Here is a 54,803-nt window from a genome sequence, read left to right on the forward strand (position 1 = left end):
AGCAGCTGCCGCGTGTAGGCGGCCTGAGGCTGCAGCAGGACCTTCTCGGTCGGGCCCTGTTCGACGACGCGGCCGTCCTTCATCACCACGACCTCGTCGCACACGTTCTGCACGACCCCGATGTCGTGCGAGACCAGCACGAGCGTCAGCTGCTCCTCGGTGCGCAGACGGGCGAGGAGGCGCAGGATCTGCGCGCGCATCGTCACGTCCAGCGCCGACAGGGGCTCGTCGCCGACGAGGATCCGGGGACGGTGGACGAGGGCGCGGGCCAGGGCGATGCGCTGCCGCTGCCCGCCCGAGAACTCGTGCGGGAATCTCTCCGCCGCCCCGGAGTCGAGGCCGACCTGCTCCAGCACCTCGCGGACGCGGGCCCGGCGATCTCCGTCGATCCCGAGCGCCCACAGGGGTTCCCCGACGATCCGGCCGACGCTCATGCGCGGGTCCAGCGACGCGTAAGGGTCTTGAAGCACGATCCCCGTGGCCCGACGGAGCCAGTGCAGTGACCGGGCCGAACCGCGCGCGTCGACGGTGCGCCCCTCCACCTCGACGCTCCCGGCGGAGGGGACGTCCAGCCCCAGCAGCAGGCGCACGAGCGTGGACTTGCCCGACCCCGACTCGCCGATGATGCCCACCGACCGGCCCGCGCGCACCGAGACGTCCACGTCCACCAGGCCCGCGGTGCGTTCGGTGCGGCGCCATCCCTTCGTGCGGGGCGCGACGTACGTGCGGGAGAGGCCGCGGGCGTGCAGGATCGTCTCACTCATGGCGCTGCCCGCCCTCCCGCTCGGTTCGGTGGCGATCGATCTCGGGATGCCACAGGGTCGCCGTCGCGTCCCGCAGCAGGGCCTGCGTCACCGGGGAGGCGGGCGCCCGCAGCAGGTCGGGCACCGCCGCCTGTTCGACGATCCGGCCGCGCTCGAGGACCACCGCGTGCGTGGCGACCTGCGCGAGCACGGCGAGGTCGTGCGTGATGAAGACCAGCGACATGTCGGCATCCTGAACCAGCGATCGCAGGAGCGACAGGATGCCGGCCTGAATCGTCACGTCCAGCGCGGTCGTCGGTTCATCGGCGATGAGCAGACGCGGTCGGCAGGCGAGCGCCATCGCGATGGCCGCGCGCTGACGTTGACCGCCGGAGAGCTGATGCGGATAGCGCGAGACGATGCGCTCCGGGTCGGGGAGCGCCACGCGCTCGGCCTCGGTGACCGCTCGGCGCAGCGCCTCGCGCCGCGAGACCCGCTCGTGGATGCGGACCGATTCGCCGATCTGGCGCCCGATCGTCCGGATCGGGTTCAGGGCCGTGCGCGGCTCCTGGAAGACCATCCCGATGTCGTCGCCCCGCAGCCGCGCGAGCTCGCGATCGGGGAGCCCGAGGATCTCGCGTCCGTTCCAGCGCACGCTGCCCGACGCGGTCGCGCCGTCGGGGAGCAGGCCGAGCACGGCCAGGGCGGTGAGGGACTTGCCGGAGCCCGACTCCCCGATGAGCCCCATCCGCGCCCCCTCGGCCACCGTGAAGCTCACTCCGTCCACCACGGTTCGGCCGCCGATGTCGATGCGCAGGTCCTCGACCTGGAGAGTCATGCGACCACCCCCGGGACGTGCGTCCGCGCTTGCGGGGTGCGCTCTGCGAGCGTGGGGTCCGCGGCATCCCGCAGCGCATCCCCGAGGAGGTTCAGTCCCAGGACCGTGACGGTGATCGCCAGTCCCGGCCAGACGACGGCGAGGGGATGCACCGCGATGTAGGCCTGGAGGTCGCTGAGGAGCACCCCCCACGACGGCTGGGTCAGCGGGGCGCCGAAGCCCAGGTACGACAGCCCCGCCTCCGCCAGCACCGCCACGGCCATTCCCCACGACAGCTGAACGATGAACACCGGTGCGACGTTCGGCAGGAGATGACGGAGGAGATTCTGGGCCGGGGTGAGTCCACTCGCGCGCCCCGCCAGCACGAAGTCGCTGTGCAGCACGCGCCTCAACTCGGGCCGTGTCACACGGGCGATGGTGACACCGAACCCGATGCCCACCGACCAGATGACGACGGCCAGCGACCCGCCCCACACCGCCGTGATCATCATCGCGATGATGAGGACCGGGAAGGCGACGAGGATGTCGACCAGCACGGCGATGCTCTCCCGCACCCACCGGGCCGTCAAGGCGCCCAGGGTGGCGAGGGCGATCCCGAGGAGCGAGGCGACCACGCCGGCTCCGACGGCCACCACGACGGTCGTCTGTGCCCCCGCCATCAGCAGGCTGAGGATGTCCCGGCCGTTGCCGTCCGTGCCGAGGAGGTGGGGCCACGACGGACCGAACCACCGGGAGCGGGCGTCCACACTCGCGGGGTCGAATGGCGTCCACACCAGCGAGACCAGCGCGGCGAGGGCGATGAGGCCGACCACGAGGATGCCGAACCGCCCCGTGCCGCTCCTCCACAGCCGGCGTAGCGTGCTCACGACGCCTCCCTCTGCCGCGGGTCGATCAGTCGGTGCACGAGATCGACGAGGAAGCCGACGATCAGGACGAAGCCGGTGAGCACGAGGAGTTCTCCCTGCACCTTGGGGAGGTCGCGGGCGGCGACGTCGGCGACGAGCATCCGGCCCACGCCCGGCAGGGTGAACAGCTGCTCGATGACGACAGAGCCGACGATGATGCCGGCGATCTGCAGTCCGAGGACGGTGATCACGGACAGGCCGACGTTGGGAAGACCGTGACTGAGCAACGCCCGCGTGCGCGTGAGGCCCTTCGCCGCGGCCGTGCGCACGTAGTCCTGCCCCTCCGCCTGGAGCGTCGCGCTGCGGACGAACCGCAACAACATCGCGCCTTCGACGACGCCGATCGTGATCGCGGGGAGGAGGAGGGCTCGGAAGGCCGCTGCCGGCTCGTTCCATCCCGCGCGCGGGAATCCCTGGGGAGGCAGCCACCCGAGCCACACGGCGAAGACGACAACGAGCATCATCCCCGCCCACACCACCGGCACCGCCGCGAGCGCCTGCGCGCCGACGCCGAGAGCCGTACCGTCCGGGCGTCCGCGGCGCAGGGCCGACAGCACCCCGAACGGCAGGCCCACGGCGAGCGCGACCGTGAGCGACATCGCCGCCAGCGGCACGGTCACCTGGGCCTTGTCGATCAGCTCGGCGGTGACCGGGGTGCCCGTGATCAGCGACGTGCCCAGGTCGCCGCGCGGGATCCCGCCGATCCAGTCGAGGTACTGCTGCCACAGCGGCTGCGTCAGTCCGAGACTCTCCCGCAGGGCTCCGACCTGCTCGGGCGTGGCTTGCGTTCCGGCGATGAGGAGGGCGACGTCGCCGGGCAGCACGCGCAGGGAGAGGAAGATCAGCGCGCTCGACACGGCCAGGCCCAGGACGAGCAGGCCCAACCGTGTCAGCGCATACCGGATCACTCCGACGAGACCGTCACACCCGCCAGCGGCAGGCGCACGTTGAGGGAGTTCTGCGGGAAGTCCGCGACGTTCGTGGCGACCGCGGTGAGCGGCGTCGACAGGAAGAGCCAATCGGCGGCGTCCTCCTCGGCGACGATACGGGCGGCCTCGGCCAGCAGGTCCGAGGACTGCTGTTCATCGGTCGTCGCGAGGGCTCGCGTGTACAGGCTCTGCACCTCGGGGTTGTCGTACCCGAAGTAGTACGACGGGTTCGCCCAGTTGCCGAAGTCGCGCGCCTCGACGTGACGGACGAAGCTCAGGTCGTAGTCCCGGTTGGTGTACACGTTCTGCAACCACGTCGGGAAGTCCACCGACTCCACCTTCAGCGTCACGCCGACGTCGGCGAACGAGGACACGAGGAACGTCGGGATCGAGGTCGGGTAGACGCTCGGAATCGTCAGGGTGAGGGTGAGGTCCTCGGCGCCGGCCTCGGCCAGCAGCTCGCGCGCGCGGTCGGGGTCGTACGCGATGTCGCCGGACAGGTCCTCGTAGCCGGGGTCGAGCGGGGGGATGGGGCCGGAGAGGGTTTGACCGGCCCCGAGCGTGTCGATGAGCGCCTGGTGGTCGATCGACAGGCGCAACGCCTCGCGCACACGCTGGTCGTCCAAGGGTGCGCGCGTGTTGTTGAAGGCGAGAGTGCCCTTGTCGGTCGTCAGCCCCGACTCGATCCGGAAGTCCCCGGTGCCGTCGAGCTGCCCCTGCAGTTCGGGGTCGATCTCGAGGGCGACATCCACGTCGCCGCTGAGGGCGGCGTTGATCGCGGCGCTCTGATCGGGGATGTAATCGAGCACGACCTCAGCGACGCCCGCCGGGTCGCCCCAGTAGGCGTCGTTGCGCGAGAGGACCAGGCTCTGGCCCGTGTTCCACGACGAGACCGTGAACGGCCCGGTGCCGTTGGTCGAGGTCTGGAAGTTCGTCGCGTCGTTGTTCTTGAAGATGAGGCCCGCTCGACCGGTCAGAGCGAACAGGAAATCGATGTTCGGCTGCGCGAGCGTGATGACGACGGTGGTCGGGTCGGGCGACGTGACCGAGGACACACCGGCGAGGTCGGCGCTGTTCTGGATCGTGGCGTCGTCCTTGGCGGTCTGCAGCGAGGACACGACGTCATCCGCGGTGAGGGCGCTGCCGTCGTGGAAGGTCACCCCCTGGCGGAGGGTGAAGGTGTACGTGAGCCCGTCCGACGAAACCGTCCAGTCGGTGGCGAGGGCGGGGACGATGGTGTTGTCGTCGTCGCCGTCGCGCGTGACCAGGCCCTGATAGACGTTGTCGACGAGCGCCTGCTCGAGCGCGGCTCCGCTCGTGCGACGGATGTCGAGGTTCGACGGCTCGAGCGAGAGGCGCACCGTGAGGGTGGCGTTCGGGTCCGGCTCGCCCGTCGCGGTCGGCGTCGTCGACGTGGCGGTGCACGAGGTGAACAGGAGAGCTCCGATCAGGAGCGCGCTCGTGGCGAGGGCGGTACGGCGCAGCATTGCGGGGAGTGTCCTTTCGCAGGCCGACGGCATCCGAGTGCTGTGGTGCCGAGGAGTGGGGTGAAGACAGCCTACTTTCACCCGCCGCGCCGCTGTCCCCGTGTGACACCGCGCGACACGGCCCGGCCGCTGCCGTCACCCCGCGTCGATGCGGTGCCGGATCAGCGTGGCGAGTCCGGCGGGATCCTCCTCCTGCACGTTGTGTCCGGTCGGGACGACGACGACCTCGGCTTCCGGAGCGCGACGCCGCAGCTCATCGGCGTCGGCGGCGGTCACGAACCCGCGACCTGCGCGCACCAGGGTCAGCGCCGCGGTCACCGCGCCGACATCGTCCCATCCCGTCGAGGCCAGCACCGCGCGCACGGCATCCGGCGTTGCGGTGTCGGAGCCGGCGGCAGCGGCCGCGGCGGCGAGATGGGCGAAGTGATGCTTCCATTCCACACGGCCGTCGGGGCGGACGCGCGTGTTGAGGAACACCCCGCGCGTGGCTGCCTCTCGGGATCCGCCTAGGCCGAACGACAGGGCCTTCTCGACCAGCTCGTCTCGCGTCGCCCAGTCGGTGGGCCCGGCGAAGAACTCCCGCAGCTGCGCCGGTCCGCCGCTCGGGTCGATCCCCGGAGTGATGTCGACGAGCACGACCCGCGCGACGAGGTCCGGACGGGATGCCGCGACCGCGGCCGCGGTGAGCCCACCCAGGGAGTGTCCGACGAGCACCTGTGGCCGGTCGGTCCAGGTCTCGAGCGCGCGCACGACGTCCGGGGCCAGGACCCGGGCGACGTAGGCCGCGTCGTCGCGCCAGGACGAGTCACCGTGACCGGCGAGGTCGATGGCCAGGGCCGGTGCGTCCAGATGCAGCAGCGTGGTGTCCCACGTGTGCGCGTTCAAACCCGCTCCGTGCAGGAACGTCACACGCGGAGCCTCCTCGCCCCACCGCAGACCGCTGATCACCCGCCCGTCGGGGAGCGTGAGGCGCACGCGCGCGACCGGTGGCACATCGACACCCGCGCCAGCCGCCTGCGCGGGCAGGAAGGAGAACTCGTCGGTCTCGGGCATGGAGCCAGCCTGGCAGCGCGCGCAGACGGCCGCCAGTCGGTGATGACACCGCCGTAGGCTGTCGGCATGGTCGAGGAACGACGCGTGCATCTGTCGAAGAAGGCTCCCGAGGCATACGCGGCGCTGAGGTCGTTCTCCAAGACCGTCGGGGGTCTCGCCGCGTCAGCGGGGATCGACGCCCGGCTGCGCGAGATCGTCCAGATCCACGCCTCGCAACTGAACGGGTGCGCCTACTGCGTCCGTGTCCACGTCGATGCCGCCGTCGCGGCGGGTCTCGACGCCGACACCATCGCCCAGATCGCGACCTGGCGGGAGTCCGGCGTCTTCGATGAGCGGGAACGGGCGGCCCTCGAACTGACGGAGTCGTTCACGTTCATCCACGACGACGGCATCCCCGACGAGGTCTACGACCGGGCGGGCGGCATCCTGAGCGAGCAGGAGTACGTGGCGCTCAGCTGGGTTCTCGTCGCCATCAACGCCTTCAACCGCGTGGCCATCGCGGGCCGGTACCCGGTGCCTCCGCGCCCCACCGCCGCGGCGACTCTCACCGACGGGGCGCTCCCGCCGGCCACCACCGCACCCCGCGCGCCGCACGACCACGGGGGTGCCGCGTGAGCTCCCTCGTCTCGGGGGCGACGAACTTCCGCGACGTCGGCGGTCTGCCCGCCGGCTCCACGCGCACACGCGACGGCGTGCTCTTCCGGTCGGGCAATCTCGTGCACGTCGATGACGCGGGCCTGCAGACCCTGGCCGCGCTGGGGCTGCGTCGCATCGTCGACCTCCGCGACGACGACGAGGTGCGCTACGCCCCGAGCCGGCTCGAGGGTCTGCCGGTCGAGGTCGAGCGGATCCCGTTGTTCCTCGGATCGGTCGAGTCCTTCTTCGAGCGCGACGTCAGCCTCGGTGAGCTGTACGACGAGCTCGTCGAAGGCTCCGCCGACCGCATCGTCGCGGCCGTCCGCGCGATCGGCGGTGCGGCGCCCGTGCTGGTCCACTGCACCGTGGGGAAGGATCGCACGGGAGTGACCGTCGCAATCGCGCTCGCCGCCGCCGGCGTCGATCGTAATGCGGTCGTCGACGATTACGCCCTCACCGAGCACCTCTTGCCCGCCGAGCGCAATCGCCGGGTCATCGCCGGGATCCGTGCCCTGCATCCCGGGAACCGCCACGCGGAAGAGCTCGCCACGCGCTCTCCGGCCGGCGTGATGCGCGCGTTCCTCGAGCGTCTGGACGCTCGCTACGGGTCGCCCGCCGACTTCCTGCGGGCCCACGGCATGGGCGACGAGGAGCTCGCCGGCCTGCGCTCGACCCTCCTTCACGAGGCGGTTCTTCGGTAAGGATGGGGCAGCAACACAGGTTAGGCAACCCTTCATTGCGGGTATAGTGGATGCCATCATGTCCATCTCCGCCGAGCACAACGACGCCGCCTGCCGATCGTCGCGCCACACCCGCGTGCAGCACCTCATCACGGCCGATGAGACCTCGCTCGCCGAGATGGACGCGCTTCTGTCGACGCTGCCGATCTGCTCGACCGGCCGGATCTTCGTCGAGGTGCCCGACGCGTCGTGGATCACCGCGATCGCGGCACCCGCGCGTATGACGGTGACGTGGCTCGACCGCTCTCGTCGGGGCGGTGCTCCCGGCACGGGTCGCGCGTGCGCCCCCGGCCAGGCGCTCGTCCGCGCGGTGACGGGCTGGGCCGGCGAGATGCTCTGCTGCGATGACGACGCCACCCGCATCTTCCTGCTCGGCGGCTACTTGGGCACCGCAGAGATCGTCGAAGAGCTGACGAACCGCCACGGGGTCGAGGCCGCAGCCATCCACACGCCCGCGCGTTTCGGTCTCGAAACCGCACGCTGAGGTCGGCCGGCGCGGGGCTCAGGCGCCGCGGGGAACGTAGTTCCCCTCGACCAAGCCCGCCTCGATCTCGAAACGGTTGCGCAGCGGATCGCGTCCCGCGAAGAAGTACAGCACCGGCATGAGGAACCCGTAGCGGCGCCACTGGGCGGCATGGACGGCTTCGTGTCCCAGCACCGTGTCGCTCGGGTCGACGTCTCCGGTGAGGAAGCAGTCGCCGACGCAGACCCCTCCGCGCGGAAACGCCCAGGCGGGGAGCCCCCGGAAGACCCACAGGCCGTTTCGCCGTTCGATGCGCCCCGTGCTCCAGAGCGAGCCCCACACCCACCCGACGGTGCGGCCGTAGAGGAAGCCCCAATGGCTGACGCGGGAGTCGAGCAGCACGCGCGGAAGGACGCGGTCGATCCGGCGCCCCCGCGCGACCGCGCGGTCGGCACGCTCGCGCCATCCGGCCGGAGGGCGGGGGATCGGGCTCACGCGAGGGCTCCCACCAGGCGCAGGATGGTGCCCAGGTCGTCGACCGCGGCCGCGGGGGATGCCGGCGAGAATTCCGTGATCGTCGCCCCCGCGAGGGGGACCCGCTCCCGCACGCGTCGAATGGCCGCGGCGACGTCCGCCGCGCGGGCTCCGAATGGCTCCGCGAACGCGACGCCGCTGATCTCGGCGGGGTCCAGCACATCGAGGTCGAGGTGGATGTACACGCGTGTCGCACCCGTGGCGGCGACGGCCTCGGCGAGGATCTCCGGGTCGGACAGCTCATCCGCGGAGATCGAGCGGATGCCGTGTTCGTCGATGAAGCGTTGCTCCTCGGCATCCCGAGCGCGTGTTCCCGCCAGGACCACGCGGGCCGGAGCAATGCCGGGGGACAGACGCAACGGCTCGATGCCCTCACCCAGGATGGCGCGGAGCACCATGCCGTGGAAGGCGCCGCTCGGCGACGACGCGGGCGTGTTCAGGTCGGCATGCGCGTCGATCCAGACGATCGCGAGATCCTCGTCGGCGACGGCCGAGACGGCACCGAGGGCGACACCGCAGTCCCCGCCGATGGTGACGCTGTGATCGTCTGCGCCCGCGGAGACGGCGTCGCGGATGCGCTCGCGCATACGCACGAGGGCGCTGGCCCGCAGGACCGGTGTGCCCTGCGCGTCACCGGCCTCCGGCAGCGGCTCGAGCGCGGTCGTCGCGGCGCGCGGCAGATCTCCGGCGATCGCCTCGGCGCCGTCGATGAGCTGCATCGCGCGGGAGGACGAAGATCCCTGCCACTGCGGGGCGATGACGAAACGCGTCATGACACACCTGTCGGAAGAGGGGAGCGCACCGCCGCGAGAACGGTGCGCTCCCGGGCGATCACAGGTCGGGGCTCGGTGCGTCGATCGCCGCCCGCTGAGGGCCGCCCGTCTTCAGGGCGGCCAGGCGCGCCTCGACCTCGGTGAGCTCGCCGACGTCTTCGAGGGCGTTGAACTGCGCGTCGATGCTCGACGCTGCCAGCTCCTGCTTGCCCGCGGCGAGAGCCTCTTCGCGGCGGATCTTGTCTTCGAAGCGGCCGAGCTCGCTCGTGGGGTCGAGGACGTCGATCGACTTGACGGCGTCGTGCACCTTGTTCTGCGCTTCGGCGACCTTCGCCCGCGCGAGCAGTTCGCTGCGCTTGGACTTCAGCTGCTCGAGCTTCGTCTTCATGCCGTTGAGGCCGTCCTTGAGCTTGTCGACGACCTCGGTCTGCGAGGCGATCGTGGGCTCGGCCGCCTTGGCTTCGCTCTCTGCCGTGATCTGGCGCTGCAGGGCGATCTTGGCGAGGTTGTCGAACTTGTCGGCCTCGCCGACGTTGCCCGCGGCACGCAGCTCGTCGCCCTTGCGGCTGGCGGCGAGGGCCTTGTTGCCCCACTCCGCCGCGGCCTGGACGTCTTCCTGGTGGTCGCGCTCGAGCAGGCGCAGGTTGCCGATGGTCTCGGCGATGGCCGACTCGGCGTCGGCGATCGAGTTGGAGTAGTCGCGAACGAGCTGATCGAGCATCTTCTGCGGGTCCTCGGCCTGGTCGAGGAGCGCATTGATGTTCGCGCGGACGAGGGTCGAGATCCGACCGAAGATGGACTGCTTGGCCATGCGGGATTTCCTTCCTGAGGCGACGATGTCGAGTCTGGTGCCGATTGCTACGAATTTTCTGTGACGGCCCGAGCGGACCGGACGAGGAGCGTCAGAAGCGGCCCCCTCCCCGGCGTCCGCGCGACCCGCCGAACGAGGAGCCGCCGGAGCGGGCGCGAGAACCCCCGGAGCGGAAACCTCCCGATCGTGGCGAGCCGCCGGCGCTCAGGCCGCCGAGCATGCCCCCGAGCCCGCCGCCGCCGAAGCCGCCGCGCGAGCGGGAGCCGCCGCCGAGGAGAGCATTGACGGCGATGCCGCCGAGGATGGCGCCCATCATGTCGCCCCCGCCGCCGCCGCGGCTCGCGCCGAAGGCTCCCACGTCGTTCTGGGCGAGCGACGCCGCGTGCCCGGCGAGGTCGGCGGCGCGCTGCGCGGACGTGAGGGCGGACGCGGGGTCGACCGCGCGCAGCTGCTCCGCCTGCACGAGCGCAGCTCCCGCCTCGGCCAGTCGCGTCCGCGCGGTGGGGCCGATGGCGCCTCGGCGCGCGGAGATGAATTCCTCCGTCGCCGACACCTGCGCGCGCGCCTGAACGAGCACGGTGTCGAGCTGCGCCTCGGCTCGCCGGCGTCGCTCCGCTTCGTCCTGTGCTTCGCGCAGAACCGTGTCGATCGCGGTGTTGCCCTGTTCGAGCGCGGCCAGAGCGCGCAGGGGTGAGGTCCGCGGCGGTGTCAGTGCCGCACGCCCGGAGTCGAGGTGCGCTCGCGCGGACGCCACCGCACCCGCGACGCGGCCGTCCGGATCGGGCAGCGCGGCCGCCGCAGCGAGGTCGCCCTCGATCTCGGCGACGAGCGCGGCGGCACGCTGCTCCGAGGTGGCCAGGTCGGCGGTCAGCGACGCGATCGCCCTCTCCAGGCCCTCCGCCTGCGCGACCGCGCTCTCGCCGGCGCGGATCGCCACGGCGGCCTCGCCGGTCTCGCCCGCCGTGATCGCCGACTCGGCGGCGGCGAACTGCTCCGTCGCCAGGTCCAGCCGCGCGCGGGCCTGCGCGGGATTGTCGGCGATCGTCGCGAGCGCATCGTCGGCGTAGCGCTGCCGCAGTGCGTCCGCGTCGCGCGACGCCCCCTCCAGTGCGGCCTCGACCGCAGCGTGTCGTTGTCGTGCGCGGGCGAGGGCCCCCGGCGCGTCGGACTCGACCGCCCGGAGCTCGTCGAACGCGGCCGCCTTGGCATCCAGGGCTTCATCCGCAGACGCGCACAGCCGCAGGATCTCGATGTATCCCGCCCGGCGCTGATCGTCGGTCTCGGGCACGTCGTCGTCGAGCTGCTGCGAGATCGTGAACGCCCGGTCGAGGTCGTTCTTCGCCTGGGCGAGCACTTCGGCGAACGGGGCGGCGGCAGCCTCCCCGAACTGGGCGCGTGCGAACCCGAGCTCCTGCTCGCTCGTCTTGATCGCGTCGTCGGTGGCCACCAGCGCAGAGCCCGCCTGACGTGCGAGATCGTCGAGGTTCTCGGCGGCGGTCGCGGCGGTGGCGCGCGTCCGAGCGCGACGTCGCAGCCACAACCACACCAGGCCCCCGCCCAGGGCGAGCACGAGGAACACCACGAGAGCGATGAGCGCGACATCCGGTCCGCTGCCCGCCGGCTGGGGCGGCGTCGGCTCGGCATCCTGGGCGGCGCTCTCGATGCCGGCGGCCGCGGCGTCGGCGGCGGCGGCGTAGTCGCCCGCGGCGAGCTGGGGTTGGACGCGGTCCTGTTCGATGGCGGTCAGTTGCGCTGCGGACAGCGCCCCGTCATCGACGTCTCCGGAGAGGTAGAACGCACGCGCGTCCACGGCAACCGCGAGCACGTACTGATGGGGTCCCAGGTTGTTGAGGTTGGCCGTCTCGTTGGCCCAGTCCTCGGCGGCCGCGGGCTGCGTGAACTCGTCGACGTAGACGACCCACAGATCGAGCCCCGTTCGCTCGGCCAGCCGCGTCATCCGCGCCTGCACCTCGGCCTCTTCCGCGGAGCTCAGGACGTCGGCGCTGTCGAGGACGTAGCCCGACCCCAGCGGCGGGGGCGGAACAGCGGATGCCGCGAGAGGCATACCGAGGACGGACACCGCCGCGACCACGAGACCCGCCATGATCGCGCGCGTCTTCGGCTTTCGCATGCATCCCCCTTCGGCGCTGAGGCCCCCACTCTATAAAGCCCCCCGGACACCCGGGAAGGATCGGCGCGTCCGCCCTGAGCGCACGCGTCGGCCGCATAGGCTCGGGCGTTCGGAGGTGCTCCCATGGACGATCGCTACGGCACGGACGTGCTGGCGCGCGGGTGGCGCGAGGCCGGACGGAAGAAGGCCGCGCAGGTGCCGGCATCCGCCGACCTCGTCGTGGAGGTCGCCGGCGACGGCTTCTGCGGAGCCGTCACGCGCGTCGACGGTATGCACGTCGAACTGGAGGACCGGGTCGGCAAGCGGCGCGTCTTCCCGCTGGGCGGCGGGTTCCTCGTCGACGGGGAGCCGATCGTCCTCGTCGCGCCCGCGGCTGCGCCGAAAGGACGGACACGCACCGCTTCGGGTTCGTTCGCGGCACCCGACCAGCGCGCGCGCACGGCGCGCGCCAGTCGCATCTTCGTGGAGGGCAAGCACGACGCGGAGCTCGTCGAGAAGGTCTGGGGAGCCGACCTTCGCGCCGAGGGAGTCGTCGTGGAGTTCCTCGAAGGCGTCGACCTGCTCGAACAGACCCTGGATGCCGAGCCCCCCACCGCCGAACGTCGCTACGGCGTGCTCGTGGACCACCTCGTGCCGAACTCCAAGGAATCGCGCATCGCCGAGAAGATCGCACGAGGACGCCACGGCGCGCACGTGCGCATCGTCGGGCACCCCTTCGTCGACGTGTGGCAGTGCGTGACACCGCGCGCCGTGGGCATCGCCGCATGGCCCGAGGTGCCGCGGGGCATCGAGTGGAAGGCCGGTGTGTGTCGCGCGCTCGGCTGGCCCGCGGAAGAGCAGGCCGATCTCGCCCGCGCGTGGCAGCACATCCTGTCGCGCGTGACCACCTTCCGCGATCTCGAGCCGGCCCTGCTCGGCCGTGTCGAGGAACTCATCGACTTCGTGACCGTCCCGTGAGCGGGCGGAAGCCGCGCGAGCAGTCGCGCGACGCTCTAGGCGAGGCCGAAGGGACCTCGCCTACCCTGGATGCCATGGAAGCCCCCGTGTACCGCGACCGTCCGGTGTCGTTCGTCCGGCGCAGCGGCCGCATGTCGGAGGCGCAGGACCGCGCGTGGGCCGAGCTCTCGCCGACGTATCTCCTTCCGGTCGAGCGGGGCGCCGCCGCCACCAGCGTCCGCCCGGGGTCGCGCATCGATCCGGTACAGGTCTACGGGCGTCGCGCGCCGTTGATCGTCGAGATCGGATCGGGCCAGGGGCACCAGATCGTCGCCGCCGCGTCCGCCCGCCCCGACACGGACTTCCTCGCCGTCGAGGTGTTCTCCGCGGGGTTGGCCCGGACGATGCTGGATGCCGACCGCGTCGGCGCCCGCAACCTGCGTCTGGTGGAGGCCAACGCCCCCGAGGTGCTCGAGCACCTGCTGCCCGCGGCATCCGTCGACGAGCTGTGGGTGTTCTTCCCCGACCCGTGGCACAAGAAGAAGCACACCAAGCGCCGCCTCGTCGCCCCCGAGTTCGCGCGCATCGCGGCGCAGGCGCTCCGGCCCGGAGGAACCCTGCGGCTCGCCACCGACTGGCAGGACTACGCCGATCAGATGCGCGCCGTGCTCGATGAGGCGTCGGACTTCGAGCGAGCGTTCCCGGGGGAGTGGGCCGAGCGATTCGAAGGCCGTGTCCTGACCGCATTCGAGCGCAAAGGCATCCGCGTCGGGCGCGACATCCGCGACCTCACCTACACCCGCCTCGCGCCATGAGCGTTCACGCCACCGTCCCCGAGAGCGTCCGACGCACCTGGACGCCCCGACTCGTTCCGGCGGTGCTGGTGTGTCTTGCCGCCCCGGTGCTGTTCGTCGCGCAGATCGTGTGGCTCGGCTGGATCGTGCTGGCGCTCGCCGTGGCATCCGCGGTCATGGTCGATCGGATCGCGGGAACCCCGATCGTTCCCGCGCGGGGCGTGGCGGTCCCGGCGCCGAGCATCGCCCGGGACGTGTTCCTCATCGCCCTGGGGCAGTTCGTCGTGAGCCTCATCCCGCTCAAGGCCGAGCTGGACAACGCGGCGTTCGTGCGCTTCACCCTCGCGCTCGGCGGGGCCGTCGTGCTGCCGTACGTCCTGTCGCGCTTCGTGTTCCGCGACCGGGCGATCCGTTTCCCGTGGCGCGGGGGCGGCCGGTGGACGTGGTGGCAGTGGGCGTGGCTGGTCGGCGTCATCGTGCTCGGGTGGCTGATCCTGCCGTACTACTTCATCACGTCGGGCGTGTACACGAACTGGCCCGTCGTCGACACCCCCGAGCTGATCGCCCGCCTGTTCGTCGGCGTGGGCGCGGTCGGCATCTGGGACGAGCTGTTCTTCGTGTGCACCGTGTTCGCGCTGTTGCGTCGCCATTTCCCCGACCTGAGCGCGAACGTGCTGCAGGCCGTGGTCTTCGTGTCATTCCTGTGGGAGCTGGGGTATCAGGCGTGGGGGCCGGTGCTGACGATCCCGTTCGCGCTCGTCCAGGGCTTCCTGTTCCTGCGCACCCGGTCGCTCTGGTACGTCGTGACCGTGCACCTGCTCTTCGACGCGGTCGTCTTCGGCGTCCTGGTCCACGCGCACAACCCCGGTCTGGTGTCGATCTTCCTCGTGTGACCCCGCGGCCGGCGGTCTCCGCCGACGATGGTCGATGCCGTGCACGGGCGATGCTCAGGGGCGCTCGCTAGCATTGGAGGCGCGTGCGACCCGCACCACCGGACGACGGATCAGTACCCGGACAGCGACAAGACTGGCCAAGGAGACCCGTCATGTCGTGGATCATTCTGGCTCTGTCCGGCGTGCTGGAAGCGGTGTGGGCCACCGCCCTCGGGAGGTCCGAGGGCTTCACGAAGCTCTGGCCCAGCGTCGTCTTCGCCGTCGCGCTCGTGTTGAGTATGGGCGGGTTGGCCTGGGCCATGCGCGAGATCCCCACCGGCACGGCCTACGCGGTGTGGGTCGGCATCGGTGCCGCCCTCACGGTCGTCATCGCGATGATCGGGGGAGCGGAGTCGGTTTCCGTGGTGAAGATCCTTCTGATCCTCGGCCTGGTGGGCTGTGTGGTGGGGCTCAAGATCGTGGGCGACGCCCACTGATCAGGGCATTTCCTGAATGTCAACCGGGAAGACGGGTTGCATCGATCCGGTACGATCTGGCCGAATGCACTTGTCCGGGCCGGACACCGTCGTCAGCAGCCCACTTCTCCCTGTTGAAAGGTTCCGAGTGAGCGCACCGCCGAGCGAGCTGGTCACCACGGTACGGCCGGCTCCCACCGACGATCGTCTCGCGCCGCTGCGCGACCGGGGCCGCCGCCTGCTCGATTCGCGCCTTGGACGGGCACTGCGCCAGTACGGACACGACGTCCTGCGCGCCCCCCAGGGCGTCGAGCCCATCGAGCGCGGCGCGTTCGCACGAGTGCTGGTCCTGTGGGCCATGGCGCGCGTGCTGAATTTCGGTCTCCTGTGGGGGTTCTACTCGATCGCCAAGGCGGCACGCTGGGGCTTCGGGCCCGACGGCGAGCGCCTGGGCACGTTCTTCGACTACCTCACCGGCTGGGATGCCGACCGGTACGGACAGATCGCGGCGCAGGGCTACCCGCTGTCGCTGCCGATGAACGTCTCCGGCGACATCCTCCCCAACAACTGGGCGTTCCTCCCGGTCTTCCCGTTCCTCGTGCGCACGCTGTCGGGCGCGACGGGTCTGGGCTGGCAGCCGGTCGCCGTGCTCATCAGTCTGGCCGCCAGTCTCGGCGCGACCTGGGTGCTGTTCCGTCTGCTGCGGACGGTGACGACCCCCCGGTCGGCGTGGTGGGCCGTGGTGTTCTTCTCGTTCGCGCCGATGTCGTTCCTCTTCGTCATCGGTTACAGCGAAGGCCTGTTCATGCTGCTGCTGTTCAGCGGCATGCTCTTGGCCATCAAGCGCAGGTACCTCTGGATCCTGCCCATCGGACTCGTCGCCGCCTACACGCGTCCCGGCGTGCTCGCCCTGGGCCTGGCGCTGGGCATCGTGTTCCTCGTGCGGTTCTTCCGACGTCGGGTCGATCCTTTCCCCGTGCGGGAGTGGGCTTCGCTCATGGCGACGGGCCTCACGATCGCCGTCGCGGGTCTGTCGTGGAACCACATCGCGCAGTTCGCGACCGGCACACACAACGCCTACATCCGGACCGAGCTGGGGTGGTGGCTGGACTACGTCGGCAACGATGAGTTCACGCCGTTCACGCCCTGGTTCCGGCAGGCGGGCACGCACTTGGGCATCGTCGGGATCATCCTCGTCATCGCCCTCGTCGTCGCGTTCGCCGCGCTGCTGTGGTCGCGCCCGGTGCGCCGCCTGGGCCTCATGGTGGTCGCCTACGTCTTCAGCTACGGGCTGTACATCTTCGCCGTCTTCCTGCCGCAGCAGAGCACGTTCCGCCTGCTCATGCCGATGGCACCCCTCATGGCCGACGACCGGTGGTCGTCGACGCCTCGCCGGCGCGCGGCGATCCTGATCGGGTGCGTCGTTCTGCAGGCCGTTGCGATCCTGCTCCTGTGGACCCGCGGTAATCCCTGAGCGCCGAGGCGGACGCGGCACGACACGCGAGGGGCGAGCACGATACGTGCTCGCCCCTCGGTCGTACCCGCGATGGTCAGTCGGGGCTGCCGCCCGGATCGATCGCGTCGACCATATCTTCTTCCACGGCGTTGTCGGCGTCGGGCTGCGCGGTGCCCACGGCGTCGTCCGCGGCTTGCGCGCCCGCGGGCTCGGTCGCCGGCTCGGGCGGAGTGGGAACGGTCGGCTCGTCGGGGGTCGGGGCGAGCGGCTCCGCGGGCGTCGCCGGCGAGGGCTCGCCGGGCGAGGAGGGGATGCCGGGCACACTGGGCGCGTCGGGCGTGGTGGGAGGGTCGAGGGGTCCTGGGTTCGGTGAGCTCATGGCATCCACCCTCGTCCTCTGCGCGATGAGCGGGGGAGGGTCTACCGATCGACGGCCACACGGTGTATCCGGGCCGCTAGGCTCGACCGGGATTGATCGCGAGGGGGTGCCGTGTCCACAGCGCACGAGGTCACACGCCGTGAGGCCGTCGACCAGTACCGGATCGTCGGGGGTCTGCCCGAGCCCGACCTGCAGGGTCTGGTGGAGTTGGCCTCGACCGTGTGCGGCGTCTCGACCGCGGTGATCAACATCATCGACGACCGCGCGCAGCACCAGGTCGCCGCCGTGGGGGTGCAGGCCGCGTCCTGTTCGATCGAGGATTCGATGTGTGCGGCGGTCCTCGTCGATCCGCGCCGTGTGGTCGTCCCCGACGCGCGTGAGGACGTCCGCTTCCAGGACAACCCGTTCGTGACCGGCGTCATCGCCTCGGTCCGCTTCTACGCCTCCAGCCCTCTGATCACCCCGGCGGGCGTGGCGATCGGAACCCTCTGCGTCTTCGACGATCAGGTGGGAGAGCTCACGGATGCCAGCGCTCGCGCGCTCGATCTCCTCGCCCACCAGGTCATCGACGTGCTCGAGCTGCGGCGACTGACGCGTGACCTGGCCGAGTCGAACGCTCAGCTCGAGCAGTTCGCGACGCAGGTGAGTCACGACCTGCGCAATCCCCTCACCGCTCTCTCGGGGTTCCTCGAGCTCGCCGCCGACAGTCCGGAGATGGTCGACGCGCCGCGCGCGGCCCGCTCCCTCGAACGCGCGGAGTCGGCGGCGGCGCGCATGAGCGCGATGGTCACGGATCTTCTCGACTTCGCGCGAATGGGCGGAGCGCGTCCGCACTTCACGCGAGTGGACGTCGGTGAGATCGTCGATGCGGTGCTCGAGGATCTGGACGGCGCCGTGGTCGAGACCGGGGCCGAGATCGTCGTGGATGCGTCGATGTTCGTTCGGGCGGATGACACCCTGCTGCGCGTGCTCCTGCAGAACCTCATCGCCAACGCGGTGAAGTTCACGGTGGCTGCAGGGCGGGTGCCGCGCGTTCTGGTGAGTGTCGAGCAACTCCCCGACGGCTGGCGCCTCACGGTCGACGACAACGGCGACGCCGTCGAGCCGGCCCTGCGCGACCGCATGTTCGAGCCGATGCAGCGCGGGCACGACGCCGAGGTGCAGGGGCTCGGGATCGGCCTGGCGACCTGTCGCCGGATCGCGCTCGCCCACGGCGGCCATATCGGCCTGGACGAATCGCCCGCCGGGGGGACGCGCGCGTGGGTCGTGCTCCCCAGGGCCGCGTGAGGGCCTAACGGTCGCGATCGCGCCGCGCAACCACCGTGACCGGCTCGGCCGCCGCCCCGTAGCGTGGAGCCATCCGGTCGGGAGTCTGGGTCGTCGACATGCCTCCCGACGACGGACGAGGAGGTGGCCCCGATGGCTCGCAACGTGCGGCAGCTGCACTGCAGACCCGATGACGTCTTCCGTGTCCTGGCGAACGGGTGGCTGTACCCCCTGTGGGTGGTGGGCGCGTCGCGTATGCGCGATGTCTCGGATGCCTGGCCGCGCGAGGGCGCCGAGCTGCACCACTCGTTCGGATCGTGGCCGCTGCTCGTCAACGACACCACCGTGATGCGCGTGTGGGAGCCGCCGTATCGCGCGGTCCTGGAACCGCACGGGGGACCGATCGGGATCGCCCGGGTGTCGATCGACGTCAAGGCTCGCGGCGACGAGTGCGTCGTGCGGCTGCAGGAGGAACCGGTGACGGGACCCACCAAGCTGCTGCCCGATGTCGTGTTCGACGCGATCACGCGGTGGCGCAACGCTGAGACACTGCACCGCCTGGCCTACCTCGCCGAAGGCGGGGCGCCGGGCACGAAGGGCGGGGCTTCCGCGATCGGGCGGGCCTCGAGCGCCGAGAAGGAGCCGATTCAGCGATGAGCGAGAGCTACGACGCGATCATCGTGGGGTCGGGCCCGAACGGCCTGGCGGCGGCGGTCACCCTCGCTCGGGCGGGACTGTCGGTCGCGCTGTACGAACGGCAGAACACGCTCGGCGGTGCGGCCTCGACGGGCGAGGTGACTCTTCCCGGGTTCCGGCACGATCTCGGCTCGGCGGTGCATCCTCTCGCGCTGCAGTCGTGGTTCTTCCGCGAGTTCGGGCTCGAACGCCGCGTGCGGTTCGTCGTTCCCGAGGTCTCGTTCGCCCACCCGCTCGACGGGGCGCGGGCGGGCCTGGCCTACCGCGACCTGCATCGCACGGCGGACGCCCTCGGGCGCGACGGCGCCGCCTACGCGCGTCTGCTCGCGCCGCTCGTGGCGCATCTGCGGGGGGTCGCCGACTTCACGGGCAACGCCCTGTTGCGCATCCCGGGCGACCCGCTCGCGGCCGTCTTCTTCGGCATCCGTTCTCTCGAGCAGGGCGGTCCCTGGTGGAATGCGCGCTTCCGCGAGGACGTCGCCCCCGCGATGATCACCGGCGTGTCCGCGCATTCGATCCTGCCGCAGCCGAGCCTGGCGGCCGGGGGAGCGGGGCTCGTGCTCGCGACGTACGCGCACGGGCGCGGATGGCCGATCCCCGTCGGGGGGAGCCAGTCCATCGCCGACGCGATGATCTCGGACTTCCGCGCGCACGGCGGCGCGGTGCACACCGGCGTCGACGTCGCCGACCTCCGTCAGCTGCCGCCGGCGCGCGCGGTGCTCCTGGACGTCACCCCGCGCGCGCTCGTCCGCTTGGCGGGGGATCGGATGCCGTGGGCCTACCGCCGCGCGATGGAGCGGTTCCGCTACGGAGGTGGAGTGGCCAAGGTCGACTTCGCTCTCTCCGACCCCGTGCCGTGGGCCGACCCGGATGTCGCGCTGGCGGGGACCGTCCATCTCGGGGGCACGCGCGCCGAGATCGCCGCCGCAGAGAACGCCGTTCTGCGCGGGGGCCACCCGGATGCACCGTACGTGCTGGCGGCACAGCCGTCGCTGTTCGACACCACCCGAGCGCCCGAGGGGCGTCATGTGCTCTGGGCGTACACCCACGTGCCGGCGGGAAGCGCAGCCGATCGCGAAGAGGCCGTGGTGGCGCAGATCGAGCGGTTCGCGCCGGGATTCCGTGACACGGTGCTCGCCTCGTCGTCTCGGACAGCGGTCGACGTCGCGACGTGGAACCCGAACTTCCCGGGCGGGGACATCTCGGCCGGTGCGCCATCACTGCCGCAGCTGGTCGGCCGACCGGTGTACAGCCCCGATCCGTGGCGAACGCCGATGCCGGGGATCTATCTCTGCTCCTCGTCGACCAGCCCGGGCCCGGGGGTTCACGGACTCGCGGGCTGGCAGGCGGCCCTCAGCGCACTGCGCCACGAGTTCGGGACGCGTCTGCGTCCGGACCTCGCCCCCCGAGACGATCAGATCGCGTCGGTCTGATCGCCGGGGGCTGCGCGGACGGGTTCAGCTGATCTCGCCCGCGGGCGAGGCATCCGTGTCGGCGGCCTCGTCGGCATCGCGCTGCGCGGCCGCGCCCTCTTCGGGGGATTCGGAACCCGCGCCGTTGCCGTCGGCGTCGGGGGCGGCGTCGTCCGGGCGGCCGGATGCGGTGTTGTCGGTCATGAGACTCCCCTGTTCGCGCGCCGGAAACCCGGCGACGGGGCGACGGTGCCACATCCCGCGACCGGTGTCCAGGGTCTGGCGGTCGATGCGGTCAGAGAGGGGAGACGCCGTAGCGTGCGGTGAAATCCGCTCGCGCGGCGTCTTCCATGTCGTCGGCCTCGTCGCGGAGGTCGAAAGCAGCCGGGTTCACAGGTAGGGCGCGAGCGCGCCGGCGGTCAAGGCGAACACGAGAGCGGTGCTCCCGGCCGCGGTCGCCAGGACGACGGAGGCACGTTCGGTGCGTCGACGGCGGGCGGTGTTCGCGGGGTGGGTGGTCGAGCGCAGCGACGACTTCGCCGCGTCGAGCTCGTCGTACCGCCCGATCGGGACACCGTGCGCGTCGCGAGCAACGAAGCCCCCGGCGACACGGTCGACGCAGCCGAAGTACTCACCGCCACGGTGGGCGACCCAGAAGCCGGAGTCGACCTTCGCCCACATCACGCGCGCGGACGTCAGGGGGGTGACGGATGCCACGGTCGTATTGGTCATGTCAGGCCGCCGTCCGCATCGGGACGCGGCGAGCAGGCACGGACGCCCGCGTCGCGGGAGCCGTGGCGGGCGCAGCGGCCGGGATGTCGACGTCGAACGCCACGACCAGGCCCGCGGAGGAGTTCGCCATGTCCGCCATGTTCTTCAGGGTCTGCGAGTCCAGCTGCTCGGGCTCGGCGCTGTCGAAGACGAAGCGCAGGGGGATCGAGGGCTGAAGCCACACCGTCGATCGTCCGGGCGCGCCGTCGACATGTGTCCAGCTGAGCGTGAAGCTCTCGCTGCGGCGGAGCTTGGTCGCGATGACGACCTTCAAGTGCGAGAGGAGACGGTCCGGGATGCGGATGGGCTCCGGCGAAGTGCCGTAGTAGAGGTTGCCCATGGGGAACTCCTTTCGTTGGTTTAACTGCATGATGAACATACTCGCTTAGTAACTAGTTTGTCGAACTATTCTTTCTGAGGTACGCTCTGGGGATCGACAGCAAGGGGCGAACACCATGACGAACATGCGTGCGGTGTCGCAGAGCCTCTCTCCTGGCGGAGATCGTGACTCGGGCACCTATTGGTACGGCGACGAACCCGCCGACCGCCGGGTGAGGAGCAAGGCGGTCCTTGAAGCGCTGCGCGTGTACCGGGCGGCCGAGCTCGCCATGCGTCGCCGGACGCGGGAATCGATGTCGATGGGTGAGAACGAGCTGCTCGTCCTGCGTTACCTGCTCCGCGAACCGGACCGGCGGGTGCGGCCCGGCGAGCTCACGCGTTACCTCGGCCTCTCGACGGCATCCACGACGGCGATCCTCGACCGGCTGGAACGATCGGGCCACATCACACGTGCGGCCAATCCCGACGACCGGCGCAGCATCTTCGTCCAGGCCACTGATCGTGCTCACGCCGAGGTGCGCGAGACGCTCGGGAACATGCACGACCGCATGCTGGCCGCGGTCATCGACATGTCGCCGGACGAGTCCGCCGTGGTGGTGAGCTTCCTCCACCGCATGAGCGAAGCGGTCGACGGCGTCGCCGTCGACGCTGCCTCGTCGACGTCGCCGTGATCTACGTGCTGGTCGGCGGCCCGCGCGACGGACAGCATGTGGACGACCTTCCCCGGGGCTACCGCCTGGATCTGGACGAGCCCGCGCCCCAGCGGTTCGGCGAATTCGACACCGTTCGTGCGGTGTGGTTCGAGCTCGACGCGACGATGTTCCGTTCGCGCCAGCACCGCGACTGACGCACCCCTATCCCACGACCGACGGCGGTGCAACCCGCCCCCTCCGACAGCGGGCGGGGCATCACGCTGGGGTGCATGAGATGTGTGACGTACGCCGGAGAAACCGTGATCACGACCGACGACGTTGCGGCGTCCTTGGTGGAACTGACCGCCGCGGTGGCCAAGGAGGGTCAGGCCGAGGCCGTCAGCATCCCGATCGTCACGGAGGACAAGAAGGTGGCGCAGGCCGAGCTCGTCATCGGCGTGGGCAACGATGTTCTTTCCGCGCCCGTCGAGTGGACGGGGGAGGAGCCGAACTTCTCCCGCGCGTCCGAGGACCTGCGCAATCACCGGCTGTACCCGCGGTCGGCCCTGCGCATCGTCGAGCCGGCGTTCGAAGGCGCCGACGAACCCGACGACTGGGATTTCGATCAGCCCACCCAGGCCTGACGCCCGCGGCGTCCGCGGGCGTCCGCCCTCCGTCGCGCGTTACGCTCGCCTCATGTCGCTGACCACACCGGCGTCCCGGATGCCATGACCCCCGACCGCAGATTCGAATGGGGCGGCCTGAGCGCGGGACGTGCGGACTTCGTCACGGCGAGCGAAGCGTTGGGCACGCTCGAACGGATCGTTCCCGGGTACGCCGACCTTTCGCCCGAGACCGGGGTGTCCGACGGCGACGCCGTCGTCCGGCTGTCCTCGCGCGAACGGTGGGCGATCGTCTCCACCCCCGGCACCCGCTGGTTCTCGGTCCGGGTGGACACGGGGCATCGCGTCCGCCTCGACGACACGACGTCCAGCCGCGAGGAGGCCGCGATGCTGCTGACGACCTTCGTCGAGGCGGCAGCCGCCTACGTGCGGGACGGGGCCGTCGTCCAGGGCGACCGGTTGATCGTCACGGCGCTCGGGCGCACCTTCACCCTCACCCGGCCGCTCGGGGACCGCCTGCGTCGGCGGGTCGGTCGTCGCTGAGCGGGCATCCGGCCGCAGGTCAAGCCTCTGCGTCCCTCGATGTCGTCCTGCAAGGCTGGCCGCATCGGCCAACGAAGGGATGACCCATGAGCGATCCGCAGAACAACGCCCCCGCCGACGACGCGGCTGATCTGGGCGACGACCAGACGGTCGCGCCCAGCCAGACGAACGACGTCGACGAACAGTCCAAGGCTCCCTCGGGCGACGACCCGAACGCCGACCACCAGGCCACGGGCATCGGGGTCATCGGCGAGGAGTGAGGCTTTGCGCTCGACCCGCCCGGGTCGGGCGGGGCCGCGACGCGGTGCTAACCTTGAGCGGTCCGCCTCCGTAGCTCAGGGGATAGAGCGTTGGTTTCCGGTACCAAAGGTCGCAGGTTCGATTCCTGTCGGGGGCACCACTCGAAGGCCCGGTCTCTCGTTCGCGAGGCCGGGCCTTCGCGCTCGGGCCTGCGGCGGACGAACCCGCCCCCGCAAGGAACGCTAGCCCGCCGCCATTGTCAAGACCCGGCGTGAATTCTCAGGCGAGTGTCATCCTGGCCTGACCCTCCCGAAAGGGTCTGGCCCTCCCGAAAGGACTGTCATGAGCATCGGAGCCGGAATCGCGCTGATCGTCATCGGCGCCATCCTCGCCTTCGCCGTCGATCTGCCGAACAATTACGTGGACCTGACGACCATCGGCTACATCATGATGGGCGCGGGCGCGATCGTCTTCATCATTGGGCTGGTCTTGATGGTTCGCCGTCGGCAGACCGACACGGTCACGCGCACCGAGGGCGTGGGCGACGCGCGCGTCACCCGATCGACCACGCGGTCGTCCGGCGACGACCTCGTCTGACACCCCGGGGGCGCTCGGCCCCCCAGGCGCATGACTGATACCGACACCGATACGACCCAGCCGTTCGACGGCTCGACCGCCGATCTCTTCGACGGGCGCTACCGTCTGGGACGGCTTCTCGGCGAGGGCGGGTACGCCCGCGTCTACGAAGCGGTCGACACATCCCTCGGCCGGACGGTAGCCCTCAAGATCATCAGCGGAGACGGCGCAGATCCCTCCGATGCTGCACGCGTGCGATCGGAGATCCGGTTGCTCGCCTCCCTGTCGCATCCCTCGCTCGTCACGCTCTACGACGCGCGCCTGGCTTCCGCGCCGACCTATCTCGCAATGGAGCTCATCGCGGGCCCGACGCTCACCGACCTCATCGCGCGCGGGCCCGTCCCCTCCGCCGACGCCGCGCGATACGGTCGCGAGATCGCCGAGGCGCTGTCCGTCGTCCACGCGCGGGGCATCGTGCACCGTGACGTGAAGCCGTCGAACATCCTGCTGCGCCCGCCGGCGCACACGGGTGAGCGGGCGCGGGCGACCCTGGCCGATTTCGGAATCGCCGCGCTCGTGGGCGCGACCCGCGTGACGCGCGCCGACACCGTCGTGGGCACCGCGGCCTATCTCAGTCCCGAGCAGGCGCGGGGGATGCCCGCAGCCCCGGCCAGTGACGTGTACGCCCTGGGTCTGGTGCTGCTCGAAGCTCTCACGGGGCGTCGTGCGTTCGCGGGCCGCACCCCGCACGAAGCCCTCGCGGCCCGGCTCGTGTCACCGCCGGAGATCCCCGAGACCGTTCCGCAGCCGTGGCGGGTGCTCCTCACGCGCATGACCGCGATCGATCCGGCGGAGCGACCGGATGCCACGGCGCTCGGTGCCGAGTTCCGTGCGCTGCCGAGCGCACCCGTACCGCCCACTCCTCTCGGTGCGACGGCACTCGTCGACGGGCCGGCGCCCGACCCGGTCACGCGCACGCGCGTGCTGGCCCCCGTCGCGGAGGAGCCGCGCCGCGGAACCCGTCGCCGTGCCATCATCGCGGCATCCGTCCTCGCCGTCCTGCTCGCCGGCGGCGGTGTGACCGCCGCGGTGGCGCTGAACGCTCCCGCCCCGGTCTCCGATCCTGGGCTCCCTCCGCTTCCGGCGCCGTTGGATCAACACGTCGACGATCTCTGGAAGGAAGTGGGGCAGTGAGCCGCCGTCGCTTCGCCATGACCGCCGTCGTGCTCTCGGCGGGCCTCGCTCTCGCCGGCTGCACCCCGCCCGTCGCCGAGCCGACGGCCTGGCAGGGCGTCGTGCAGACCCTCGCGTCGCAGGCATCGGGCGGAGACTACGCAGCCGCATCCGCGACCCTCGACCAGCTCGAGGCGGATGTGACGGCACAGCGCGACGCGGGAACGCTGCCCGCCGCCGAGGCCCAGGCGATCCTCGACCGGATCGCCGCGGTCCGCGCCGACCTGGTATCGCTGGTTCCCGCCCCGGAGCCGACGACCGAGACCACCCCGGAACCTGCCCCGGAGGCGCCCGCGCCGACCACGGTCGACGACGACGGAGCCGATGACGAGGAGCAGCAGACGCCCGGCGAGTCCGATGGCGAGGGTCCCGGCAACTCCGACAACGGCAAAGACAACAAAGGCAAGAGCGACCAGTCCAAGGGCCCCGGGGAAAAGGGCAAGAAAGACGGATGAGCGGGGCGCGTCCCACCCCTCCCGCGCCATGCGAGGATTGCTCGGTGCCGCGCCGAGTGACCGCTGAACTCGACCTCGATCTGGGGGCGTCCGTCGACCTCGTCTTCCAGATCACCGCCGCTCGCGGCGTCCCGCTCCAGAGCGAGGAACTGACGTTCGCGCGCGACGGCCGGTCGTTCACCGCGACCGAGATCGTCGATGCGGAGGGCAGCCGTCTGCACCGTCTCGCGGGCGAGCCCGGCCCCCTCTCCGTGCGGTACGAGGCGGTGGTCTCGGGTACCGCGCCGACCGTGCCGCCCACCGACCTCGAGACGATCACCTACCTGCGTCCGAGCCGCTACTGCCAGTCCGACGAGGTGTTCGCGCAGGCGCGCCGCCAGTTCAGCGGGCTCGCGCGCGCCGACCTCATCGCCGCGGTCTCGTCGTTCGTGGCATCCAGCGTCACCTACACGCCCGGGATGAGCATGGGCACCGACAGCGCGGTGACCACCCTCATGACCGGTCAGGGCGTCTGCCGCGACTACGCGCACCTCGTGATCGCGCTGCTTCGCGCGATGGACGTCCCCGCCCGCTACGCCGCGTGCTACGCACCCGGGCTCGAGCCGATGGACTTCCATGCGGTCGCGGAGGCCTACCTGGACGGCACGTGGTACGTCATCGACGCCACGCGCCTGTCCGACCGGCGCTCGCTCGTGCGCATCGCGACGGGTCGGGATGCCGCCGATTGCGCCTTCCTCAGCTACCACGGCGGCTACGTCGGTCTCGAGCGGATGCGGGTCGACGCGTTCCTCGACGACGGCGGGGATGCCGGTGCGCCCGATGACCACGAGGCCCTGGTACAGATCGTCTGAGGCGGGTGGACGCACCCGGCTCGCCTAGAATTGCAGGGTTATGGATCCCGCAGCCCTCTCCGCCGCCCTACTCGCCGTCATCGCCCCGCTCGCCGAGGCGCGACGCGAAGGGTCTTCGGCGGGGCTCACCGCCGCTGACCTGCCCCTGGAGCGGCCCAAGAACCGCGATCACGGCGACTGGGCGTCGAACGCGGCGTTGAAGCTGTCGAAGATCGTCGGCGCCAACCCGCGCGAGTTCGCGGCCGAGATCGCGGCGGGGCTCGAGAGCGTCGAGGGCATTGCGAGCGTCGAGGTCGCCGGTCCCGGGTTCATCAACATCCGACTGGATGCCGCCGCCGCCGGCGCCCTCGCCCGGACCATCGTCGAGCAGGGAGCGGCGTTCGGCACGAACGACTCCCAGCGCGGGAACACGATCAACCTCGAGTTCGTCAGCGCCAACCCCACCGGCCCGCTTCACATCGGACACACCCGCTGGGCCGCGCTGGGCGACGCGATCGCGCGCGTGCTGCTGGCCAGTGGCGCCACGCTTGTGCGCGAGTTCTACATCAACGACGCCGGGGCGCAGATGGAGCGCTTCGGTCGCTCGGTCGTCGCGGCCCTCCACGGCGAGCCGACGCCCGACGACGGTTACGGCGGGGCCTACATCACCGCCCTCGCCGAGCGGGTCGCGGCCGCGCATCCGGACATCCGAGAGCTCGACCGGTCCGAGCAGATCGCTGTCGCCACCGAATCGGCCTACGGCTTCCAGCTCGGCGAGATCCAGGCCTCGCTCGAGCGCTTCAACGTGCACTTCGACGTGTGGTTCTCCGAGCGCACGCTCCACGCGCGGGTCGACGGGCAGCCGAGCCTCGTCGACGAAGCCGTGGACCGTCTGCGCGAACAGGGGCACGTCTTCGACGACGAGGGCGCCGTCTGGGTGCGCACGACCGACTTCGGTGACGACAAAGACCGTGTCATCCGTCGCTCCAACGGCGAGTACACCTACTTCGCCGCGGACGCCGCGTACTACCTCAACAAGGGCGACCGCGGCTTCGCGCACAAGATCTACCTCCTCGGCGCCGACCACCACGGGTACGTGCACCGCTTGAAGGCCCTCGCCGGGGCGGCCGGTGACGACCCCGAGAAGGACATCGAGGTGCTGATCGGTCAGCTCGTCTCGATCAACGGCGCCCGCCTGTCCAAGCGCGCGGGGAACATCATCGAGCTCGATGACCTGCAGGAGTGGCTCGGCACCGACGCGCTGCGCTATTCGCTCGCGCGGTACCCCGCCGACTCGCCGCTGACGCTCGATCCCGAGATCCTGCAGAAGCGCACCAACGACAACCCGGTGTTCTACGTGCAGTACGCCCACGCGCGCACGCACAACGTCGCCCGCAACGCCGCGGACTCGGGGGTCGACCGGTCGGAGTTCGCTCCCGAGCTGCTGGAGCACGAGACCGAGTCGGCGCTCCTCGGTGCCCTGCAGGAGTATCCGCGCGTCGTCGCGTACGCCGCCGAGGTGCGCGAACCCCACCGGGTCGCGCGCTACCTCGAGGAGCTCGCGGGCCTGTACCACCGCTGGTACGACAACTGCCGCGTGATCCCGCTGGGCGATGCCCCCGTGGAGTCGGTGCACCGCACGCGCCTGTGGCTGAACGACGCGACCGGTCAGGTGCTGCGCAACGGGCTGACGCTCCTGGGCGTCGGCGCACCGGAGCGCATGTAGTCATGACGGATGCCACGCGCCCCCGCCGCCGTACCGGACGAGTCATCGCGGTCATCGCGATCGTCATCGTCCTCATCACGGGACTGCTCGTGGCAGCCGAGGTCATCGCGCGCTCGGCGGTGTCGAACACGGTGCGATCCCTCGTCGTCACGCAGGTGGGTCTCCCCGCCGATCAGCAGGTCGATGTCGAGGTGCCCGGCATCGTGCTGCCGCAACTGATCGCCGGGCGCCTCTCCCAGGTGGCGGTGTCGGCCCCGGATGTCGCCCTGGGCCCCCTGACCGGCGACGTGCGCGTCGACCTGCAGGACGTTCCGGTCGCCGGCGACGCCCCCGCGGCGGGCGGCTCGGCATCCGTCCGGCTCGACCCCGATCAGCTCCGCTCGCTCCTGGCGCAGATTCCTGATTTCCCCGCCTCCACCGTGGGCGTGGCCGCTCCTGACCTGACGCTCTCGACGGAGCTGTCGGTGTTCGGCATCCCCATCCCGGTCGGTATCTCGGCGACGCCCGGAGCGGCCGAGGGCGACCTGACCCTCACGCCCACGTCGTTCGAGCTGGGCGGGAACCGCGTGGATGCCGACACCCTCCGTGGCCAGCTCGGCGGCGTCGCCGACGGGGCGCTGCAGACCTGGAGTCTGTGCATCGCCGACCGCCTGCCCGCGGGGCTCACGCTCTCCGCGGTGAACGTGCAGGGGCAGGACGTGGTGGCGTCGTTCGACGTCGACGGCGGCCTGCTGAACGACCCCGCTCTGCAGCAGAACGGCACGTGCGGCTGAGTCACGCGGACATCGGCCGGGTGTCGCGGTGTTCCGGCGTGGGACGGGGGCGGCATATGCCGTGCCCTAGACTGCAAGGACTGCCCGTCGCGTGACGCCCCGCGGGGGCAGGAGCCGTGATCCGCGGCCGTCGCGTCGCCGCAAACCCGATTGGTTCCTCCGTGTCCGCCTCGCACTCCGCGCTCGTGCCCGACTGGCTCATCGCCCCGGCCGAAGCGAACGAGCTCGTCGCCCCCGTCTGGCCGTCCTCCGCCCGTCGCCGGCACGACGGCTCCGTGGAGATCGGGGGAGTGTCGGTATTCGACCTGCGCGACCGCTTCGGCACGCCGTTGTACGTGCTCGACGAGGACGAGGTCCGCGCGCACGCTCGCCGTGCCCGCGACGCCTTCGCGTCCGCCGCCGGGCGCCACGGTGTCCGCTCGCGCGTGTACTACGCCGGCAAGGCGTTCCTCTCGACCGAGGTCGTCCGCTGGGTCACCGACGAGGGCCTCGCCGTCGACGTCTGCACGCGCGGCGAGCTCGAGGTCGCGCTCGCCGGAGGCGCGGACCCCTCGCGCCTCGGCTTCCACGGCAACAACAAGAGCGTCGGAGAGCTGGAACGGGCGGTCGAGGTCGGAATCGGATCGGTCGTGCTCGACAGTCCGATCGAGATCGAGCGACTCGCGGCGATCGCGGAGCGGCGCGGTGTCGTGCAGAACGTGCTCGTCCGCGTGCGGACGGGCGTACACGCCGAGACGCACGCTTTCCTCGCCACCGCGCACGAGGACCAGAAATTCGGGTTCTCGCTCGAGGGCGCAGCCGACGCCGTGGTCCGCATCCGCGAGCTGTCCAGCCTGCGTTTCGTGGGGCTGCACGCGCACATCGGATCGCAGATCTTCGACTCCTCCGGGTTCCGCGAGTCCGCCGCGCGCCTGGTCGATCTGCACGCCGACCTGCTCGCGGGCGGTGACATCCCGCTTCTCAACGTCGGCGGCGGCTTCGGCATCTCCTACACCTCCGTCGACGACCCGCGCCCCATCGAGGACATCGCCGACGGCATCCTCGACGCCATCGCCGACGAGTGCGCCGTGCGCGGCATCCCGATGCCCGATGTCGCGTGCGAACCGGGCCGCGTAATCGTGGGCCAGGCGGGCGTGACGCTCTACGAGGTGGGCACCGTGAAGACGGTCGAGATCGGAGAGGGGCGGGAGCGCACGTACGTCAGCGTCGACGGCGGCATGAGCGACAACGCGCGGCCCGCGCTGTACGGCGCCGATTTCTCGGCGCGCATCGTCTCGCGCACGAGCGAGGCCACGCCGGCTCTCTCCCGCGTCGTGGGCCATCACTGCGAGTCCGGAGACATCGTCGTGGACGCAGAGTACCTCCCGGCCGATGTCGTCCCGGGCGATCTGCTGGCCGTCCCGGCGACCGGCGCGTACTGCTTCTCACTCGCGAGCAACTACAACTACACCCCGCGTCCGCCCGTCGTCGCCGTGCGCGACGGTGAGGCGCGCGTAATCGTCCGCGGCGAGACCATCGACGACCTGCTCGCCCGCGACGTCGGCGCCGCGGCATCCGCTTCGACCGCTACACCCCACGGAGACACCGAATGACCGACTACCGCACACTGCGCGTCGCGCTGCTGGGCGCTGGTGCCGTCGGCTCGCAGGTCGCCGACCTGCTGCTCAAGCACCGCGCCGAACTGGCCGACCGCGCGGGGGCCAACCTCGAACTCGCCGGCATCGCCGTCCGCAACATCGACGGCAAGCGCGACGCCGATCTCCCGCGCGAGCTCTTCACGACGGATGCCGAAAGCCTCATCGTAGGCTCCGACATCGTCATCGAGCTCATGGGCGGGATCGAGCCGGCGCGCACGCAGGTGCTGCAGGCGATCAACTCGGGCGCCGACGTCGTCACCGCGAACAAGGCACTCCTGGCCACGCACGGCTCGGAGATCTTCGACGCCGCCGACCAGGTGGGCGCCGAGGTCTACTACGAGGCCGCCGCGGCGGGGGCCATTCCCATCATCCGCCCGCTGCGCGACTCGCTCGCCGGGGACCGCGTCGTGCGCATCATGGGCATCGTCAACGGCACGACGAACTACATCCTCGACCGCATGGACACCGAGGGGGCCGACTTCGCCGACGTCCTCGCCCAGGCTCAGGCCCTCGGGTACGCCGAGGCCGATCCCACCGCCGACGTCGAGGGGTACGACGCCGCGCAGAAGGCCGCGATCCTGGCGAGCCTCGCCTTCCACACGACCGTGCCGCTGGATGCCGTCCACCGCGAGGGCATCACCCAGATCGACGCCGCGATGATCGAGTCCGCGCGCCACGCCGGCTACGTGATCAAGCTGCTCGCGGTGTGCGAGCGGCTCGCCGCCGCCGACGGCGAGCCGAGCGAATCGATCTCGGTGCGCGTCTACCCCGCGCTCGTGGAGCGCACCCACCCGCTCGCGAGCGTCCACGGCGCCAACAATGCCGTCTTCGTGCAGGCCGAGGCCGCCGGCGACCTCATGTTCTACGGCGCGGGGGCCGGCGGCGTGCAGACCGCCTCGGCGGTGCTGGGCGATGTCGTCTCGGCGGCTCGGCGCCACATCGCCGGGGGAGTGGGAGTCGGCGAGTCCACGCGCGCGAACCTCCCGACCGTGCCGATCGGCCGCGTCATCACGCGCTACCAGATCACGCTCGAAGTCGACGACCAGCCGGGCGTGCTCGCCACGGTCGCCGGCATCCTCAGCGAGGGACGCGTGTCGATCGCGACCGTCGAGCAGACCGTCATCGAACCGGATGCCGACGACCCCGCCGCGGGCGGGTCGGCGCGTCTGGTCATCGGAACACACCAGGCCCGCGAGCAAGACCTGAGCGAGACCGTCGAGCGTCTCGCCGCGAGCGGCGTCGTCGAGCGCGTGGTCTCGGTACTGCGTGTGGAAGGGAACTGACATGGCACACGTCTGGCGCGGAGTCCTCCGCGAATACGCCGATCGTCTCGGCGTCACCGAGAGCTCCACCGTCGTGACGCTCGGCGAGGGCGGCACGCCCCTCATCCCCGCGCCCGCGCTCTCGCGGCGGACGGGCGCCGACGTCTACGTCAAGTTCGAGGGCATGAACCCCACCGGCTCGTTCAAGGACCGCGGCATGACCGTCGCGCTGTCGCGCGCGGTCGAGCACGGCGCGAAGGCCGTCATCTGCGCCTCCACCGGCAACACCTCCGCTTCGGCCGCGGCGTACGCCGCCCACGCCGGCATCACCGCCGCGGTCCTCGTGCCCGAGGGCAAGATCGCGATGGGCAAGCTCAGCCAGGCCGTCGCGCACAACGGCCGCCTCATCCAGATCCGCGGCAACTTCGACGACTGCCTCGAGATCGCGCGCGAGCTGGCCGACCACTACCCGGTGCACCTGGTCAACTCGGTCAACCCCGACCGGATCGAGGGCCAGAAGACGGCCGCGTACGAGGTCGTGGAGCAGCTGGGCGACGCCCCCGACTTCCACTTCATCCCCGTCGGCAATGCCGGCAACTACACCGCCTACTCGCGCGGCTACCGCGAAGAGGTCGATCGCGGTGTCTCTACGCGCGTCCCGCGCATGTTCGGCTTCCAGGCCGCCGGCTCCGCCCCGCTCGTGCGCGGTGAGGTCGTGAAGAACCCCGAGACCATCGCCAGCGCGATCCGGATCGGGAATCCGGCATCGTGGCACCTCGCGCTCGAAGCCCGGGATGCCACCGACGGCTGGTTCGGGGCCATCGACGACGACCGCATCCTCGCGGCGCAGAAGATCCTTGCCGGCGAGGTGGGGGTCTTCGTCGAGCCCGCCTCCGCCATCAGCGTCGCGGGTCTGCTGGATCGTGCCGAGGCCGGCAAGATTCCCGCGGGCGCCAAGGTCGTGCTCACCGTCACCGGCCACGGCCTCAAGGACCCGCAGTGGGCGCTGCGCCAGGCCGACGGCACCGAGGTGCAGCCGACCGTCGTCGACGCGACCACGTCCGAGGTGGCGTCGGTCCTCGACCTGAAGCCGGTGACCGAGTGACCGCAGCCCTCGGGCGTCGCGTCGCGGTCCGGGTGCCGGCGACGAGCGCCAACCTCGGTCCGGGGTTCGACACCCTGGGTCTCGCGCTGAGCGTGTACGACGAGCTAACGGTCGAGGCGCTCGAGCCTGGCCGCCTCGAGATCGAGGTCAGCGGTGAGGGCACCGCCGACGTGCCCCGCGACGCGTCCCACCTCGTGGTGCGCGCGATCGCGCACGCCTACGCCTCGGTGGGGCGTGAGATGCCCGGCCTGCGTCTGGTGGCGCACAACGTCATCCCGCACGGGCGCGGCATGGGGTCATCGGGGGCGGCGGTGGTGGCCGGCATCCTGGCCGCGCAGGGGCTCCTCGAGGGCGAGGTCGACTTCTCCGACGTCGACCTGCTGCGTCTGGCGACCGAGATGGAGGGGCACCCCGACAATGTCGCCCCCGGCCTGTTCGGCGGCCTCACGATCGCCTGGATGGATGCCGAGGGCCCGCAGCACAAGCAGCTCATCGTGCACCGCGGAGTCTCTCCCCTCGTGCTGGTACCGAGCTTCACGATGTCCACCGCCGTCGCTCGCAGTCTGCAGCCGCTGCAGGTACCGCGCGAGGATGCGGTGTTCAACGTCTCGCGCTCTGCTCTGCTGATCGCGGCGATGACACAGAGCCCGGAGCTCCTGATGGCCGCGACCGAAGACAAGCTGCACCAGAGCTATCGCGCCCAGGCCATGCCCGAGACCGACCGGCTCGTGCGGACGCTCAGGGCCGAAGGGTACGCGGCGGTGGTGTCGGGAGCCGGACCGAGCGTGCTGGTTCTCGCCGACGGGCCGGGTCAGCGCGTCGCGGCCGCGGACCTTACCGCAACCGTGGTCGACACCCCGTGGCAGGCGCTCATGCTCGCCGTCGACGTCAAGGGTGGTACAGTGAAGCCCGCAGAGGGTTCCGCTTAGCACGCGAATCTGAGCCTCTGCACCACCTGCGAAATCCGCAACAAATCGCGAACCCGGTCTCGGCTGCAGTCTCCCGAACCGCTGGTGTGAGTCTTCGTCTGCGCTCTGCAGCGATACCCCGCGATTTGACCATGTTTCATTTCTGAGGAGCACTCGTGGAGTCCATCTCCGAGACCCAGCCCGTCGACGCGCCCGAGGGCGCGAACACCCCCGCCGAGGAGCAGCCCGTCGCTCCCGCCGACCAGACACTGTTCGACACGCCCGTCGACGCCGAGGGCGATGCCGCCCCCGCCGAGGAGTCGGCGGCCGACGAAACGTCCGAGCCCGCCGAGGCCGCGGTCGACCAGCCCGCCGCCGAGGAGTCCGCCGACGCCGCGACTCCCGCGGACGCGTCCGCCGAACAGGCCCCGGCCGAATCGACTCCCGCTGTCGAGCCCGCGGCCGAGGAGGCCGCTGCGGCCCCGGCCGAGGCGGCGACCGAAGCGCCCGCCGCGGAAGAGCCGCCGGCCAAGCCGGCACGCGCGCCGCGCAAGCGCGCTCCTCGCCGCGCCAAGAGCACCCCCGCCGCCGAGGCGCCGACCGAGACCCCCGCCGACGCGCCGGCCGAGACGCCGGCTGAGGCCGCTCCCACGGCGGCCGCCGAGACGGTCGAGGCGGACACCACGCCGGCCGCCGCCGACGCTGCCGACGCCGCGGCCGCTGCCGACGCTACGGCCGCTGCCGACACTGAGGCGCCCGCCGACGCGGCGTCGGAGTCGTCCGCGAGCGAGACCTCGGCCGCGCCCGCCACCGCCGATGCGCCCGCCGCGGCCGACGCGAACGCCGACGCCGACGCGAACGCCGCGGCCGAAGGCGACAACGCCGAGGCGTCGGCATCCGCGGCCGAAGGCGATAACGCCGAGGACGCGACCGAGACGCCGTCCCGTGGCCGCAGCCGTAGCCGTTCGCGCAACCGCAACCGCAACAAGTCCGACAACGCCGACAAGGCCGAGACCGCCGCCCCGACCGCGGCACCCGCGGCCGACGAGGCCGAGGCGCCGGCGCAGAACGGTCAGCAGGCCCAGCAGCAGAACCAGGGCAACGGCCGCAACCGCCAGCGCAACAAGCGTCGCGGGCAGGCCACGACGGGCGACGAGTTCGAGACCGAGATCGGCGAGGACGATGTCCTCATCCCCATCGCGGGAATCCTCGACGTCCTCGACAACTACGCCTTCGTCCGCACCACGGGCTACCTCCCCGGCCCGAGCGACGTCTACGTCTCGCTCGGCCAGGTCAAGAAGTACAACCTGCGCAAGGGCGACGCGGTCGTCGGCTCGATCAAGCAGCCCCGCGAGGGCGAGCAGTCCACCCGTCAGAAGTACAACGCGTTGGTCAAGGTCGACTCGATCAACGGGCTGTCGGTGGACGACGCCGCCGGGCGCGTGGAGTTCGGCAAGCTGACGCCGCTGTACCCGCAGGAGCGTTTGCGCATGGAGACCGCGCCCGAGAAGCTCACGCAGCGTCTCATCGACCTCGTCGCCCCCGTCGGCAAGGGCCAGCGCGGTCTCATCGTCGCGCCCCCCAAGGCCGGCAAGACGATCGTGCTGCAGCAGATCGCGAACGCGATCGCGCACAACAACCCCGAGGTCCACCTCATGGTCGTGCTCGTGGACGAGCGCCCCGAAGAGGTCACGGACATGCAGCGCACGGTCAAGGGCGAGGTCATCGCCTCGACGTTCGACCGTCCCGCCGAGGACCACACGACGGTCGCCGAGCTGGCCATCGAGCGTGCGAAGCGTCTCGTCGAGCTGGGTCGCGATGTCGTGGTCCTGCTCGACTCGATCACTCGCCTCGGCCGCGCGTACAACCTCTCGGCGCCCACCTCGGGCCGCGTGCTGACCGGTGGGGTCGACGCCTCGGCGCTCTACCCGCCGAAGCGCTTCTTCGGTGCCGCGCGCAACATCGAGAACGGCGGATCGCTTACGATCCTCGCGACGGCTCTCGTCGAGACCGGCTCCAAGATGGACGACGTGATCTTCGAGGAGTTCAAGGGAACGGGCAACAGCGAACTGCGCTTGAACCGCCAGCTCGCCGACAAGCGCATCTTCCCCGCGGTCGACGTCAACGCGTCCTCGACCCGTCGCGAAGAGATGCTCCTCTCACCCGACGAGGTCAAGATCACCTGGAAGCTGCGTCGCGCGCTCGCGGGCCTCGACCCGCAGCAGGCTCTCGAGGTCGTGCTCGGCAAGCTCAAGGAGACGCAGTCCAACGTCGAGTTCCTCGTCCAGATGCAGAAGTCGATCCCGGCTCCCGCGCGCGGAGACAACGGGCACGACAACGGCATCCGCTGAGCCGTGTCGGATTCCGGCATCTTCGAGTCCGTCCGCGGACTGCTCGACGAGCACCGGCAGGTCGAGCTCGAGCTCAACGACCCGGCGGTGCACGCCGATGCCGCGCGCGCGAAGCGCGTCAATCGGCGCTACGCGGAGCTGAACCGCATCGTGCACGCGTACGAGGCGTGGCAGTCGGCGTCGGACGACCTGGATGCCGCGCGCGAACTGGCCCGTGAGGACGCCGCGTTCGCGGAAGAGGTGCCCGCGCTCGAGGAACGTCTCGACGAGAGCCAGGAGCGCCTGCGCCGACTGCTGATCCCGCGCGACCCGGATGACGCCCGCGACGTGATCATGGAGATCAAGGCGGGGGAGGGCGGCGCGGAGAGCGCGCTGTTCGCGGCCGACCTGTTGCGGATGTACCTGCAGTACGCGGCATCCATGGGCTGGAAGACCGAGATGCTCGAGCGCAACGAGTCCGATCTCGGCGGCTACAAAGACGTCCAGGTCGCGATCAAGGGCTCTTCGAGCGATCCCGCGCAGGGCGTGTGGGCGCACCTGAAGTACGAGGGCGGGGTGCACCGCGTGCAGCGTGTGCCCGCCACGGAGTCGCAGGGGCGCATCCACACGTCGACGACCGGTGTGCTGGTGTTCCCCGAGGTCGACGAGCCGGAAGAGATCGCGATCGATCCGAACGACCTGAAGATCGACGTGTTCCGTTCCTCGGGGCCGGGCGGTCAGTCGGTCAACACGACCGACTCGGCGGTGCGGATCACCCACGTGCCGACGGGCATCGTCGTGTCCATGCAGAACGAGAAGTCGCAGTTGCAGAACCGCGAAGCGGGCATGCGCGTGCTGCGCGCCCGGCTTCTCGCCAAGCAGCAAGAGGAGCGCGATGCGCAGGCGGCCGACGCCCGCCGGTCGCAGATCCGCGGCATGGACCGCTCGGAGCGCATCCGCACGTACAACTTTCCCGAGAACCGCATCGCCGACCACCGCACCGGGTACAAGGCGTACAACCTCGACCAGGTGATGGACGGCGCTCTCGGCCCGATCATCGAGTCGGCGATCGCCGCCGACGAGGAAGCGCGGCTCGCGGCCCTGTCCGAGGGCTGAGCCCTCGGCATCCGCGCGGTGCGGGCGCGCACAACTCCGGCAGATTCGTCGGTTTCCGTGCATGCCGTCGGGGGCGGGCGCGTCGTGCAGGAGTTGTGCGCGGCGGGGGCGCTCGGCGAGGGCCCTCGGCATCCGCGTCGGCGCCCGGCGGGCACAACTCCGGCAGACCCGTCGGTTTGCGTGTGCGCCGTCGGTGGCGGGCGCGTCGTGCAGGAGTTGTGCGCGGCGGTAGCGCTCGGCAAGGGCTGAGCCCCTAGACGTCCCAGACCGGTGGGTGGGGGAGGGGGCCGCGGCGGGCCTCGAGCTCCGCGCCCAGCGACAGCAGTGTCGCTTCGCCACCGGGTCGCCCGATCAGCTGGACCGAGACCGGGTGGCCGGTGGCATCCATCTCCACCGGCAGCGTGAGCGCGGGAAGGCCCGCGACGTTGACGAAGCTGGAGTACGGCGCGTACTCGACCTGCATCGCGAACGTGCGCTCGGGGTCGTGCCCGGCGTACCAGCCCACGGGGCGCGGGGATTGCGCCAGGGCCGGGGTCAGAACGGCGTCGACGTGGGAGAAGTCGGAGATGGTGCGGCGCTCGAACGCCCGCGCCTCCGTGAGCCCGCCGAGCAGGTCGGGTGCCGGCAACGCCCTTCCCTCGGCGACGAGCCACGCCGTCAGCGGTTCGACGAGTTCCATGTCGGCGTCGGTCAGCGGAATCCTCGCCGCGCTCGCGCGCCAGAGCACCCGGAACAGCTCCGGATAGCCGACCGGATGCCAGTCGGCCTCGGCCACGCCGTGTCCGGCGTCGCTCAGCCAGGCGGCGGCGGTGTCGAAGGCCCTCCGCGCAGCCGGATCCAGCACGATGTTCTCGTCGTCGTCCCAGGGTGACACGGTGGTGGCCCCGATGCGCAGGGCCTCGGCGGGTCGCCGGGCGGCGTCGACGAACGGGCCCCCTCCCGGCGCCGCAGTGGCGTACCGGAACGGGGCGAGACCCACGAGCGCGTCGAGAAGAAAGCCGGCATCTTCGACCGTGCGGGCGATCGGACCGGTGACGGAGAGGCCGTCGGGGGAGTCGAAACCGGAACCGAGGGGCAGCCGGCCTCGCGACGGCTTCAGCCCCACGACGCCGACCGTGGCCGACGGGATGCGGATGGAGCCACCCCCGTCGGACCCGACCGCCGCCGGCAGGAGACCGGCCGCGACCGCGACCGCGGCGCCGCCGCTGGAACCACCCGCGCCCGCCTCGGTGCGCCACGGATCGCGCGCGGGAGCGTGGATGAGCGGCTCGGTGAAGCCGGTGAGGCCGAACTCGGACGTGCTCGTCTTCCCGAGGCTCACCGCGCCCGCGGCATCCATCGCCTCCGCGAGGGCGTCGGATGTCCGGGGGATGACATCGGCGCGGGCGCGCGAACCGTACCGGGTGGGAACGCCGGCGCGCGCGACGAGATCCTTTTCGGCCGACGGGACACCCCACAACGCCCCCGCGGGGGCGGCCGCGGCGAGCGTCGACGCCCGCTCGAGAGCCGCCGCGCCCGTGACCTCCGCGAAGGCGCCGAGGTCGGCGAAGCGCTCGATCCGGTCGAGGTAGTGCGCGGCTAGCGCGCCGGGGTCGAGCGACCCGTCGCGCAGGGCCCGGGCCTGGTCGACGAGCGACAGATCGTGCAGGCGCGTCATACCTCGAGCCTACGGCCGGTGCTCCGCTAGCCTCGCAGCATGAAGACCCGGCTTCTGCGTGTGCTGGTGTACCTCGCCTCCGCTGCGGCGGGGCTGATCCTCGCCGACCTCTTCGTGGGAGGCTTCCGAATCTCGTGGCTGAACTGGTGGGGTTTCCTCGTCGCAATCGTCGTGTTCGCCGTCGTGCAGAGCATCGCCACCCCGGTGGCGATCCGCGTCGCGCGCCGACATGCTCCGCTGCTGCTCGGGGGCATCGGCATCATCGCGACCTTCGTGTCGCTGCTCGTCGTCGCGGTGCTGCCGTCGGCCGGCGTCCGCATCACCACCGTCGGCGCGTGGTTCCTGGCACCGCTGGTGGTGTGGATCGTGTCGGCCATCGCGACGTGGGCGCTCACGGTCGTGCTGATCGACCGACCGGCCCGGGCACTGTCGGCGAGGAAGCGCTGACCCCGGTCAGATCCAGTACTCGGGTGCGGTGAGGAGGGCCCGGGCGTCGTCGTCGGTCCGTCGTGCGCGCGGCTGGGCGGGCACGCCGACGAGGACGCTCTCGGGCGGGGCGTCCCTGGTGACGACGGCGTTCGCGCCGACCAGGCTGTGGGCCCCGATCGTGATCGGACCCAGGATCTTCGCACCGGCGCCCACGGCGACCCCGTCCTGCAGCGTGGGGTGGCGCTTGCCGCCCTCGCGCTGCCGGCCGCCGAGCGTCACGCCGTGGTACAGCATGACGTCGTCGCCGACCTCGGCGGTCTCGCCGATCACGACGCCCATGCCATGGTCGATGAAGAACCGCCGACCGATCGTGGCGCCCGGGTGGATCTCGATGCCGGTGAGCCAGCGCGCGACCTGCGAGAGGGCACGCGCCGGGAAGCGCACGCCGCGCACCCAGAGACGGTGCGCGACGCGATACGCCCACACGGCGTGCAGGCCAGGGTAGAGCAGGGCGATCTCGACCCCGCCACGCGCCGCGGGGTCGCGCAGCTTGGCCGCCGCGACGTCTTCGCGGATGCGGGACAGGACTCCCACGTCAGTCTTCGCGCAGGTGCTCGTAGAGAGCGGTGGAGAGGTAGCGCTCGCCGTACGAGGGGATGATGACGACGATGTTCTTGCCCGCGGCTTCGGGGCGGCGGGCGATCTCGAGAGCGGCCCAGATGGCCGCGCCGGAGGACATGCCGACGAGGATGCCGTCCTTCGCTGCGGTCTCGCGAGCGAGGCGGATCGCGTCATCGAACTCGACGTCGATGACCTCGTCGATGATGTCGCGGTCGAGGATCGCCGGGACGAAGTTCGGGCCGATGCCCTGGATCTTGTGGGGGCCGGGGTGCCCCTTCGTCAGGATGGGGGAGTCGGCCGGCTCGACGGCCACGACCTTCACCGCGGGAACGCGCTCCTTGAGGACCTGGCCGACACCGGTGATGGTGCCGCCGGTGCCGATGCCGGCGACGAAGTAGTCGACCTTGCCGTCGGTGTCGCGGAGGATCTCTTCGGCCGTGGTCTTGCGATGGATGGCCGGGTTCGCGTCGTTCTCGAACTGACGCGCCCACACGGCGCCGGGCGTCTCGGACACGATGCGCTTGGCCTCGTCGACCGCGTGCGACATGCCCTTCGTGGGGTCGGTGAGCACCAGCTCCGCGCCGAACGCCTTAAGGAGGATGCGCCGCTCCTTCGACATCGAGGCCGGCATCGTGAGGATGACGCGGTAGCCGCGTGCGGCGCCCACCATCGCCAGAGCGATGCCGGTGTTGCCACTGGTGGATTCCACGATGGTCCCGCCGGGCTTCAACTCTCCCGAGGCCTCGGCGGCGTCGACGATGGCGATCCCCAGCCGGTCCTTCACGCTCGAGGCGGGGTTGTAGAACTCGAGCTTGGCCAGGATCTGGCCCCCGGCGCCCTCCGCGACGCGGTTGAGGCGCACCAGCGGGGTGTCGCCGAACGCGGAGGTGATGTCGGAGTGGATGCCGGGCATGGCTCGCCTTTCGCCGTCGGTCGGATCGCGACAATCCTAGGCGAGCGGGGGAGGCCGGGATCGGTGTGTGACGCCGCGCGACTAGGCTCGGTTCCCGTCATGCCCGAGACTTCCCGCACCCCCGCGCGCCCTTCCGTCGCCGACACCCTCCGCGACATCGCGACGCGCTTCGCCGCCGCCGGCATCCCCGATCCTCGCGTGGATGCCGAGCTGCTCCTCGCCCACGTGCTGTCGACGTCACGCGGCGGTGTCCAGGCCGCCGCGATCCGCGGCGACCGGCTCGACGAGGATGCCGTCGTCGAGCTGCCCGGGCTCGTGGATCGCCGGTGCGCCCGGGAACCTCTGCAGCACCTCACGGGTGTCGCGCCGTTCCGTTCGCTCGAGCTCGCCGTGGGGCCGGGCGTCTTCGTTCCGCGCCCCGAGACCGAGATGGTGGCGCAGCTCGCGATCGACGCGCTGGCCGCGGCGGCATCCCCCTCCCCGGTCGCGGTCGATCTCGGGACCGGCAGTGGCGCGATCGCTCTCGCCCTGGCGACGGAGGTACCCCGCGCGCGGGTCTACGCCGCCGAGAACTCCGTCGAGGCGTTCATCTGGGCCAAGGACAACGCCGCGCGCATCGGCGCGGAGAACCTGACGCTCGCGTTCGTCGACCTCGCCGACGCATTCCCCGAACTCGACGGCACGGTGTCGGTGGTGGCATCCAATCCGCCGTACGTTCCCGACGACGCGATCCCGCGCGACCCCGAGGTGCAGCGGTACGACCCGCCCGCGGCGCTGTACGGGGGACCGGACGGACTGGATGCCGTGCGCGTGCTCAGCCGCGTCGGCCTCCGGCTGGCCCACCCCGGCGGGACCATCGTCATCGAGCACGGCGAATGGCAGGGCGCGGCCATTCGCGACATCCTCGCGGCGGACGGATGGCGTGCCGCGGCCACGCACCCCGATCTCACCACGCGGGATCGCGCCACGACGGCGATCCGCCCCTGACCGCGCGACCGGTCGGGCGTCGGTAGACTGTCGCGCGACATGTCACCCGTCTACGACTGCCGTGACGAGTCGCAGCTGCTCTCCGGGATGCGCCACGCGCGTCAGGCGATCAGCCGAGGCGAACTCGTCGTACTGCCCACCGACACCGTCTACGGCATCGCCGCGGACGCCTTCAACGCGCGCGCCGTCGCGGGCCTCCTCGAGGCGAAGGGACGCGGACGCCAGCAGCCTCCGCCCGTGCTCGTGCCCGGGGTCGGGACTCTCCGCGCGCTGGTCGCCGAGGTGCCCCCGGCCGTCGACGAGCTCGTGCACGCCTTCTGGCCGGGAGGCTTGACGATCGTGCTCCCGGCGCAGCCGTCGCTGTCGTGGGATCTCGGAGACACCCACGGCACCGTCGCCGTCCGCATGCCGGCGCAGAAGCTGACGCTCGAACTGCTCGAGGAGACGGGGCCGCTCGCGGTCTCCAGCGCCAACCGCACCGGAATGCCCGCGGCGGTGAGCATCGACGAGGCCCGCGACATGCTCGGCGACAGTGTCTCCGCGTATCTGGATGCCGGCCCGAGCGAGTGGGGCTTCGCGTCGACCATCGTCGACGCGACATCGCTCGTCGGCGGCGCGGAGCCCCGGGTGAAGGTCTTGCGCGAGGGCACGGTGTCGCGCGACCGTCTGCGCGACGTCCTCGGAGACCTGCTCGAGCCCGACCCCGAGACCGCGTCGGCTCCCGCGACGTCGTCGACCGATCCGGATGCCGAGGCCCCCGGGCCGTGACCCAGTATCTCCTCACCATCCTGTTCACGGCAGCGGTGACTCTGGCGCTGTCGTGGGTGGTGTGGAAGCTCGCTCTGCGATTCCGTCTGTATCCCGGCATCCGGGATCGTGACGTGCACACGACGCCCACGCCGCGCCTGGGCGGCGTGGCGATGTTCCTCGGCGTCGTCGCGGCTTTCGCCCTCTCCAGTCGCAACCCCTACTTCGCGATCTTCTGGACCGATCCGGCTCCGGTGCTGTCGCTCCTCGGCGCGGTGCTCCTCATCGTCGTCGTCGGTGTCGTCGACGACCTGTGGGACCTCGACTGGATGATCAAGCTCGGCGCGCAGTTCGTCGCCGCGGGGATTATCGCCTGGTTCGGTCAGCTGCAGATCCTGTCGCTGCCGATCGGTGCCCTGACCGTCGGCTCGAGCTGGGTGAGTTTCGTGCTCACGGTGTTCGCCCTGGTGGTGGTCATGAACGCCGTGAACTTCATCGACGGACTCAACGGCCTGGTCGCGGGGGTGTGCCTCATCGCGAACGGGGTCTTCTTCGCCTACTCGTACCTCCTGGTGCGCGACACCGGTGCGAGCACGTACTTCAACCTCGCCTCGTTCATCGCCGCCGTGCTCATCGGAGCGTGCTTGGGCTTCCTCCCGATGAACTGGACCCCGGCGAAGCTGTTCATGGGCGATGCCGGCGCACTCATGCTGGGCCTGCTTATGGCCAGCTCGGCCGTCGCCATCACCGGTCAGCTGGACCCCGCCGTCCTCGATCCCGAACAGCTGGGGCGTTCGCAGCTGCTCGGTGCCTTCATCCCGATCCTCTTGCCGGTGGTCATCGTCCTGCTGCCGCTGCTCGATTTCGGTCTTGCGGTGGTCCGCCGTCAGTGGGCCGGGAAGTCGCCGTTCTCGCCCGATCGCAAGCATCTGCACCATCGCATGCTCGACATGGGTCACTCCGACCGGGATGCCGTCCTCATCTTCTACAGCTGGACCGCTGTGGTCAGCCTCGCGGTGCTGCTGATGTACATCGGCACGCAGCAGAGCTGGCCCGGCGATTACGCGATCGGCATCGTCTTCGGCGTCGTCGGCGTCGCCGCGTGCATCCTGCTCACCCTGCTTCCGTCCCGTCGCCTCGCGCGTCGCCCTTCCCCCGAGGAGTCGTCATGACCGCCCCCGTCTCCAGCACCCCGGTCCTCCGCGCAGCCCTCCTGTGGTCGGCGGTCGTCACCGTCGTCATCCTGGCGGGCGCGGTGGTGGTGGGGGCGCTCATCGCCGGTGCGAACGGAGCATGGAGCGGGGCGGTGGGGGCCGCGGTCGGAGCCATCTTCCCGGCGCTCACGGCCGTGAGCATTCTTCTGGCCAACCGCTTCTACGGTCACCCCGCGTGGCTGCAGATCTTCTTCGGCGTGGTCCTCGGGGGATGGCTGCTGAAGTTCATCCTCGTGATCGTGGCGTTCCTCATCCTGCTGCGCATGGATTGGGTCGTCGCTCCCGTGTTCTTCTTCGCGCTCCTGGCCACGGCGGTGGCGTCGCTCGTCGTCGACGTCGTGGTGATCTCGCGGATGCGCCTCCCCGCGGTGTCGGACACCGTTCTGCCCGAGCGCAGCTCCCCGGACGAGGTCTGACCTCCCGCCGATGCCGCGAATCCCGCGATCTTTGCTAAGGTAGGGCTAAGCACCTCGGCCGGTGTGCGGCGGTGACGCCGAGGCCCCGGGGAGAGCCGTTTCCCACCCTCCCCGAACCGTTTCGTACCGGTTCGAGAAGCTGGAGCCACCCGTTGACTCAGGCGAATTCGATCGCGCACGCTGCTGACGCGCCCTACTTCTCCCCGCCGTCCATCTCGGACTTCTTCCCGCCCGAGCTGCTGTTCGCTGGAACACCGTTCGCGGTCACGCGCATCACTCTGGTGCAGCTGCTCGCCACGGCGATCATGGTCCTCATCATCGTCATGGGCACGCGGCGGCTGACCGTCGTCCCCGGACGCTTCCAGAGCGTGATCGAGCTCGGCTTCGGGTTCATCCGCGAGCAGATCGCGTACCAGGTCCTGGGCGAGAAGGACGGCAAGCGCTTCCTGCCGCTGCTGACCGCGATGTTCCTCACGATCACGGCGCTGAACCTCACCGGCGTCATCCCGTTCTTGAACATCCCGGGCACCTCCGTCGCGGGAGCGCCGCTGGTGTTCGCGCTGACCGCCTACATCGCCTTCGTGTACGCGGGCATTCGCCGTCACGGCGTGGGCCGCTTCGTGAAGTACTCGCTCGTGCCCAGCGGAGTCCCCAAGCCGCTGATCCCGATCATCGCGATCGTCGAGCTCATCTCGGTCTTCATCGCCCGGCCGGTGTCGCTGTTCCTGCGGCTCCTGCTGAACATGATCGTCGGCCACCTCATGCTGGTGCTGTTCTTCTCGGCGACCAACTTCTTCTTCTTCAGCTTCAACTGGCTGACCCCTCTGGCAGCGGGAACCCTCACGCTGGGGCTCGCGTTCACCCTCTTCGAGGTGTTCGTGGCACTCCTGCAGGCCTACGTCTTCACGATCCTCACCGCGGTCTACATCCAGCTCGCGGTGGCGGAAGAGCACTGACGGGCAGCCGACCGGCTGTTCGCCCAACGAAAGGAAACCCTCAGTGGACGCAACGACGATTCTCGCTCAGGTCACGGGCAACATCGCGACCGTGGGCTACGGTCTTGCTGCCATCGGCCCGGCCATCGGTCTCGGCATCATGATCGGCAAGACCATCGAGTCGACCGCCCGTCAGCCCGAGCTCGCCGGTCGCCTGCAGACCACGATGTTCATCGGTGTCGCCTTCATCGAGATCCTCGCGCTGATCGGCATCGCCACGCCCTTCATCTTCGGCGCGCTCTGATCCGCCCGATCCACGAGTAAGGAGACAGGATGCTTCACGCTCTTGTCACGGTCGCTGCCGAAGAGGGTCACAGCGGCGGTAACCCGCTTCTGCCCGCCGTCTACGACATCACCTGGTCGCTGGTGTGCTTCGTCATCATCGCGGCGGTCGTGTGGTTCTACGCGCTCCCGCGCATCGGAGCGGTGCTCGACAAGCGCAGCTCCGCCATCGAGGGCAACATCGCCAAGGCCGACGAGGCGCAGCGCAAGGCCGAGGCCGCGCTCGAGGAGTACACCGCCCAGCTCGCCGCTGCCCGCAAGGAAGCCGGCGAGATCCGTGAGTCCGCGCGCGAAGACGGTCGCAAGATCGTTCTCGAGGCCAAGGAGACCGCGGCGGCAGAGGCTGCTCGCCTGACCGCTGCCGCACACACGCAGATCGAAGCCGAGCGGCAGACCGCCCTGGTGTCGCTGCGTGCCGAGGTGGGTACTCTCGCCGTCGACCTCGCCGGCAACGTCATCGGGGAGACGCTCTCCGACGACGCCAAGGCTCAGGCCGTCGTCGATCGCTTCCTCGCCGACCTCGAGGCATCCGAGAAGGCGGCTCAGTAATGGGCAGCGCGACCACTCAGGCGCGGACCGCGACCGCCGAGGCGCTCACGGCGGCGTCCGGTGTCGATCTCGACGTCGCCCGCGAGCTGTTCGCCGCCGTCGGCGCCGTGAGCGGATCGGCGCAGCTGAGCGGCGCGCTGTCTGACTCGTCGGCACCGGCCGCGGCTCGCGCCGCGCTGGTGACGGCGGTCTTCGGCTCCACGTACCGCGAGACCAGCGTGGCCCTGCTCCGGCGCGCCGCCGAGCAGCGCTGGTCGAACGCCGCGGAGTTCGTCGACGGCCTCGAGGAGCTGGCCGTGCGCGCCGCAGCCGTGGCCGATTCGTCGGCCGACATCGAAGGCGAGCTGTTCCAGTTCTCGCGCACGGTGGCCTCGAACGGCGAGCTGGAGCTCGCGCTCGGCGGTCGTCTCGGCAATGCCTCGGCGAAGAGCTCGCTCGTCTCGACGCTTCTCGACGGGCGCGCGGGTGCCGCGACGGCGCTGATCGTCTCGTCGCTGGTGCAGAACGCACACGGCCGCCGCGTGCGCGCGCTCCTCCGGCGCGCGTCGGCGATCGTCGCCGACCAGCGTTCGAGCATCGTCGCGACCGTCTCGACGGCGACGCCGTTGAGCGCCGAACAGCGCACGCGACTCGAGAACGCTCTGAGCGCGCGTTACGGGTCCGCCGTCACCCTCAACACCGTGATCGACCCGACGGTGCTCGGCGGACTGCGCGTGCAGATCGCCGACGACGTCATCGACTCGAGCGTCTCGACGCGCCTCGCCGAACTGCGCCATCGCATCGCCGGCTAAGACTTTGCCGCCCGAGCGGGTGGAGATCTGGGGGCTCGCGCCCCACGAACGAAGGAAGACAATGGCAGAACTCTCTATCAGCCCCGACGTCATCCGTGACGCGCTGAAGGACTTCGTCAACGCCTACGAGCCGACCGCCGGAGGTGCGACGGAAGTCGGCACCGTCGTCGACGCGGCCGACGGCATCGCCCACGTCGAGGGACTGCCCGGCGTCATGGCGAACGAACTCATCCGCTTCGCGAACGGCACCCTGGGCCTGGCACAGAACCTCGACGAGCACGAGGTCGGCGTCGTCGTCCTCGGCGAGTTCTCCGGCATCGAGGAGGGCCAGCAGGTCACGCGTACCGGCGAGGTGCTCTCGGTCGGCGTCGGCGATGGCTACCTCGGCCGCGTCGTCGACCCGCTCGGCAACCCGATCGACGGTCTCGGCGAGATCGCGACCGAGGGCCGTCGCGCGCTCGAGCTGCAGGCGCCCGGCGTCATGCAGCGCAAGAGCGTGCACGAGCCCCTGCAGACCGGCATCAAGGCCATCGACGCCATGATCCCCGTCGGTCGTGGTCAGCGTCAGCTGATCATCGGCGACCGTCAGACCGGCAAGACGGCCATCGCGATCGACACGATCATCAACCAGAAGGCCAACTGGGAGTCGGGCGACGTCAACAAGCAGGTGCGCTGCATCTACGTCGCGATCGGCCAGAAGGGCTCCACGATCGCCTCGGTCAAGGGTGCGCTCGAGGACGCGGGCGCGATGGAGTACACCACCATCGTCGCCGCCCCGGCATCCGACCCCGCCGGCTTCAAGTACCTCGCCCCCTACACGGGTTCGGCCATCGGCCAGCACTGGATGTACGGCGGCAAGCACGTCCTGATCATCTTCGACGACCTGTCGAAGCAGGCCGAGGCCTACCGCGCCGTGTCGCTGCTGCTGCGTCGTCCCCCGGGCCGCGAAGCGTACCCCGGTGACGTCTTCTACCTGCACTCACGCCTGCTCGAGCGTTGCGCGAAGCTCTCCGACGAGCTCGGTGCCGGTTCGATGACGGGTCTTCCCATCATCGAGACCAAGGCGAACGACGTCTCGGCCTACATCCCGACCAACGTGATCTCGATCACCGACGGCCAGATCTTCCTTCAGTCCGACCTGTTCAACGCCAACCAGCGTCCGGCGGTCGACGTGGGTATCTCGGTCTCGCGCGTGGGTGGCGACGCCCAGGTGAAGTCGATCAAGAAGGTGTCGGGAACGCTGAAGCTCGAGCTCGCGCAGTACCGCTCGCTCGAGGCGTTCGCGATGTTCGCCAGCGACCTCGACGCCGCTTCGCGTCGTCAGCTGGCCCGTGGTGCGCGCCTGACGGAGCTGCTCAAGCAGCCCCAGTACTCGCCGTACCCCGTCGAGGAGCAGGTCGTCTCGATCTGGGCCGGAACCAACGGCAAGCTCGACACCATCGACGTCTCCGACGTGCTGCGCTTCGAGCGTGAGCTGCTGGACTACCTCCGCCGGAACTCCACCGTCCTCGACACCCTGCGCGAGACCAACGTGCTCGGTGACGACACGGTCGCAGAGCTCGAGAAGAAGATCGACGAGTTCGTCCTCGAGTTCCAGCCCGGTGCCGACGAGGGTGTCGTCGGCGCCGAGCAGGTGGACGCGGCCGACGCCGAGGACGTCAACCAGGAGCGAATCGTCAAGGGCCGTCGCTAACAGCGACGACACGAGAACGGAATCATGGGCGCACAACTGCGGGTCTACAAGCAGAAGATCAGTTCTGCTCAGACGACCAAGAAGATTACGAAGGCGATGGAGCTCATCGCGGCTTCGCGCATCCAGAAGGCGATGGCGCGTGTGCGCGCGGCATCGCCCTTCGCGCGAGCCGTGACGAGCGCTGTCTCCGCGGTGGCCACGCACTCGTCGATCGATCACCCGCTGACGACCGAGCGCGAGAACCTCCGGCGCTCGGCCGTGGTGATCTTCACCTCCGACCGCGGCCTGGCCGGCGCGTTCAACTCGCAGATCCTCCGTGAGGGTCTCGAGCTGGCCGAGCTGCTCCGCTCGCAGGGTAAAGAGGTGGTGTTCTACCTCGTCGGGCGCAAGGCGGTGGGCTACTTCCAGTTCCGCCGGATGCCGAGCGTCTCGCAGTGGACCGGCGACACCGACACTCCGCAGTTCTCGACCGCGGAGGAGATCTCCGACGCGGTGCTCGAGGCCTACCGCGCGGGTGGCGAGAACGACGGTGTCGATGAGATCCACCTCGTCTACAACCGCTTCGTCAGCATGATGACGCAGTCTCCCGAGACGGTGCGGCTGCTTCCTCTCGAGGTCCTCGAGGCCGAGGAGGCCCCGGCGCAGGCCGAGGTGTACCCGCTCTACGAGTTCGAGCCCGACGCCGAGGCCGTCCTCGACGCCCTCCTGCCGGTGTATGTGCAGAGCCGGATCTTCAACGCTCTTCTCCAGTCCTCCGCGGCCAAGCACGCGGCGACGCAGAAGGCGATGAAGTCGGCCAGCGACAACGCCGACAAGCTCATCACCGACTACACCCGCCTGCGCAACAACGCGCGACAGGCGGAGATCACGCAGCAGATCGCCGAGATCGTCGGCGGCGCCGATGCTCTGGCATCCGGCAAGTAAGTCCCCAAGGAGAGAAGAAGCCATGAGCCTCACCGCCGAGAAGACCGACGCAGCCGTCGTCGGCCGCGTCGCGCGCGTCACCGGGCCCGTCGTCGACATCGAGTTCCCGCACGACGCGATCCCCGAGATCTACAACGCGCTGAAGACCACCATCACCATCGGTGACCAGTCGACCGAGATCACGCTCGAGGTCGCTCAGCACCTCGGCGACGACCTGGTTCGCGCCATCGCCCTCAAGCCCACCGACGGCATCGTCCGCGGTCAGGAGGTGCGCGACACCCACGGCCCGATCACCGTGCCCGTGGGCGACGTCACCAAGGGCAAGGTCTTCGATGTGACCGGCGAGGTGCTCAACGCCGCGCCCGGCGAGACCATCGAGGTCACCGAGCGCTGGGGCATCCACCGCAAGGCGCCGAGCTTCGACCAGCTCGAGTCCAAGACCCAGATGTTCGAGACGGGCATCAAGGTCATCGACCTGCTGACCCCCTACGTGCAGGGTGGAAAGATCGGCCTGTTCGGTGGCGCCGGCGTCGGCAAGACGGTCCTGATCCAGGAGATGATCCAGCGCGTCGCGCAGGATCACGGTGGTGTGTCGGTGTTCGCCGGTGTCGGCGAGCGTACCCGTGAGGGCAACGACCTCATCCACGAGATGGAGGACGCGGGCGTCTTCGACAAGACCGCGCTCGTGTTCGGTCAGATGGACGAGCCGCCGGGGACGCGTCTGCGCGTCGCTCTCTCGGCTCTGACGATGGCCGAGTACTTCCGTGACGTGCAGAAGCAGGACGTGCTGCTGTTCATCGACAACATCTTCCGCTTCACGCAGGCGGGTTCCGAGGTCTCGACGCTCCTCGGCCGTATGCCGTCCGCGGTGGGCTACCAGCCGAACCTCGCCGACGAGATGGGTGTGCTCCAGGAGCGCATCACCTCGACGCGCGGTCACTCGATCACCTCGCTGCAGGCGATCTACGTCCCCGCCGACGACTACACCGACCCGGCTCCGGCGACGACGTTCGCCCACCTGGATGCCACCACCGAGCTGTCGCGTGAGATCGCGTCGAAGGGTCTGTACCCCGCCGTCGACCCGCTGAGCTCGACCAGCCGCATCCTCGACCCGCGCTACATCGGTGCCGACCACTACCGCGTGGCGACGGCCGTGAAGCAGATCCTGCAGAAGAACAAGGAACTGCAGGAGATCATCGCGATCCTCGGTGTCGACGAGCTCTCCGAAGAGGACAAGATCGTCGTGTCGCGCGCACGTCGCATCCAGCAGTTCCTCTCCCAGAACACCTACATGGCCAAGAAGTTCACCGGTGTCGAGGGTTCGACGGTCCCGATCAAGGAGACCATCGAGTCGTTCGACGCGATCGTGAAGGGTGACTTCGACCACGTCGCCGAGCAGGCCTTCTTCAACGTCGGTGGTATCTCCGACGTCGAGGCCAAGTGGGCGCAGATCCAGAAGGAGAACGGCTGACATGCCGCTGCGCGTGAACCTCGTCTCGGCTGACGCCGAGGTCTGGACCGGGGAGGCGTCGCTCGTCGTCGCCAAGACGGTCGAAGGCGAGATCGGCTTCATGCAGGGACACGAACCCGTGCTCGCGATCCTCGCTCAGGGCGAGGTGCGCATCACGGGTGTCGACGGGAACAGGATCCTCGCCAACGCGCAGGACGGCTTCCTGTCGATGGCGGATGACGAGCTGACGATCGTCGCCGGCCACGCTTCCCTGGTCTCCTGACACCCCTTCTCCACGACGCGCGTCGTCCGGTTCTCCGGACGGCGCGCGTCGTTCGTTCGTTCCCCTGAGGTCACATGCTCGTTCTCCTTCCCCCTTCCGAGACCAAGCGCCCCGCCGGCGACGGCCCGCCGCTGGATCTCGACGCCCTCGCCCTGCCGTCGCTGCGAGAACCTCGGACCGTTGTCGCCGACGCGCTCGTCGCGCTGAGCGCCGACGAAGAGGCATCCCTCCGTGTCTTGAAGCTCAGCGAGCGGCGTCGTCACGAGGTCGCTGACAACGCCGCACTGCGGTCGACGCCGACGCTTCCCGCCGTCGACCGGTACACCGGGGTGCTCTTCGACGCCCTCGACGCGGGCACGCTCGATGCGGCCTCGCGTGCGTGGGTAGGGTCTCACGTCCTCATCCACTCGGCGCCCTTCGGCCCCGTCGGTGCGCTCGACCCCATCCCGACGTATCGGCTGGCGGCGTCGACGTCGCTGCCGGGGATTCCGTCGCTCCGAAAGGTGTGGGCGGATGCCGTGACGTCCGCCATCCGCCTGACCCGCACGCCGTTCGTGGTCGATCTTCGTTCCGAGGCGTACGCGGCCCTCGGGCCCGTCCCCGATGAGGTGCGAGGCGTCTATGTGCGCGTCGTCACCGAGGGTCCGGACGGCACCCATCGTGCGCTCAACCATTTCAACAAGAAGGCCAAGGGGGAGTTCGTCCGCGCTCTCGCCGAGACGGCCGCCGATGTGCGGTCACTCGACGACCTGTACCGCTGGGCGGGCGACCGCGGGGTCCGACTCCACGACATCGGCGACGGCGAGATCGCGATGGTCGTCTAATCGCCCCCGCGGTCTTTCAGCGAACACTCAGGGTCGCTACCATGTGAGGCGCGCAGGGTGCTGACCCCTGGCTCACGGGCAGCGAAAGGAATTCCCATGGGTGACACGTACTACTACGACGATGGCAGTGGGTTTGCAGCGTTCGCGTTCTTCCTCGTCCTCCTTCCCGTCCTGCTTCTCATCGCCGCCGCCGGTTACGTCATCGGGGCGTTCCTGCTGATGAAGGTGTTCGAGAAGGCGGGCGTGCAGGGGAAGTGGCGGGCATGGGTTCCCGTCTACAACGTGCTCATCGCGGCCAAGCTCGGCGACCTTTCGCCCTGGGTGTACCTCGGTGCCCTGGTGATCTCGAGCGTGCTGGTGAACGTCCCGGTGATCGGATGGCTGATCGGGCTCGTCGGAGTCGCGGCCGCCGTGATGTTCGGGTACCGCCTCGGGTTGAAGTTCGGCAAGGAATGGCCCTACCTCCTGCTCTGGCTGATTCCCGGCGTCGGCTACTTCATCTGGCTCGGCATCCTCGCGTTCGGCTCTTCCCCGTGGAACCCGAACATTCCTCCCGCTCCCTGGGCGAACACTTTCCTCGCGGACAAGACGGTGTGGAACGGTGTCCCGGTGCAGCCCGGTCAGCAGGTGCAGGCTCCGCCCACCGGCGGGTATGGCTCTGCTTCCGGCGGTTATGCTCCGCCGGCGCAGCCCTACGCCCCGCCGCAGGCGCCTCCGGCCGGGGGAGCCACGCCGCCCCCGCCGGCACCCCCGGCAGGACCCACTCCGCCGCCTGCGGGTCCGCAGGTCTGACCATCCGCGACGAGCTCCCCGCGCACCGGGGAGTTCGTCGCGCTCTCGGTCGACGACGCCGCGCGCTCGGCGTCCCGAGCGCGGGGCCGCCGGTCGACTAGGATGGCAGGGCCGCGCGGTCCCGCCGGCGAGGATGTCGGCCAACCGGAGGATCAGTTCGTGCCCGAGGTGACCACGCACACGCGTACCGTTCCCGTCGCGGGGGGCGCTCTCGACCTCTCCTGGGCGGCGACGACCGACACCGGCAAGCGGCGCGAGGTCAACCAGGATGCGCTGTTGGCCGAGTACCCGCTCTTCGTCGTCGCCGATGGCATGGGCGGTCATCTCGGTGGCGAGATCGCCAGCGCGAGCACCGTCGATCGCCTCCGCGCCGTGGTCGAAAGCGGCGCGGTGTCGCCGAAGAACATCGAGAAGGCGCTCGCTCGGGCCGTGAAAGACATCGTCTCCCATCCCGAGACCACGGACGAGGGAACCGGCACCACTCTCACCGGCCTATACCTGGAGGCCAGCGGAGACGAGCCCCACTGGGTGACCCTCAACATCGGGGATTCGCGGGTCTATCTGCTGCGCGACGACGACATCGTCCAGATCACCACCGATCACTCCGTCGTCCAGGAACTCATCGCCGCGGGGCGATTGAGCCCGGAAGAGGCCGAGAACCACCCGTACGGCAACGTCATCACGCGCGCCGTCGGCCCCAGCGACAGCGTCAAGCCGGACTACCTGCGCCTCGAGGTGCTGGACGGCGATCGTTTCGTCATCTGCTCCGACGGGTTGACGAAGGAGCTCACCGATTTCGGCATCCGCCACTTCCTCGAGGCGAACCCGGATCCCGCGCGAGCGGTCGAGGCCATGATGGCCGCGGCCCTCGAGAACGGCGGCCGCGACAACATCACGATCGTCGTGCTCGACGTCTCGCGCCACGCCGCCTGATCCTCGGTGCTTGACCCGGGGGTGCCCGGACTTCTACGTTCAGCAGATGACCTCCGCACCCGAACGGACGGCCGGCAAGGGCCTGGCCGCGGGAACTCTGGGACTCTGGGGCTCGACCGTCATCGGTCTCGCCTCGACGGCCCCGGTGTACTCGCTCGTGGCCACCCTGGGCTTCGTCGTCCTCGCCGTCGGCGCCTCGGCGCCCATCGCCTTCATCCTCGCGTTCATCCCGATGCTCTTCATCGCCTTCGCGTACCGCGAGCTGAACAACGAGGTCCCCGACTGTGGGACGACGTTCACGTGGGGGACCAAGGCATTCGGCCCGTGGGTCGGTTGGATGGGCGGGTGGGGCGTCGCCGTGGCCGGAATGGTCGTGCTCGCCAACCTCGCGCAGATCGCCGGCATCTACCTGTGGACCCTGATCGGCGACGGCTCACTGGCCGAGAACGTCCCGCTCGTCACCGCGACCGGTGTCGCGTTCATCGCCGCGATGACGTACGTCAGCTATCGCGGCGTCGAGATCGGCGAGCGACTCCAGAACATCCTGCTCGCCGTCCAGTACCTGGTTCTGGTGCTGTTCGTCGTGGTGGCGCTCTGGAAGTTCTTCGACGGCACGGCGCCGAACCCGACCCCGTTCGATCTCGCCTGGTTCAACCCGCTCGGCTTCACCGACTGGAGCGGATTCACCGAAGCCGTGCTGCTGGCTCTGTTCATCTACTGGGGTTGGGACACGTGCCTCGCCCTCAACGAAGAGACGAAGGACCCCAAGCGCATTCCGGGCCGCGCGGCGCTGCTGACGACGGTCATTCTGCTGGGCACCTACGTCTCGGTCACGGTCGCCGCGATGATGTACGCGGGCGTCGGCGAGGACGGA

Annotated in this window: 62 protein-coding genes, 1 tRNA gene and 1 riboswitch (2 of these 64 cut by a window edge); of the genes, 46 read left to right on the forward strand and 17 right to left on the reverse strand. The window is 70.3% G+C overall.

All coding sequences use genetic code 11. The features are described 5' to 3' along the window. The 6 genes from P5G46_RS12890 to P5G46_RS12915 all read right to left on the reverse strand — a co-directional run. Positions 1–764: the 5' portion of an ABC transporter ATP-binding protein gene (locus P5G46_RS12890; RefSeq protein WP_239276539.1), read on the reverse strand. The gene continues 28 nt to the left of window position 1, outside the view; the window shows 764 of its 792 coding nt (coding positions 1–764); the start codon lies at positions 762–764; the stop codon falls past the left edge of the window. After that, the gene (locus tag P5G46_RS12895; protein ID WP_239276538.1) at positions 757–1,581 is read right to left on the reverse strand and encodes an ABC transporter ATP-binding protein; all 825 of its coding nucleotides are present in this window, start codon (positions 1,579–1,581) and stop codon (positions 757–759) included. Before P5G46_RS12895 ends, P5G46_RS12890 begins: the two co-directional genes overlap by 8 nt. Next, the gene (locus P5G46_RS12900) at positions 1,578–2,447 is read right to left on the reverse strand and encodes an ABC transporter permease (protein ID WP_239276537.1); all 870 of its coding nucleotides are present in this window, start codon (positions 2,445–2,447) and stop codon (positions 1,578–1,580) included. Before P5G46_RS12900 ends, P5G46_RS12895 begins: the two co-directional genes overlap by 4 nt. After that, positions 2,444–3,394 (reverse strand): ABC transporter permease, encoded by a 951-nt coding sequence (locus P5G46_RS12905; protein ID WP_239276536.1) that lies wholly within the window; start codon positions 3,392–3,394, stop codon positions 2,444–2,446. Before P5G46_RS12905 ends, P5G46_RS12900 begins: the two co-directional genes overlap by 4 nt. Further along, a complete protein-coding gene (locus P5G46_RS12910; RefSeq protein ID WP_239276535.1) occupies positions 3,391–4,902 on the reverse strand; it encodes an ABC transporter substrate-binding protein in 1,512 nt (503 codons plus the stop codon). Before P5G46_RS12910 ends, P5G46_RS12905 begins: the two co-directional genes overlap by 4 nt. Before the next feature lie 135 nt (positions 4,903–5,037). Beyond that, positions 5,038–5,955, reverse strand: coding sequence for an alpha/beta fold hydrolase (locus tag P5G46_RS12915; RefSeq protein ID WP_239276534.1), 918 nt, complete (start codon positions 5,953–5,955; stop codon positions 5,038–5,040). A gap of 66 nt (positions 5,956–6,021) precedes the next feature. Here P5G46_RS12915 and P5G46_RS12920 point away from each other — a divergent pair, with 66 nt between their 5' ends. From P5G46_RS12920 to P5G46_RS12930, 3 genes are read left to right on the forward strand one after another with little or no spacing between them, the layout of a single operon-like run. Further along, positions 6,022–6,570, forward strand: a complete 549-nt coding sequence (locus P5G46_RS12920; protein WP_239276533.1) for a carboxymuconolactone decarboxylase family protein — start codon at positions 6,022–6,024, stop codon at positions 6,568–6,570. After that, complete coding sequence (locus P5G46_RS12925) at positions 6,567–7,292, forward strand: tyrosine-protein phosphatase (protein WP_239276532.1); 726 nt, start codon at positions 6,567–6,569, stop codon at positions 7,290–7,292. The genes P5G46_RS12920 and P5G46_RS12925 overlap by 4 nt, the downstream gene beginning before the upstream one ends. A 58-nt stretch (positions 7,293–7,350) precedes the next feature. Further along, entirely contained in the window at positions 7,351–7,815 is a 465-nt protein-coding gene (locus P5G46_RS12930; protein WP_239276531.1) for an SIP domain-containing protein, read from the forward strand. 18 nt (positions 7,816–7,833) lie between these two features. On the opposite strand, the gene P5G46_RS12935 is transcribed toward P5G46_RS12930, so the two are convergent. The 4 genes from P5G46_RS12935 to P5G46_RS12950 form a co-directional block, all read right to left on the reverse strand. Then, positions 7,834–8,289 (reverse strand): Fe-S oxidoreductase, encoded by a 456-nt coding sequence (locus P5G46_RS12935; protein ID WP_239276530.1) that lies wholly within the window; start codon positions 8,287–8,289, stop codon positions 7,834–7,836. Beyond that, positions 8,286–9,101 (reverse strand): arginase family protein, encoded by an 816-nt coding sequence (locus P5G46_RS12940; protein ID WP_239276529.1) that lies wholly within the window; start codon positions 9,099–9,101, stop codon positions 8,286–8,288. Before P5G46_RS12940 ends, P5G46_RS12935 begins: the two co-directional genes overlap by 4 nt. Before the next feature lie 58 nt (positions 9,102–9,159). Beyond that, complete coding sequence (locus P5G46_RS12945; protein WP_077050362.1) at positions 9,160–9,912, reverse strand: PspA/IM30 family protein; 753 nt, start codon at positions 9,910–9,912, stop codon at positions 9,160–9,162. Between the two features lie 91 nt (positions 9,913–10,003). Next, the gene (locus P5G46_RS12950; protein ID WP_239277330.1) at positions 10,004–12,043 is read right to left on the reverse strand and encodes a TPM domain-containing protein; all 2,040 of its coding nucleotides are present in this window, start codon (positions 12,041–12,043) and stop codon (positions 10,004–10,006) included. Between the two features lie 123 nt (positions 12,044–12,166). Here P5G46_RS12950 and P5G46_RS12955 point away from each other — a divergent pair, with 123 nt between their 5' ends. The 5 genes from P5G46_RS12955 (at position 12,167) to P5G46_RS12975 (ending at position 16,595) form a co-directional block, all read left to right on the forward strand. Continuing rightward, entirely contained in the window at positions 12,167–13,000 is an 834-nt protein-coding gene (locus P5G46_RS12955; protein WP_239277329.1) for a DUF3097 domain-containing protein, read from the forward strand. Between the two features lie 74 nt (positions 13,001–13,074). Beyond that, entirely contained in the window at positions 13,075–13,794 is a 720-nt protein-coding gene (gene trmB / locus P5G46_RS12960) for a tRNA (guanosine(46)-N7)-methyltransferase TrmB (protein WP_239277328.1), read from the forward strand. Beyond that, entirely contained in the window at positions 13,791–14,666 is an 876-nt protein-coding gene (locus tag P5G46_RS12965) for a CPBP family intramembrane glutamic endopeptidase (RefSeq protein WP_239277327.1), read from the forward strand. The genes trmB and P5G46_RS12965 overlap by 4 nt, the downstream gene beginning before the upstream one ends. A gap of 78 nt (positions 14,667–14,744) precedes the next feature. Beyond that, a riboswitch (guanidine-III (ykkC-III) riboswitch) is annotated at positions 14,745–14,808 on the forward strand. A gap of 10 nt (positions 14,809–14,818) precedes the next feature. Next, positions 14,819–15,142 (forward strand): DMT family transporter, encoded by a 324-nt coding sequence (locus P5G46_RS12970; protein WP_239277326.1) that lies wholly within the window; start codon positions 14,819–14,821, stop codon positions 15,140–15,142. A gap of 127 nt (positions 15,143–15,269) precedes the next feature. Continuing rightward, the gene (locus P5G46_RS12975; protein ID WP_239277325.1) at positions 15,270–16,595 is read left to right on the forward strand and encodes a hypothetical protein; all 1,326 of its coding nucleotides are present in this window, start codon (positions 15,270–15,272) and stop codon (positions 16,593–16,595) included. Positions 16,596–16,671: 76 nt separating this feature from the next. On the opposite strand, the gene P5G46_RS12980 is transcribed toward P5G46_RS12975, so the two are convergent. Next, a complete protein-coding gene (locus P5G46_RS12980) occupies positions 16,672–16,956 on the reverse strand; it encodes a hypothetical protein (protein WP_239277324.1) in 285 nt (94 codons plus the stop codon). Positions 16,957–17,067: 111 nt separating this feature from the next. Here P5G46_RS12980 and P5G46_RS12985 point away from each other — a divergent pair, with 111 nt between their 5' ends. The 3 genes from P5G46_RS12985 (at position 17,068) to P5G46_RS12995 (ending at position 20,351) form a co-directional block, all read left to right on the forward strand. After that, on the forward strand, positions 17,068–18,243 hold the full coding sequence (locus P5G46_RS12985; RefSeq protein WP_239277323.1) for a sensor histidine kinase: 1,176 nt from the start codon (positions 17,068–17,070) through the stop codon (positions 18,241–18,243). 132 nt (positions 18,244–18,375) lie between these two features. After that, entirely contained in the window at positions 18,376–18,879 is a 504-nt protein-coding gene (locus tag P5G46_RS12990) for an SRPBCC family protein (protein ID WP_239277322.1), read from the forward strand. Further along, positions 18,876–20,351: a phytoene desaturase family protein gene (locus P5G46_RS12995; RefSeq protein WP_239277321.1), complete on the forward strand. Its 1,476-nt coding sequence runs from the start codon at positions 18,876–18,878 to the stop codon at positions 20,349–20,351. Before P5G46_RS12990 ends, P5G46_RS12995 begins: the two co-directional genes overlap by 4 nt. Positions 20,352–20,375: 24 nt before the next feature. On the opposite strand, the gene P5G46_RS13000 is transcribed toward P5G46_RS12995, so the two are convergent. The 3 genes from P5G46_RS13000 to P5G46_RS13010 all read right to left on the reverse strand — a co-directional run bounded on the left by P5G46_RS13000 (position 20,376) and on the right by P5G46_RS13010 (position 21,441). Beyond that, complete coding sequence (locus P5G46_RS13000) at positions 20,376–20,534, reverse strand: hypothetical protein (RefSeq protein ID WP_239277320.1); 159 nt, start codon at positions 20,532–20,534, stop codon at positions 20,376–20,378. Positions 20,535–20,720: 186 nt separating this feature from the next. Next, positions 20,721–21,062, reverse strand: coding sequence for a hypothetical protein (locus P5G46_RS13005; protein WP_239277319.1), 342 nt, complete (start codon positions 21,060–21,062; stop codon positions 20,721–20,723). Between the two features lies 1 nt (position 21,063). Beyond that, positions 21,064–21,441: a DUF7882 family protein gene (locus P5G46_RS13010; RefSeq protein WP_239277318.1), complete on the reverse strand. Its 378-nt coding sequence runs from the start codon at positions 21,439–21,441 to the stop codon at positions 21,064–21,066. Between the two features lie 115 nt (positions 21,442–21,556). Here P5G46_RS13010 and P5G46_RS13015 point away from each other — a divergent pair, with 115 nt between their 5' ends. The 18 genes from P5G46_RS13015 to prfA all read left to right on the forward strand — a co-directional run bounded on the left by P5G46_RS13015 (position 21,557) and on the right by prfA (position 37,429). Then, the gene (locus tag P5G46_RS13015; RefSeq protein ID WP_308192665.1) at positions 21,557–22,111 is read left to right on the forward strand and encodes a MarR family winged helix-turn-helix transcriptional regulator; all 555 of its coding nucleotides are present in this window, start codon (positions 21,557–21,559) and stop codon (positions 22,109–22,111) included. Continuing rightward, positions 22,108–22,287 (forward strand): hypothetical protein, encoded by a 180-nt coding sequence (locus tag P5G46_RS13020; RefSeq protein ID WP_239277317.1) that lies wholly within the window; start codon positions 22,108–22,110, stop codon positions 22,285–22,287. The genes P5G46_RS13015 and P5G46_RS13020 overlap by 4 nt, the downstream gene beginning before the upstream one ends. Before the next feature lie 105 nt (positions 22,288–22,392). Further along, complete coding sequence (locus P5G46_RS13025) at positions 22,393–22,716, forward strand: hypothetical protein (RefSeq protein WP_239277316.1); 324 nt, start codon at positions 22,393–22,395, stop codon at positions 22,714–22,716. 84 nt (positions 22,717–22,800) lie between these two features. Beyond that, positions 22,801–23,238: a hypothetical protein gene (locus tag P5G46_RS13030; RefSeq protein WP_239277315.1), complete on the forward strand. Its 438-nt coding sequence runs from the start codon at positions 22,801–22,803 to the stop codon at positions 23,236–23,238. An 86-nt stretch (positions 23,239–23,324) separates the two neighbouring features. Continuing rightward, positions 23,325–23,498, forward strand: a complete 174-nt coding sequence (locus tag P5G46_RS13035) for a hypothetical protein (RefSeq protein ID WP_239277314.1) — start codon at positions 23,325–23,327, stop codon at positions 23,496–23,498. 64 nt (positions 23,499–23,562) lie between these two features. Next, positions 23,563–23,638 (forward strand) — tRNA-Arg (locus P5G46_RS13040). Between the two features lie 182 nt (positions 23,639–23,820). Continuing rightward, positions 23,821–24,075, forward strand: coding sequence for a DUF6458 family protein (locus P5G46_RS13045; RefSeq protein ID WP_239277313.1), 255 nt, complete (start codon positions 23,821–23,823; stop codon positions 24,073–24,075). Between the two features lie 30 nt (positions 24,076–24,105). After that, positions 24,106–25,248: a serine/threonine-protein kinase gene (locus tag P5G46_RS13050; RefSeq protein ID WP_239277312.1), complete on the forward strand. Its 1,143-nt coding sequence runs from the start codon at positions 24,106–24,108 to the stop codon at positions 25,246–25,248. Continuing rightward, positions 25,245–25,742: a hypothetical protein gene (locus P5G46_RS13055; protein ID WP_239277311.1), complete on the forward strand. Its 498-nt coding sequence runs from the start codon at positions 25,245–25,247 to the stop codon at positions 25,740–25,742. The genes P5G46_RS13050 and P5G46_RS13055 overlap by 4 nt, the downstream gene beginning before the upstream one ends. A 44-nt stretch (positions 25,743–25,786) precedes the next feature. After that, entirely contained in the window at positions 25,787–26,593 is an 807-nt protein-coding gene (locus P5G46_RS13060) for a transglutaminase-like domain-containing protein (protein WP_408905863.1), read from the forward strand. A 40-nt stretch (positions 26,594–26,633) separates the two neighbouring features. Next, on the forward strand, positions 26,634–28,298 hold the full coding sequence (locus P5G46_RS13065) for an arginine--tRNA ligase (protein ID WP_239277309.1): 1,665 nt from the start codon (positions 26,634–26,636) through the stop codon (positions 28,296–28,298). 2 nt (positions 28,299–28,300) lie between these two features. Beyond that, positions 28,301–29,071 carry an LmeA family phospholipid-binding protein gene (locus P5G46_RS13070; protein WP_239277308.1) on the forward strand — a complete coding sequence of 257 codons (771 nt, stop codon included), beginning with the start codon at positions 28,301–28,303 and terminating at the stop codon, positions 29,069–29,071. Between the two features lie 161 nt (positions 29,072–29,232). Beyond that, the gene (gene lysA / locus P5G46_RS13075) at positions 29,233–30,663 is read left to right on the forward strand and encodes a diaminopimelate decarboxylase (RefSeq protein WP_239277307.1); all 1,431 of its coding nucleotides are present in this window, start codon (positions 29,233–29,235) and stop codon (positions 30,661–30,663) included. Further along, complete coding sequence (locus tag P5G46_RS13080) at positions 30,660–31,991, forward strand: homoserine dehydrogenase (protein ID WP_239277306.1); 1,332 nt, start codon at positions 30,660–30,662, stop codon at positions 31,989–31,991. The genes lysA and P5G46_RS13080 overlap by 4 nt, the downstream gene beginning before the upstream one ends. A 1-nt stretch (position 31,992) precedes the next feature. Continuing rightward, positions 31,993–33,075, forward strand: coding sequence for a threonine synthase (gene thrC, locus P5G46_RS13085; protein WP_239277305.1), 1,083 nt, complete (start codon positions 31,993–31,995; stop codon positions 33,073–33,075). Beyond that, on the forward strand, positions 33,072–34,004 hold the full coding sequence (thrB, locus tag P5G46_RS13090; RefSeq protein ID WP_408905864.1) for a homoserine kinase: 933 nt from the start codon (positions 33,072–33,074) through the stop codon (positions 34,002–34,004). The genes thrC and thrB overlap by 4 nt, the downstream gene beginning before the upstream one ends. A gap of 155 nt (positions 34,005–34,159) precedes the next feature. Next, complete coding sequence (rho, locus tag P5G46_RS13095) at positions 34,160–36,334, forward strand: transcription termination factor Rho (RefSeq protein ID WP_375094515.1); 2,175 nt, start codon at positions 34,160–34,162, stop codon at positions 36,332–36,334. A gap of 18 nt (positions 36,335–36,352) precedes the next feature. Next, a complete protein-coding gene (prfA, locus tag P5G46_RS13100) occupies positions 36,353–37,429 on the forward strand; it encodes a peptide chain release factor 1 (RefSeq protein ID WP_239277035.1) in 1,077 nt (358 codons plus the stop codon). Positions 37,430–37,682: 253 nt separating this feature from the next. On the opposite strand, the gene P5G46_RS13105 is transcribed toward prfA, so the two are convergent. Beyond that, on the reverse strand, positions 37,683–39,086 hold the full coding sequence (locus P5G46_RS13105; RefSeq protein WP_408905865.1) for an amidase: 1,404 nt from the start codon (positions 39,084–39,086) through the stop codon (positions 37,683–37,685). 39 nt (positions 39,087–39,125) lie between these two features. Between P5G46_RS13105 and P5G46_RS13110 the strand changes: the two genes are divergently transcribed. Continuing rightward, positions 39,126–39,533, forward strand: coding sequence for a hypothetical protein (locus tag P5G46_RS13110; protein ID WP_408905866.1), 408 nt, complete (start codon positions 39,126–39,128; stop codon positions 39,531–39,533). Positions 39,534–39,539: 6 nt separating this feature from the next. Here the strand turns inward: P5G46_RS13110 and epsC are convergent, their stop codons facing one another. Both epsC and cysK read right to left on the reverse strand, forming a co-directional pair. Continuing rightward, on the reverse strand, positions 39,540–40,109 hold the full coding sequence (gene epsC / locus P5G46_RS13115) for a serine O-acetyltransferase EpsC (protein ID WP_239277030.1): 570 nt from the start codon (positions 40,107–40,109) through the stop codon (positions 39,540–39,542). Between the two features lies 1 nt (position 40,110). Continuing rightward, entirely contained in the window at positions 40,111–41,049 is a 939-nt protein-coding gene (cysK, locus tag P5G46_RS13120) for a cysteine synthase A (RefSeq protein ID WP_408905867.1), read from the reverse strand. A 99-nt stretch (positions 41,050–41,148) separates the two neighbouring features. Between cysK and prmC the strand changes: the two genes are divergently transcribed. The 16 genes from prmC to P5G46_RS13200 form a co-directional block, all read left to right on the forward strand. Continuing rightward, positions 41,149–42,036, forward strand: a complete 888-nt coding sequence (prmC, locus tag P5G46_RS13125) for a peptide chain release factor N(5)-glutamine methyltransferase (RefSeq protein WP_239277028.1) — start codon at positions 41,149–41,151, stop codon at positions 42,034–42,036. A gap of 39 nt (positions 42,037–42,075) precedes the next feature. Next, entirely contained in the window at positions 42,076–42,804 is a 729-nt protein-coding gene (locus tag P5G46_RS13130) for an L-threonylcarbamoyladenylate synthase (RefSeq protein ID WP_239277027.1), read from the forward strand. Continuing rightward, on the forward strand, positions 42,801–43,955 hold the full coding sequence (locus tag P5G46_RS13135) for an MraY family glycosyltransferase (protein WP_239277026.1): 1,155 nt from the start codon (positions 42,801–42,803) through the stop codon (positions 43,953–43,955). Before P5G46_RS13130 ends, P5G46_RS13135 begins: the two co-directional genes overlap by 4 nt. After that, on the forward strand, positions 43,952–44,413 hold the full coding sequence (locus tag P5G46_RS13140) for a Cg1360 family ATP-synthase-associated protein (RefSeq protein WP_239277025.1): 462 nt from the start codon (positions 43,952–43,954) through the stop codon (positions 44,411–44,413). The genes P5G46_RS13135 and P5G46_RS13140 overlap by 4 nt, the downstream gene beginning before the upstream one ends. Before the next feature lie 152 nt (positions 44,414–44,565). Continuing rightward, positions 44,566–45,369: a F0F1 ATP synthase subunit A gene (gene atpB, locus P5G46_RS13145; RefSeq protein ID WP_239277024.1), complete on the forward strand. Its 804-nt coding sequence runs from the start codon at positions 44,566–44,568 to the stop codon at positions 45,367–45,369. 43 nt (positions 45,370–45,412) lie between these two features. Then, the gene (gene atpE, locus P5G46_RS13150) at positions 45,413–45,652 is read left to right on the forward strand and encodes a F0F1 ATP synthase subunit C (protein ID WP_055834851.1); all 240 of its coding nucleotides are present in this window, start codon (positions 45,413–45,415) and stop codon (positions 45,650–45,652) included. A 29-nt stretch (positions 45,653–45,681) separates the two neighbouring features. Continuing rightward, positions 45,682–46,239, forward strand: a complete 558-nt coding sequence (locus P5G46_RS13155) for a F0F1 ATP synthase subunit B (RefSeq protein ID WP_408905868.1) — start codon at positions 45,682–45,684, stop codon at positions 46,237–46,239. After that, the gene (locus P5G46_RS13160) at positions 46,239–47,030 is read left to right on the forward strand and encodes a F0F1 ATP synthase subunit delta (RefSeq protein WP_408905869.1); all 792 of its coding nucleotides are present in this window, start codon (positions 46,239–46,241) and stop codon (positions 47,028–47,030) included. The genes P5G46_RS13155 and P5G46_RS13160 overlap by 1 nt, the downstream gene beginning before the upstream one ends. Before the next feature lie 61 nt (positions 47,031–47,091). Then, the gene (gene atpA, locus P5G46_RS13165; protein ID WP_239277021.1) at positions 47,092–48,723 is read left to right on the forward strand and encodes a F0F1 ATP synthase subunit alpha; all 1,632 of its coding nucleotides are present in this window, start codon (positions 47,092–47,094) and stop codon (positions 48,721–48,723) included. A gap of 24 nt (positions 48,724–48,747) precedes the next feature. Next, positions 48,748–49,647, forward strand: coding sequence for a F0F1 ATP synthase subunit gamma (locus P5G46_RS13170; RefSeq protein ID WP_239277020.1), 900 nt, complete (start codon positions 48,748–48,750; stop codon positions 49,645–49,647). Between the two features lie 22 nt (positions 49,648–49,669). Next, entirely contained in the window at positions 49,670–51,118 is a 1,449-nt protein-coding gene (gene atpD, locus P5G46_RS13175; RefSeq protein ID WP_239277019.1) for a F0F1 ATP synthase subunit beta, read from the forward strand. A 1-nt stretch (position 51,119) separates the two neighbouring features. Next, positions 51,120–51,380: a F0F1 ATP synthase subunit epsilon gene (locus P5G46_RS13180; RefSeq protein ID WP_239277018.1), complete on the forward strand. Its 261-nt coding sequence runs from the start codon at positions 51,120–51,122 to the stop codon at positions 51,378–51,380. 74 nt (positions 51,381–51,454) lie between these two features. Continuing rightward, complete coding sequence (locus tag P5G46_RS13185) at positions 51,455–52,204, forward strand: YaaA family protein (protein WP_408905870.1); 750 nt, start codon at positions 51,455–51,457, stop codon at positions 52,202–52,204. A 96-nt stretch (positions 52,205–52,300) separates the two neighbouring features. After that, positions 52,301–52,996 (forward strand): large exoprotein, encoded by a 696-nt coding sequence (locus tag P5G46_RS13190; RefSeq protein ID WP_239277016.1) that lies wholly within the window; start codon positions 52,301–52,303, stop codon positions 52,994–52,996. 159 nt (positions 52,997–53,155) lie between these two features. Further along, positions 53,156–53,929, forward strand: a complete 774-nt coding sequence (locus tag P5G46_RS13195) for a PP2C family protein-serine/threonine phosphatase (protein ID WP_239277015.1) — start codon at positions 53,156–53,158, stop codon at positions 53,927–53,929. 46 nt (positions 53,930–53,975) lie between these two features. Beyond that, positions 53,976–54,803: the 5' portion of an APC family permease gene (locus tag P5G46_RS13200; protein WP_239277014.1), read on the forward strand. Its footprint extends 705 nt past the window's final position; the window shows 828 of its 1,533 coding nt (coding positions 1–828); it begins with the start codon at positions 53,976–53,978; its stop codon lies beyond the right edge, outside the window.

Origin of the sequence: Microbacterium mcarthurae, assembly GCF_046064585.1 — a bacterium.
Lineage (GTDB): Bacteria > Actinomycetota > Actinomycetes > Actinomycetales > Microbacteriaceae > Microbacterium > Microbacterium mcarthurae.

Excerpts from the sequence above, each read along its gene's own strand:
- P5G46_RS12990 (WP_239277322.1), top strand. The coding sequence starts at position 18,376 with ATGGCTCGCAACGTGCGGCAGCTGCACTGCAGACCCGATGACGTCTTC.
- P5G46_RS13160 (WP_408905869.1), top strand. The coding sequence starts at position 46,239 with ATGGGCAGCGCGACCACTCAGGCGCGGACCGCGACCGCCGAGGCGCTC.
- thrC (WP_239277305.1), top strand. The coding sequence starts at position 31,993 with ATGGCACACGTCTGGCGCGGAGTCCTCCGCGAATACGCCGATCGTCTC.
- P5G46_RS13080 (WP_239277306.1), top strand. The coding sequence starts at position 30,660 with ATGACCGACTACCGCACACTGCGCGTCGCGCTGCTGGGCGCTGGTGCC.
- P5G46_RS13190 (WP_239277016.1), top strand. The coding sequence starts at position 52,301 with ATGGGTGACACGTACTACTACGACGATGGCAGTGGGTTTGCAGCGTTC.
- prmC (WP_239277028.1), top strand. The coding sequence starts at position 41,149 with ATGCCCGAGACTTCCCGCACCCCCGCGCGCCCTTCCGTCGCCGACACC.
- atpD (WP_239277019.1), top strand. The coding sequence starts at position 49,670 with ATGAGCCTCACCGCCGAGAAGACCGACGCAGCCGTCGTCGGCCGCGTC.
- P5G46_RS13070 (WP_239277308.1), top strand. The coding sequence starts at position 28,301 with ATGACGGATGCCACGCGCCCCCGCCGCCGTACCGGACGAGTCATCGCG.
- P5G46_RS12980 (WP_239277324.1), bottom strand. The coding sequence starts at position 16,956 with ATGAGCTCACCGAACCCAGGACCCCTCGACCCTCCCACCACGCCCGAC.
- P5G46_RS12920 (WP_239276533.1), top strand. The coding sequence starts at position 6,022 with ATGGTCGAGGAACGACGCGTGCATCTGTCGAAGAAGGCTCCCGAGGCA.
- atpA (WP_239277021.1), top strand. The coding sequence starts at position 47,092 with ATGGCAGAACTCTCTATCAGCCCCGACGTCATCCGTGACGCGCTGAAG.
- P5G46_RS13065 (WP_239277309.1), top strand. The coding sequence starts at position 26,634 with ATGGATCCCGCAGCCCTCTCCGCCGCCCTACTCGCCGTCATCGCCCCG.
- P5G46_RS12995 (WP_239277321.1), top strand. The coding sequence starts at position 18,876 with ATGAGCGAGAGCTACGACGCGATCATCGTGGGGTCGGGCCCGAACGGC.
- P5G46_RS12930 (WP_239276531.1), top strand. The coding sequence starts at position 7,351 with ATGTCCATCTCCGCCGAGCACAACGACGCCGCCTGCCGATCGTCGCGC.
- P5G46_RS13155 (WP_408905868.1), top strand. The coding sequence starts at position 45,682 with ATGCTTCACGCTCTTGTCACGGTCGCTGCCGAAGAGGGTCACAGCGGC.
- P5G46_RS13030 (WP_239277315.1), top strand. The coding sequence starts at position 22,801 with ATGACCCCCGACCGCAGATTCGAATGGGGCGGCCTGAGCGCGGGACGT.
- P5G46_RS13005 (WP_239277319.1), bottom strand. The coding sequence starts at position 21,062 with ATGACCAATACGACCGTGGCATCCGTCACCCCCCTGACGTCCGCGCGC.
- P5G46_RS13045 (WP_239277313.1), top strand. The coding sequence starts at position 23,821 with ATGAGCATCGGAGCCGGAATCGCGCTGATCGTCATCGGCGCCATCCTC.
- P5G46_RS13130 (WP_239277027.1), top strand. The coding sequence starts at position 42,076 with ATGTCACCCGTCTACGACTGCCGTGACGAGTCGCAGCTGCTCTCCGGG.
- P5G46_RS12970 (WP_239277326.1), top strand. The coding sequence starts at position 14,819 with ATGTCGTGGATCATTCTGGCTCTGTCCGGCGTGCTGGAAGCGGTGTGG.
- P5G46_RS12950 (WP_239277330.1), bottom strand. The coding sequence starts at position 12,043 with ATGCGAAAGCCGAAGACGCGCGCGATCATGGCGGGTCTCGTGGTCGCG.
- P5G46_RS13015 (WP_308192665.1), top strand. The coding sequence starts at position 21,557 with ATGACGAACATGCGTGCGGTGTCGCAGAGCCTCTCTCCTGGCGGAGAT.
- P5G46_RS13110 (WP_408905866.1), top strand. The coding sequence starts at position 39,126 with ATGAAGACCCGGCTTCTGCGTGTGCTGGTGTACCTCGCCTCCGCTGCG.
- P5G46_RS13010 (WP_239277318.1), bottom strand. The coding sequence starts at position 21,441 with ATGGGCAACCTCTACTACGGCACTTCGCCGGAGCCCATCCGCATCCCG.
- P5G46_RS12915 (WP_239276534.1), bottom strand. The coding sequence starts at position 5,955 with ATGCCCGAGACCGACGAGTTCTCCTTCCTGCCCGCGCAGGCGGCTGGC.
- P5G46_RS13105 (WP_408905865.1), bottom strand. The coding sequence starts at position 39,086 with ATGACGCGCCTGCACGATCTGTCGCTCGTCGACCAGGCCCGGGCCCTG.
- P5G46_RS12945 (WP_077050362.1), bottom strand. The coding sequence starts at position 9,912 with ATGGCCAAGCAGTCCATCTTCGGTCGGATCTCGACCCTCGTCCGCGCG.
- P5G46_RS13000 (WP_239277320.1), bottom strand. The coding sequence starts at position 20,534 with ATGACCGACAACACCGCATCCGGCCGCCCGGACGACGCCGCCCCCGAC.
- P5G46_RS13180 (WP_239277018.1), top strand. The coding sequence starts at position 51,120 with ATGCCGCTGCGCGTGAACCTCGTCTCGGCTGACGCCGAGGTCTGGACC.
- P5G46_RS13035 (WP_239277314.1), top strand. The coding sequence starts at position 23,325 with ATGAGCGATCCGCAGAACAACGCCCCCGCCGACGACGCGGCTGATCTG.
- cysK (WP_408905867.1), bottom strand. The coding sequence starts at position 41,049 with ATGCCCGGCATCCACTCCGACATCACCTCCGCGTTCGGCGACACCCCG.
- P5G46_RS12940 (WP_239276529.1), bottom strand. The coding sequence starts at position 9,101 with ATGACGCGTTTCGTCATCGCCCCGCAGTGGCAGGGATCTTCGTCCTCC.
- P5G46_RS13050 (WP_239277312.1), top strand. The coding sequence starts at position 24,106 with ATGACTGATACCGACACCGATACGACCCAGCCGTTCGACGGCTCGACC.
- P5G46_RS13140 (WP_239277025.1), top strand. The coding sequence starts at position 43,952 with ATGACCGCCCCCGTCTCCAGCACCCCGGTCCTCCGCGCAGCCCTCCTG.
- P5G46_RS12895 (WP_239276538.1), bottom strand. The coding sequence starts at position 1,581 with ATGACTCTCCAGGTCGAGGACCTGCGCATCGACATCGGCGGCCGAACC.
- P5G46_RS13185 (WP_408905870.1), top strand. The coding sequence starts at position 51,455 with ATGCTCGTTCTCCTTCCCCCTTCCGAGACCAAGCGCCCCGCCGGCGAC.
- trmB (WP_239277328.1), top strand. The coding sequence starts at position 13,075 with ATGGAAGCCCCCGTGTACCGCGACCGTCCGGTGTCGTTCGTCCGGCGC.
- P5G46_RS12955 (WP_239277329.1), top strand. The coding sequence starts at position 12,167 with ATGGACGATCGCTACGGCACGGACGTGCTGGCGCGCGGGTGGCGCGAG.
- P5G46_RS12910 (WP_239276535.1), bottom strand. The coding sequence starts at position 4,902 with ATGCTGCGCCGTACCGCCCTCGCCACGAGCGCGCTCCTGATCGGAGCT.
- P5G46_RS12965 (WP_239277327.1), top strand. The coding sequence starts at position 13,791 with ATGAGCGTTCACGCCACCGTCCCCGAGAGCGTCCGACGCACCTGGACG.
- P5G46_RS13170 (WP_239277020.1), top strand. The coding sequence starts at position 48,748 with ATGGGCGCACAACTGCGGGTCTACAAGCAGAAGATCAGTTCTGCTCAG.